Origin of the sequence: Sphingobacterium spiritivorum (genome assembly GCF_016724845.1) — a bacterium.
In the GTDB taxonomy this organism is placed as follows: Bacteria; Bacteroidota; Bacteroidia; order Sphingobacteriales; family Sphingobacteriaceae; genus Sphingobacterium; species Sphingobacterium spiritivorum_A.
Genome location: NZ_CP068082.1, coordinates 3,516,755 through 3,574,425, shown reverse-complemented (window position 1 = coordinate 3,574,425; position 57,671 = coordinate 3,516,755). Strand labels below are relative to the sequence as shown.

At 40.7% G+C, this 57,671-nt stretch carries 38 protein-coding genes and 1 CRISPR repeat array (2 of these 39 running past the window's edge); of the genes, 9 read left to right on the top strand and 29 right to left on the bottom strand.

Annotation, left to right across the window (positions count from 1 at the left end; all coding sequences use genetic code 11):
- Together I6J03_RS15100 and I6J03_RS15095 are read left to right on the top strand one after the other, a co-directional pair.
- A protein-coding gene (locus I6J03_RS15100) for a prephenate dehydrogenase (RefSeq protein ID WP_003004845.1) crosses the window boundary here: on the top strand, positions 1–565 show its 3' portion. The gene continues 275 nt to the left of window position 1, outside the view; the window shows 565 of its 840 coding nt (coding positions 276–840); its start codon lies beyond the left edge, outside the window; its stop codon occupies positions 563–565.
- A 17-nt stretch (positions 566–582) separates the two neighbouring features.
- Positions 583–1,785 (top strand): leucine-rich repeat domain-containing protein, encoded by a 1,203-nt coding sequence (locus tag I6J03_RS15095; protein ID WP_236586192.1) that lies wholly within the window; start codon positions 583–585, stop codon positions 1,783–1,785.
- A 58-nt stretch (positions 1,786–1,843) separates the two neighbouring features.
- On the opposite strand, the gene I6J03_RS15090 is transcribed toward I6J03_RS15095, so the two are convergent.
- The 14 genes from I6J03_RS15090 to cas9 all read right to left on the bottom strand — a co-directional run bounded on the left by I6J03_RS15090 (position 1,844) and on the right by cas9 (position 23,577).
- Positions 1,844–2,968 carry a hypothetical protein gene (locus I6J03_RS15090; protein WP_003004851.1) on the bottom strand — a complete coding sequence of 375 codons (1,125 nt, stop codon included), beginning with the start codon at positions 2,966–2,968 and terminating at the stop codon, positions 1,844–1,846.
- Between the two features lie 19 nt (positions 2,969–2,987).
- Positions 2,988–4,118 carry an SPFH domain-containing protein gene (locus I6J03_RS15085; RefSeq protein WP_003004856.1) on the bottom strand — a complete coding sequence of 377 codons (1,131 nt, stop codon included), beginning with the start codon at positions 4,116–4,118 and terminating at the stop codon, positions 2,988–2,990.
- A gap of 109 nt (positions 4,119–4,227) precedes the next feature.
- Positions 4,228–4,884 (bottom strand): ligase-associated DNA damage response endonuclease PdeM, encoded by a 657-nt coding sequence (pdeM, locus tag I6J03_RS15080; protein ID WP_003004859.1) that lies wholly within the window; start codon positions 4,882–4,884, stop codon positions 4,228–4,230.
- The gene (locus I6J03_RS15075) at positions 4,884–7,307 is read right to left on the bottom strand and encodes a ligase-associated DNA damage response DEXH box helicase (protein WP_003004862.1); all 2,424 of its coding nucleotides are present in this window, start codon (positions 7,305–7,307) and stop codon (positions 4,884–4,886) included. The genes pdeM and I6J03_RS15075 overlap by 1 nt, the downstream gene beginning before the upstream one ends.
- A complete protein-coding gene (locus I6J03_RS15070) occupies positions 7,304–8,896 on the bottom strand; it encodes an ATP-dependent DNA ligase (protein ID WP_003004865.1) in 1,593 nt (530 codons plus the stop codon). The genes I6J03_RS15075 and I6J03_RS15070 overlap by 4 nt, the downstream gene beginning before the upstream one ends.
- The gene (locus tag I6J03_RS15065; protein ID WP_003004868.1) at positions 8,893–9,894 is read right to left on the bottom strand and encodes a ligase-associated DNA damage response exonuclease; all 1,002 of its coding nucleotides are present in this window, start codon (positions 9,892–9,894) and stop codon (positions 8,893–8,895) included. Before I6J03_RS15065 ends, I6J03_RS15070 begins: the two co-directional genes overlap by 4 nt.
- Positions 9,895–10,537: 643 nt before the next feature.
- Positions 10,538–11,077, bottom strand: coding sequence for a DUF962 domain-containing protein (locus tag I6J03_RS15060; RefSeq protein ID WP_003004871.1), 540 nt, complete (start codon positions 11,075–11,077; stop codon positions 10,538–10,540).
- Between the two features lie 77 nt (positions 11,078–11,154).
- The gene (gene rny / locus I6J03_RS15055; RefSeq protein ID WP_003004873.1) at positions 11,155–12,714 is read right to left on the bottom strand and encodes a ribonuclease Y; all 1,560 of its coding nucleotides are present in this window, start codon (positions 12,712–12,714) and stop codon (positions 11,155–11,157) included.
- Between the two features lie 284 nt (positions 12,715–12,998).
- Positions 12,999–13,289 carry a cell division protein ZapA gene (locus I6J03_RS15050; protein WP_002999122.1) on the bottom strand — a complete coding sequence of 97 codons (291 nt, stop codon included), beginning with the start codon at positions 13,287–13,289 and terminating at the stop codon, positions 12,999–13,001.
- A 59-nt stretch (positions 13,290–13,348) separates the two neighbouring features.
- The gene (locus I6J03_RS15045; RefSeq protein WP_003004875.1) at positions 13,349–13,657 is read right to left on the bottom strand and encodes a hypothetical protein; all 309 of its coding nucleotides are present in this window, start codon (positions 13,655–13,657) and stop codon (positions 13,349–13,351) included.
- A gap of 34 nt (positions 13,658–13,691) precedes the next feature.
- Positions 13,692–16,091: a phenylalanine--tRNA ligase subunit beta gene (gene pheT / locus I6J03_RS15040; RefSeq protein WP_003004877.1), complete on the bottom strand. Its 2,400-nt coding sequence runs from the start codon at positions 16,089–16,091 to the stop codon at positions 13,692–13,694.
- 231 nt (positions 16,092–16,322) lie between these two features.
- Positions 16,323–17,887: direct repeats of the CRISPR family, unit length 46 nt; unit sequence GTTGTGAATTGCTTTCATTCTTTGATTTAATGATATTTACAACAAC.
- Positions 17,888–18,002: 115 nt separating this feature from the next.
- Positions 18,003–18,335 (bottom strand): CRISPR-associated endonuclease Cas2, encoded by a 333-nt coding sequence (gene cas2, locus I6J03_RS15035; protein WP_002999140.1) that lies wholly within the window; start codon positions 18,333–18,335, stop codon positions 18,003–18,005.
- Between the two features lie 22 nt (positions 18,336–18,357).
- On the bottom strand, positions 18,358–19,251 hold the full coding sequence (cas1, locus tag I6J03_RS15030) for a type II CRISPR-associated endonuclease Cas1 (protein WP_003004883.1): 894 nt from the start codon (positions 19,249–19,251) through the stop codon (positions 18,358–18,360).
- A 3-nt stretch (positions 19,252–19,254) separates the two neighbouring features.
- The gene (gene cas9 / locus I6J03_RS15025) at positions 19,255–23,577 is read right to left on the bottom strand and encodes a type II CRISPR RNA-guided endonuclease Cas9 (RefSeq protein WP_201693786.1); all 4,323 of its coding nucleotides are present in this window, start codon (positions 23,575–23,577) and stop codon (positions 19,255–19,257) included.
- 308 nt (positions 23,578–23,885) lie between these two features.
- Here cas9 and purL point away from each other — a divergent pair, with 308 nt between their 5' ends.
- Positions 23,886–27,554: a phosphoribosylformylglycinamidine synthase gene (purL, locus tag I6J03_RS15020; protein WP_003004892.1), complete on the top strand. Its 3,669-nt coding sequence runs from the start codon at positions 23,886–23,888 to the stop codon at positions 27,552–27,554.
- Positions 27,555–27,758: 204 nt separating this feature from the next.
- Complete coding sequence (locus I6J03_RS15015) at positions 27,759–28,166, top strand: EthD family reductase (protein WP_003004895.1); 408 nt, start codon at positions 27,759–27,761, stop codon at positions 28,164–28,166.
- A 95-nt stretch (positions 28,167–28,261) separates the two neighbouring features.
- Here the strand turns inward: I6J03_RS15015 and I6J03_RS15010 are convergent, their stop codons facing one another.
- The 6 genes from I6J03_RS15010 to I6J03_RS14985 form a co-directional block, all read right to left on the bottom strand.
- Complete coding sequence (locus I6J03_RS15010) at positions 28,262–29,521, bottom strand: MFS transporter (protein ID WP_039989797.1); 1,260 nt, start codon at positions 29,519–29,521, stop codon at positions 28,262–28,264.
- A 349-nt stretch (positions 29,522–29,870) separates the two neighbouring features.
- A complete protein-coding gene (locus I6J03_RS15005) occupies positions 29,871–30,302 on the bottom strand; it encodes a hypothetical protein (RefSeq protein ID WP_003004900.1) in 432 nt (143 codons plus the stop codon).
- A complete protein-coding gene (locus I6J03_RS15000) occupies positions 30,299–31,411 on the bottom strand; it encodes an efflux RND transporter periplasmic adaptor subunit (RefSeq protein ID WP_039989634.1) in 1,113 nt (370 codons plus the stop codon). The genes I6J03_RS15005 and I6J03_RS15000 overlap by 4 nt, the downstream gene beginning before the upstream one ends.
- 4 nt (positions 31,412–31,415) lie before the next feature.
- On the bottom strand, positions 31,416–34,568 hold the full coding sequence (locus tag I6J03_RS14995) for an efflux RND transporter permease subunit (RefSeq protein WP_201693784.1): 3,153 nt from the start codon (positions 34,566–34,568) through the stop codon (positions 31,416–31,418).
- Positions 34,569–34,577: 9 nt separating this feature from the next.
- Positions 34,578–35,966, bottom strand: a complete 1,389-nt coding sequence (locus I6J03_RS14990; protein ID WP_039989798.1) for a TolC family protein — start codon at positions 35,964–35,966, stop codon at positions 34,578–34,580.
- A gap of 115 nt (positions 35,967–36,081) precedes the next feature.
- Positions 36,082–36,504, bottom strand: coding sequence for an HYC_CC_PP family protein (locus I6J03_RS14985; protein ID WP_003004909.1), 423 nt, complete (start codon positions 36,502–36,504; stop codon positions 36,082–36,084).
- Positions 36,505–36,766: 262 nt separating this feature from the next.
- On the opposite strand from I6J03_RS14985, the gene I6J03_RS14980 reads away from it, so the two are divergent.
- From I6J03_RS14980 to I6J03_RS14960, 5 genes are all read left to right on the top strand, one after another.
- Positions 36,767–37,138, top strand: coding sequence for a hypothetical protein (locus I6J03_RS14980; protein ID WP_157600397.1), 372 nt, complete (start codon positions 36,767–36,769; stop codon positions 37,136–37,138).
- 171 nt (positions 37,139–37,309) lie between these two features.
- Positions 37,310–38,188 (top strand): DUF3347 domain-containing protein, encoded by an 879-nt coding sequence (locus I6J03_RS14975; RefSeq protein ID WP_201693782.1) that lies wholly within the window; start codon positions 37,310–37,312, stop codon positions 38,186–38,188.
- A 37-nt stretch (positions 38,189–38,225) separates the two neighbouring features.
- Positions 38,226–38,777: a DUF3347 domain-containing protein gene (locus I6J03_RS14970; RefSeq protein WP_003004920.1), complete on the top strand. Its 552-nt coding sequence runs from the start codon at positions 38,226–38,228 to the stop codon at positions 38,775–38,777.
- Positions 38,777–39,232 carry a heme-binding domain-containing protein gene (locus I6J03_RS14965; RefSeq protein ID WP_003004922.1) on the top strand — a complete coding sequence of 152 codons (456 nt, stop codon included), beginning with the start codon at positions 38,777–38,779 and terminating at the stop codon, positions 39,230–39,232. The genes I6J03_RS14970 and I6J03_RS14965 overlap by 1 nt, the downstream gene beginning before the upstream one ends.
- A 69-nt stretch (positions 39,233–39,301) precedes the next feature.
- Positions 39,302–41,557 (top strand): multicopper oxidase family protein, encoded by a 2,256-nt coding sequence (locus tag I6J03_RS14960; protein WP_003004924.1) that lies wholly within the window; start codon positions 39,302–39,304, stop codon positions 41,555–41,557.
- A gap of 184 nt (positions 41,558–41,741) precedes the next feature.
- On the opposite strand, the gene I6J03_RS14955 is transcribed toward I6J03_RS14960, so the two are convergent.
- The 9 genes from I6J03_RS14955 to I6J03_RS14915 all read right to left on the bottom strand — a co-directional run.
- The gene (locus tag I6J03_RS14955) at positions 41,742–42,986 is read right to left on the bottom strand and encodes a glycoside hydrolase family 88 protein (protein WP_003004927.1); all 1,245 of its coding nucleotides are present in this window, start codon (positions 42,984–42,986) and stop codon (positions 41,742–41,744) included.
- A 43-nt stretch (positions 42,987–43,029) separates the two neighbouring features.
- A complete protein-coding gene (locus I6J03_RS14950) occupies positions 43,030–43,956 on the bottom strand; it encodes a DUF5017 domain-containing protein (protein ID WP_003004929.1) in 927 nt (308 codons plus the stop codon).
- Between the two features lie 18 nt (positions 43,957–43,974).
- Positions 43,975–45,546, bottom strand: a complete 1,572-nt coding sequence (locus I6J03_RS14945) for a RagB/SusD family nutrient uptake outer membrane protein (RefSeq protein WP_003004931.1) — start codon at positions 45,544–45,546, stop codon at positions 43,975–43,977.
- A 17-nt stretch (positions 45,547–45,563) separates the two neighbouring features.
- A complete protein-coding gene (locus I6J03_RS14940) occupies positions 45,564–48,665 on the bottom strand; it encodes a SusC/RagA family TonB-linked outer membrane protein (RefSeq protein WP_003004933.1) in 3,102 nt (1,033 codons plus the stop codon).
- 66 nt (positions 48,666–48,731) lie between these two features.
- Entirely contained in the window at positions 48,732–50,822 is a 2,091-nt protein-coding gene (locus I6J03_RS14935) for a polysaccharide lyase 8 family protein (RefSeq protein WP_003004936.1), read from the bottom strand.
- Positions 50,823–50,838: 16 nt separating this feature from the next.
- Complete coding sequence (locus tag I6J03_RS14930; RefSeq protein ID WP_003004937.1) at positions 50,839–52,239, bottom strand: sulfatase-like hydrolase/transferase; 1,401 nt, start codon at positions 52,237–52,239, stop codon at positions 50,839–50,841.
- A 159-nt stretch (positions 52,240–52,398) separates the two neighbouring features.
- Positions 52,399–56,409 (bottom strand): hybrid sensor histidine kinase/response regulator transcription factor, encoded by a 4,011-nt coding sequence (locus tag I6J03_RS14925; RefSeq protein ID WP_201693780.1) that lies wholly within the window; start codon positions 56,407–56,409, stop codon positions 52,399–52,401.
- 164 nt (positions 56,410–56,573) lie between these two features.
- Positions 56,574–57,266, bottom strand: coding sequence for a hypothetical protein (locus I6J03_RS14920; protein WP_003004941.1), 693 nt, complete (start codon positions 57,264–57,266; stop codon positions 56,574–56,576).
- Positions 57,266–57,671 carry the end of a hypothetical protein gene (locus tag I6J03_RS14915; protein WP_003004943.1) on the bottom strand. It continues 1,616 nt past the right edge of the window, so the window shows 406 of its 2,022 coding nt (coding positions 1,617–2,022); its start codon lies off the right edge, out of view — the gene reads right to left on this strand; the stop codon is at positions 57,266–57,268. Before I6J03_RS14915 ends, I6J03_RS14920 begins: the two co-directional genes overlap by 1 nt.

The window sequence follows — 57,671 nt, the reverse complement described above, 5'->3', positions numbered from 1 at the left end:
CTCTACAAAGGAAAATATTCTCAAACTTATAGAGAACCACCCTAAAAGAGGACGCTATGTAGCTGCACACCCGATGGCAGGAACAGAATATTCAGGTCCGGAAGCGGCTGTACCTAATCTTTTTAAAGATAAAATGATGGTATATGTAGAAGCTTTCCGTTCGGACGAAGATGCCTTTGAACTTGCAGACTCTATTACCGAGCAACTGGAGATGAAAACCTCGTATATGAATGCCAATGAACACGATGTACACACAGCATATGTATCCCATATTTCACACCTCACTTCTTTTGCTCTTGCACTCACGGTATTGGGAAAAGAAAAATCACAGGGACGTATTTTTGAACTGGCAGGTTCGGGATTCGAATCTACTGTTCGTCTGGCTAAGAGTTCGCCAGACATGTGGACGCCTATATTCAAACAAAACAGGGCAAATGTCCTGGAAGTGCTGGATGAACATATCAAACAGCTGCAATTACTACATCAGGCTATCGAAAAAGAAGACTATGATGAGCTGTACAAGCTGATCAAAAAATCGAATAAGATAAAAAGGATTATTAAGTAAAAATAGTGCTGCAGAGTATGGACTCTGCAGCACTATCTGCTTTGTATAAACGTGAACAAAACCTCCCTCCTATGCAAAAAGACCAACCTGTCTGTATTTCATTAACCGCAGCTCAAAGTCATAAAATAACTATCCCTGCAGGACAGGGAAGCTTTTCTATAGGTACTAAAGGCATTTCCAAAGGTAAATATGATACCTGGGTAGAAAAGGGAGATGTGATACAATGGAATTGCTTTGATGAATTCAGTACACCTGCAGGTTCACGCTGGCCAAGATTTTTATATTATGCAGGTAATGATAACAGATTTGTGCAATGGTCAGAACAAAGATCTGTTGAAGATTTTCATTGGTTTCCGTATGAATCGGTTTCAGCAGATCTGACAAAAGCCGATATAGGAAATTTTCATGTTCATTCTGCAGGAGAGCAGGTCGAATTAACATTGGGAAGCAAGATCAGAAGACTCTATCTGTCCGGCAATCTGGCACAGTTCGAGATAAAGCAGTCTGCCCGGATTCCCTACCTGCATTTCTCTCCGGACACAGCAAAGAAAGAGATAGTCTCCTATAAGCTACCTGTATTCAGGAATTTTGAGCAAGTACCACACATAGACGTAAATGTCCCTCCTGCAGGTCAGGCATTTGACTGTGAAAGTCTTCTGCAATTCACAAATCTGAAGTCTTTAAGCCTGAGCGGAAATCTGACAAACCTTTATGCACTGAAAGAATTGAAACACCTGGAATCTATAGAACTGAGATACGTCCCTGATCTGGCTGATATTCCCGCATTAACAGCATGGCCTCAACTAAGGTATTTTATAGGATGGAACATAGAGGAAGAGACAGGAAAAGTTCTGAAGAAAGAACTGCAGCAACTCAGCAAAGAAAGAGTATTTACGTATGCTTCAGTATCCAAACTAAGAAAAAAGATCTGGTTTACAACAGAATACGGAATCCCTTTTGCCGGTTGGGCAGATAAGAATGCAAAATTGGCTACCAAAGCTTATAAAACAGCGCTAAAAGAAATCAGCAAGGCAAAAACGGAAGATGAAGTGAAAGCCTCTGTTGGTAAAGTAATCCGGGTTATCAATACCTTACCGGATATAGAGACCACAGAGCGCGAAGACGCAGGTCTGGCTGTAGATCAACTTATACAATCCTCCTCCATATCCATCTCATCTGAGAAAGCCAGTCAATGGTTTGATGAATACCGGGATTTCTAAGGTCTTTCAAGCATTCCATAGTACAGAATTTGAATCCTGAACTATGGAATATTCACATCTACCCTACTCCTAAAAACAGACCAATAATATACAGAATAATAATTCCCAGCAAAATAGCACCAACAATTTTCCATGTGCTATACGGACGATCCCCGTACACCTTTCCACTGAAGGCATTGATCATGATCTGATAGTATTTTCCATTATACTTGTAGGAAGTCAGCCATACCGGCAACAGCACATACCGTATCCCTTCTTTACTAAAATCTGTATCTGCAGAATCAATACGTTGTTCATCACCACCTATATCGTCTTTTATATATCCCCTGATCTGATACTGCATGACCGCTTTGGCTTCAGCCATGGCTGCCTGTGGATCCAACTGATAGGTCTGTGCCGAAAATCCGCTGATATACTGTTCATTGAAAGGAACGAGTCTGTCTAAATGCCAGGGTCCGAGTTTGTCACTGGAAGCCTGAGAAAGTGACTGAGAAGCACATATTGTAATATCCTTAAAGGTTACAGATACTCTTCCGGAGGCATATCGCCAGCGTGTACGCTGATCCTGTACCGTGGTTGTATTCCCGTCTTTATCTCTTACCGTCCGCTCCACATAATAATGATCTCCCCGCTCTCCGGTATAATCGGTGACTGTATTTGCATTGAAAACCCAGAAAGGAATATACACCCCTTTCAATGCGTTCAGAGAGTATGTATCAAAAATTCGTTTAAAATCATTAGGGGCGAACCAGCGCTTACCTCCCCAGGTTTTAAATTGCTGATAAGCGAGCTTGTTATCAATAAAAAAAGGAACCAGCGCCTGAGGCCGTACAATATGTTCGGTATGATGATCTATAACAAGAGGTGATGAACAGAAGGCACACTTTGCAGCAACCACATGCGAAGGGAGTGTTGTAGATGCCCCGCAGTTTGTACATTTCGCAATTTCCTGCAGCTCCTCGTATCTGTTGTCATTTACATCTTTTATAGAAGCAATGTAATGCTCATAATCTATAGGAAAGGTAAGCGGAGGAGCATTCTCCACATTTTGTGTTATTGTATTACGCGTTCCGCAATACGGACATAACAGATAATCTGTACCGGGTTTATAGGCCAGAGGAGCACTACACCCGGTACATTTAAATGTTTTATTTATTTCAGCAGTTTTTTCTTCAAATGCCATGAACAATGATTGAATTTGCTTAGGCGCCTGGTATCGGAGGAGGAGTCTGCTGGAACAACAGGGCAAGGTCTGTTGTCTGTGATGCCGCTATCCAATTATCAAATCCAGCTTTCCATACCAGCATATTAGAAGTGAGTTTACCACTTGCAATCATATCTTTAAGCTGCGTCATATCAAAGGGTCCTTCCTGCTTATTGTTGACAGCAACATAGTAAGCAACTTGAACAGGAAGCGGCGGCGGCACTGCCCCTGCTTCCTGAGCAGCAGGCTGATTACCCTCAAACTTACGTTCCTGAAAGACTCCGGCCATATTTCCAGCCATTCCCATTCCAAGTCCGGCGCCCATACCGGCACCCATCAATCCGCCGCTACTTGGATTCTCAGCAGCTTTTTCCATTGCATTGGCCGCCTGATACTGCGCATATGCCCCCAGATCGCCTACGATGCCCATACTGCTGCGTTTGTCTAATACCTTCTCGACTTCATCGGGAAGAGAGACATTTTCAATTAAGAATTTATTAAGCAGTAACCCAATCTCTTCAAATTCAGGACTTATTTTCTGTTGAATAAGACCAGATACCTCATCATAATTGGAGGCCAGATCCAGAACCGGAATCCTGGATTCGGCGACAGCATCCATACCACGGGTAACTGCAATATTACGCAGTTGTTCATTTATATCATCTACTGTAAATGTAGGATTGGTTGCCGAAATTGTCTTGATAAACAAGCCGGGATCCTTGACGCTGAAAGCATAGTTACCAAATGCACGCAGGCGTACCGGGCCGAATTCAGCATCCCTCAGCATAATAGGATTGTTGGTTCCCCATTTCTGATTCACAAACTGCCGTAGACTCACAAAAAATACATCTGCTTTGAAGGGGCTGTTGAAACCGTATTTCCAGCCTTGTAAAGTCGTCATAATAGGCATATTCTGCGTTGAAAGCTCATATCGGCCAGAGTAATATACATCTGCTATACGTCCCTCATTCATAAATACAGCGGCCTGACCTTCACGCACAGTAAGCTGCGCACCCATTTTTATCTCATTCTGGTAGCGTGGAAATTTCCAGACAATGGTGTCCCTGGTATCATCCACCCACTCGATAATATCTATAAATTCATTTCTGATTTTATCTAACAATCCCATATTTTTCAAGTTTATATGGATTAAAGATAGCACTTTTGCAGCATATCAAAAGAAAGATTTAACAGGTATATTAAGTTGTTATGCAAGGCTCCGATGTGCTGTATCCGGGTTAGAAAAATTCCTTTATTTCCACAACTTCATCATAAATAACAGAAAAAAAACGGGCATTATCTTCCTTCGGCAATATATGTAGTCCGGTCCATTTGCCATAGGCTGGCAATGTCAGAACATTGTTTTTCAAATGGAAACATGGCAGCCGAAACTGTTGCCTTCCTTTTCCCCGGACGACACATCCGGGATGCAGATGCCCTACAATGTTGAACATATAGGCGGGCAGATCAGCGACTGGCTCATGTGAAAACAGCAGCCCTTCAGCCAGAATATATTGTGGAATAATCTGTAAACGAGCTTCAGCCCAGTGTGCATCTACCAAAATATCGTGATTTCCGCGGGTAAGCAAAAAACTGATGTTCGGATAACGATGTGTAAACAGGGCAAATGCGGTCCAGTCCTCATTCCAGTCTGAATGAAACAGATCACCCAGCAGTATTACCCGTTCTACTGTCAGTTCCTGAAACAACAATTCCAGCCGGCTGATTTCTTCCTCAACTTCTACAGGAGGCACAAATAGTCCTTCCTTCCGGAAATGCTTCATCTTACCCAAATGCCAGTCCGACAAGACCAACAAATGATAGAAGGGAATATACAATACTTTCTGAGGCAGTAGAAAGCAATCTAATCCATTCAATACAATCTTCTTTGCCATTACTCCAAAGTTAACTGCATTTTCAGTTTTTCCAAACGGCTTTGCCAATCTTCATTACTGTAGCGTTCGCGGAAAGATTCGGAAAAAACGGGAAAAGCAAACGGAGTCAGCTTTTCAGGATGCGTCAATATAATACGATGCCCGCTGATCCGGTTGAAAGCAGTCTGCATTCGTCCTTCTTCCAACTGAAAATCAAACACTTCATCGTAGGCCTCTCTAAGCAGCAGATTGTTGGGGTCATAATCCTGAAATACAGAGAAAAACAATCCTGAGTTAGCCTGCAGATGTTTTGTTTTCACATTCTTACCGGGGAATCCCTGAAAAACCAGTCCTGCGATGCCGGCTATATCTCTGAAACGCCTTCTTGCCATTTCCTGCACATTAATTCCGCTTGACAGATCGGCATGCAGATGCTCAGGAGAAAACACTTTTTGTAATAAGGGAAGAGTAATATCAAATTTCGTCTCAGAGACCAGTTCAAATCCATACTCATTCGTCGCAATGCTAAAGGTTGCGGGCTGAATCTTACCTAACCGGTAAGCGATGACCTGAGACATTCCTTCATGCACAAGCTTACCTTCAAAAGGATAAACAAATAAATGGTGTCCATAGCGGGTTTCCATATACTCGACCAGCAGCTCGTCTTCTACCGGCAAAGCAGAGCGCACTTTCTGTTCCTTAAAAAGAGGTTGTAAAAAACGGATCTCTTCACTTTGATAACTCCTTTTCTGAATATGCTGAAAACTATGGCGGATCGCATCTCCAAGATCAGGAGATATGGAAAAGCGTCCACCCATCCACGACGGTACTACTCCTTTCTTTTTTGTAGAAGGTTTAACTGTCACATCCATTCCTCTGGTATGCAGCAATTCCAGTTGTCTTCCGGAGAACCAAAACACTTCTCCTTCTTTCAGTCTGGAGATAAAAGATTCTTCTATAGACCCCAGATATTTGCCATTCATAAACCGAACCCGCATCATGGCATCCGATACAATCGCACCTATACTAAGCCGATGCCGCATAGCCAGTTTGCGGGATGTAACTTTATATAATCCGTCAGTATATTCCAAACGGTGAAAATCATCATATGCCGTAAGTGATTTACCCCCGTGGATAAGCATCGCCATACATTCGTCAAATTCTGCTCTGGATACCGACGCATAGCAATGTGTCTGCACGATTTCTGCAAAGATCTGATCCGCATCAAACCCATCTCCCACGGCCAGCGTCATTAAATACTGGATCAGCACATCAAAACTCCGGATATAAGGTATACGTTGTTCGACTATATGCTCTTTTACAGCATATTTCAGCGAATCTCCTTCAATAATTTCAAGCGAATTCGTAGGAACGTAATAGATCTTTGAAGTCTCATCAGGTCTGTGCCCCGAACGGCCTGCCCGCTGCAAAAAACGGGCAACCCCTTTTGGAGAACCTACCTGTACCACACAATCCACCGGACGAAAGTCAACCCCCAGATCGAGACTACTGGTACACACAACGGCTTTTAAGCGGCCTTCATGCAATGCTTCTTCCACCCAAAAACGGATCTCATCACTCAGTGAACCGTGATGGATTGCCAGTAGTCCTGCAAATTCAGGGTAATTCAGAATAATCTGCTGGTACCATATTTCAGCCTGGGATCTTGTATTCGTAAAGATCAGAGTAGACTGATGTGCATTAATGATAGGAATGACCTTATCCAGTAACCGGATTCCCAAATGACCGGCCCAAGGAAACTTTTCCAGTGAATCCGGCAAAACGGTCTCGATATGAAGTTTCTTTTTGATATCCGCTTTGACCATGACACCAGTATTTTCTAGCCCCAACAAGATTTCCTTAGCCTCTGCCAGATTACCTATAGTTGCAGAAATACCCCATATCTTCAGCCGGGGATTGATAGCCTTTAGCCGGCTTAAGGCCAGCTCTACCAATACACCACGCTTGCTGCCTAACAATTCATGCCATTCATCAATCACGATAAATTCCAGTGATTTGAAATATGCTGTACTGTCTTTGGAAGCCAGCAGCAGATGTACACTCTCCGGTGTGGTAATCATGGCCTGCGGAGGAGTTTTACGTTGTCGCTGCCGGACCGATGCAGTGGTATCGCCCGTACGTAATTCAATGGTATAATCCAGATCCAGTTCTTCCGAAACTGCATTAGCAGCTTTATAGATTTCTTTGGACAAAGCCCGTAAAGGTGTTATCCAAAGTGTATGTAATTTCTTATTTTTTGCACCTTCATGATGCGCATAGTAATGATCCAGAATCCCAAACCATACAGCAAATGTCTTTCCGTATCCGGTAGGAGCATTCAGCAATCCGGAATTTCCTTCACGAATAGCTCTCCAGGTTTGCTGCTGAAAACCATGAGCCTTCCATCCCTGATTATGAAACCATACTTCTGCAAACTGGTTCATTTCAACGATTCAATTAAGTCCAACAAATCTTGTTTTGTATTCGCATCTTTTGGTAGTTTATCCTTTCGCCATCGCAGAATCCGCGGGAACCGTAAGGCGACACCTGATTTATGCCGGCTGCTGAGATTAATCCCTTCAAATGCCAGCTCAAAGACCATCTCCGGTTTGACACTTCTGACAGGTCCGAATTTTTCTATAGTATTCCGTTTGATCCAGTTGTCCATACTGATCAGCTCCTTGTCTGTCAATCCGGAATATGCTTTCGCAAAAGGTACTAACTGCTCTCCGTCCCAAACCGCAAAAGTATAATCTGTAAACAAATTTGCCCTTCGTCCATGTCCGGACTGTGCATAAATCAATACCCCGTCTATCGTCATAGGATCCGTTTTCCACTTCCACCAGTTCCCTCTTTTCCGTCCTGTTTCATAGGGACTTGACTTGCGCTTGATCATAAGTCCCTCCGCATTATGTTCCCTTGCATGTGCTCTGTAAGATGCTGCTTCCTCCCATGCACTGAACTCTAAAGCCGGAGACAGCAACAGGACATCCGACACACCGGCTGTATCGAGCACATGTTGCAGAAGATTACGTCTTTCTGTTAATGGAAGAGCTCTCAGATCCTTCCCTTCCCATTCCAGAAGATCATAGCACACCATCACTAACGGAGCATCTGCCAATGTTTTAGCAGACAGGTTTTTACGACCAATACGGGTCTGCATAACATTAAAATCAAGTGGTATACCTTCCTTCCACGGAATTACCTCTCCATCGATCACCGTACCGTTGGGCAGCAAATCCTTTAATTTATGAAATTCCGGAAATTTCTCCGTCATCAGATCTTCTCCTCTGCTCCAGACAAACAGTTCATCTTTCCGGATGATAAGCTGTCCGCGGATACCATCCAGTTTAGGTTCCAGTATCCATTCTTCGAGATTACCCAACTCTTCTACCGGAGAATCAATAGCATATGCCAGATAAAAAGGATAAGGGAGGAAATGCTTATCTGCATTCAGATCACTGAAAAATAAAGAATCCATCTTTTCAGTAAGCGGACTCCATTTTCCCATCAGCCTGTGTTCCACGACCGCTTCTTCCATTTCCAGATAACGAGCCAGCGCCTTTCCTACAATCTTTTTGGATACTCCAACCCGAAAATTTCCGGTCAGAAACTTATTAAAAAGAAAAAGCGCCGTTCCGGATAATTGTGTCCAATATCCTAAAATTAATTCTTTCTGTACGTCTTCCGGCTGTCCATACAGGTCTATTAATTGCTGATAGATCGTATGCAGTTCAAATAGGATTTGGGTCTTGGAGGTTGGTAATACCAGAGCCAGACTTTCAGCGAGATCTCCCACGATATAGTAGCTTTCATCCAGAAGCCATAACGGAATATCGGCCAGCTCCGCAGCCCAGATTTTTAGCATACTGGTCTTGACAGGGCGTTTTGGTTTATTACCCATAAGGAGCGCGATACCAAACAACTGGTCCTCCTGCCTTGCATTTATAAGATATTGATGAATGGCTTCAATTTTTTCATTTGTCCGCGTCGTACTGTCCAGCGCTTCGAAAAGTTCTACAAAATCTTTCATTCCATATCCTCCTCTTCCTGATCATGAAACAGTGTTTTGAGGACAGAAGCTTTTACGCCCAGATGTTCATTGATCCATTTTGAAAACACGGCTTCGTAACCATGTGTCACGTACACATGACGGGCACCTGTTTGCTGTACAGCAGCATTAAGCTGTGTCCAGTCGCAATGGTCAGACAGGACAAATCCCTGATCCACTCCTCTTCTTCGTCTTGCTCCACGCAATTGCATCCAACCGCTGCACATGGCGATCTTGTAAGGTCTTAGTTTTCGTATCCAGGGAGTATCCATTGCAGATGGCGGTGCGACAATAAGCGCGCCCTTTATTGCGGATCGATCCGTCTCCGCAACAATCCGTTGTCCCGGAAACTGGTATCCTACTTCCTGTAGTGCCTGATTAACATTCGCTACAGCTCCGTGCAGGTACACTTCACCTATGGAGGTATCCAGGTGTTTTAAGATATTTTGTGCTTTACCCAGCGAATATCCCAACAATACTGTATTTAATCCTTTATCCTGATTCTGCTTCCACCAGCGGTTGATATCTTCATACACATCAAATGCAGAAGGGAAATGGTATACCGGAAGTCCGAATGTAGATTCTGTGATAAAATGATCACACTTAAGCAACTCAAAAGGTTGTGACAGACCGTCATCGCTCCATTTATAATCACCAGTAAATACCCATACCTCTCCCTGATATTCCAGACGCACCTGAGCCGATCCGATAATATGTCCTGCAGGATGCAGACTGATCTTTACCCCGTTGACAGACATTACCTCTCCATATTTCATGCCTGTAACATTGTTTTCAACCCCAAGACGCAGACGCAGTATCGGAATACTATCCGGATGACACCAGTAGTGTCCCATCCCCCAGCGTGCATGATCACTATGTGCATGGGTAATCAGGGCATTATCAACAGGTTTCCATGGATCAATATAAATATTCGCTTGTTTACAATACAGACCTTTGCTCGTCACAGATAGTAATTTCATATAATCCCTGGCTTCCTTTCTTATGCTACATTTAGTATAAGACAATAAAAGGTATCAAATTGTTTAGGTTGCACTCCGGATTGACGCGTAATTATATACGTATGCGTTTGCCGCTGTCCTCACCGGTAGTAAAAAAGGAAGATACTCTACATTCTATTGAAACTTATGTTAGCAATTGGTGGGGGCACCAACTGACGCGCAGAGCTGTACTTAGATCACGTAGTAGCAAAGTAGACATCAGTAATCTTCACCACTTCGTTTGCCGCTGTCCTCACCGGTAGTACAAAAGGAAGATACTCTACATTCTATTGAAACTTATGTTAGCAATTAGTGGGGACACCAACTGACGCGCAGAGCTGTACTTAGATCACGTAGTAGCAAAGTAGATATCAGTAATCTTCACCACTGCGTTTGCCGCTGTCCTCACCGGTAGTAAAAAAGGAAGATACTCTACATTCCATTGAAACTTATGTTAGCAATTGGTGGGGACACCAACTGACGCGCAGAACTGTACTTAGATCACGTAGTAGCAAAGTAGACATCAGTAATCTTCACCACTGCGTTTGCCGCTGTCCTCACCGGCATTACAAAAAGAGGATGACCAGCTGGCCATCCTCTTTTTATCTATTATGGGATATAAAAACTAAAACTTCAGGTTAAGCTTCTTAAAAACAAAGCTCCACAACCATATCGGTCCTATTGTGATCAATCTGATCAGATTATTAGTCGATACAGGAACTGCTTCTCTTTTTGTGATTGCAATCAGCGCAGCCAATGACACCAGCATAATCAGTCCGGCAATCAGCCATACTGCAGGCCCTCCTGCTCTTTCCAGATATTCCAGCTGAACAATAAAGAAACTCATAATACCAATCTCAATCAGCATAGCATAAGACAGCGTAGGAGCCAGACGTAGATAAGAATAAACAATAATTGCAATGAAAATTGATCCCCAGTTAAGAAAAGTATGCCATCCCATTTTGACCATAAAATCAAATTGCGGAAATGGAATCATCCAGATCAGTCCCATTAGCCCAAAGAAAAATAAAGTTAAAAAAGCAGCATACAGTCCTCTGTTTTGAGGATTTGCAAATATAGCTGACAACTCTTTAAAATAAATATCTACCGGTCTTAAGACTTCCTGAGGAGCAGGGCTCGGTTTGTTTTTCTTTTTATTACTCATGAGACTCTTTTAACAGAAAGAAGCTGTCTGAAAGAATAATTCTCTCAGACAGCTCTCCTTTTTAATTTACTATTATCTTATTTCGCGTAAGCCACAGAACGTGTCTCCCGGATTACAGTTACTTTAATCTGTCCCGGATAAGTCATTTCCGTTTGAATACGGTTAGAGATATCTGCAGCCAGAATTTCAGCCTGCGCATCTGTTACTTTTTCACTTTCAACGACAACACGCAATTCACGTCCGGCCTGGATCGCAAATGTTTTCTCCACACCAGGATACGACAGCGCAAGGTCTTCCAGCTCTTTCAGACGTTTGATATAGCTTTCCACCACTTCACGACGAGCTCCCGGACGAGCACCTGAGATCGCATCACAAGCCTGTACTACCGGAGAGATCAATGAAGTCATTTCGATCTCATCGTGGTGAGCTCCGATTGCATTACAAACGTCAGGATGTTCTTTATATTTTTCGGCCAGCTGCATGCCTAAGATTGCGTGTGGCAGTTCAGGATTATCATCAGGTACTTTTCCAATATCATGCAACAGACCTGCACGTTTTGCAAGTTTCACATTCAACCCCAGTTCTGCTGCCATCGTTGCTGCAAAATTGGCCACTTCACGAGAGTGCTGCAACAAGTTCTGTCCGTAAGATGAACGGTAACGCATACGTCCTACCATACGGATCAGTTCCGGATGAAGGCCATGTATACCCAGATCGATAGCTGTACGCTCACCGATCTCTACGATTTCATCTTCGATCTGTGTTCTTGTTTTCGCTACCACCTCTTCGATTCTCGCCGGGTGAATACGACCATCAGTCACCAGACGGTGTAAAGCCAGACGTGCAATCTCACGGCGTACCGGATCAAAGCCGGACAGAATGATAGCCTCCGGTGTATCATCTACAATAATTTCAACCCCGGTAGCAGCTTCCAGCGCACGTATATTACGACCTTCACGACCGATAATACGTCCTTTGATCTCATCATTTTCGATATTAAAGATGGAAACTGTATTTTCGATAGCCGATTCGGTTGCTGTACGCTGAATAGTCTGAATAACGACTTTCTTAGCTTCTTTGGTTGCCGTAAGTTTGGCTTCATCTACGACATCCTTGATCTGAATCATCGCCTGAGAACGGGCTTCTTCACGTAAAGAATCAACCAGTTGATTTTTGGCTTCTTCAGCCGTTACTCCGGCAATATTTTCAAGTTGTTTGATTTGTTGAGATTTCAAATGGTCCACTTCTTCGCTTTTCTTCTCATTCAGCTCTACAAGTTTTTCCAATTGCTTTTTGGTATTGTCCAGTTCTTGTTTCTCGCGGTTCAGGTTCTCCAGTTTCTGGTTAATAGACTGCTCCTTCTGGCGGGTAGCATTCTCTTTTTGGACAATGGTATTATTACGCTGATTTACTTCTTTTTCATGCTCAGCCTTTAGTTGTAAAAACTTCTCTTTTGCTTCCAGAAGTCTTTTCTTTTTGATATGCTCCCCTTCCTGTTCTGCCTCCTTCACGATTTTCCTGGCGTTTTCATGTGCAGCTTGTTCTTGCCTTTTAAACAACATTTGCAGCACATAACGGCCAATCAGAACACCCACGATAAGGGAAACTATGATTGCTATTATGATCTGTATATTCATTTGTTTTTATGTGTGTTATATTAGTTGATAAAAATTGTTTCTATATGTTTTGATTTAATTTTTTTTGCAAAAAAAAACCGCAATTAAATATAAACGGGTACCAAGTATTATTAAACTTCCATTACACATGATTAAGCGATTGATCATGACCTAGATGGCTTACGCAAAATGGTCTACATCTTTTTTTCGCCCGTGATATTGAAGCGTTAAGTTTAAAATAGTGACAACCCGAATTTAATTGCGGCAAATTCGTAGTTACAAAGCGTTGTATAAGAACGATTTTGTTATTTATTAAAGAAACCTGTCAACAACTGATCCAGCTCATGAACAGCCTGCTCTACCCCTTCTTCGTGGTTTTGCGCATTTTTTTCGGCTTTCAACATTCCTGTTGCATATTGCAGGACACACATGGACAATAAATCCTGTTTATCCCGAACTGCATAGTTGTCTTGTAGTTCTTTTATTCTCTCATTAACCAATTTCGCTGCATGACGGATAATTTCCTCCTCACCTGCATCCACTTTCAACGGATATACCCGATCAGCGATATTTATTTTTATGGAAATATCTCCCATTTTTCCTTTGAGCTTATAGTAAACAAATGCTTTTTCTGAAATTCCTTATCTCCGTTATCTTACTTCAATAAGCCGATGCACTTGTCTATTTCTTTAACAAAATCGTTAATTTTTTGCTTCGTGTCAAGTATTTTCTCATTTATTGCGTCTTTATCCACATTCGAATCTTCCAAAGTACGCGCTACAGCAAGGGCTTTCACCTTTTCTTCTGTCTGCTTTACTTTTTCGGAGCTTGTATCCAAAGCCACCTGTAACGATTGCACTTCTAATTTAAGTAAATCATTCTCTTCCTGCAAGGCTTCACACAATTGAATTAAATTTTTCGTTTTCTCAACGATAATATTCATTTGTGTTGATAAAGATGCCATACTTATTTACTGCAATTAAAGTTATACTCCACTATTAGCGCACTACTGCGCCTAATTCTTTCTCAAAGTTAAGAATTAATTTTTGAACTATAGCGTCAATTTGTTTGTCCGCCAAAGTTTTTTCTTCATCCTGTAAAACAAAGCTCAAGGCATATGATTTCTTACCCTGAGGCAGTTTATCACCTTTATAGACATCAAAAATATTGACTTCAGTAAGCAACTTACGCTCTGTTTTAACTGCCACTTGTCGTAGTTTATCAAATGTAACAGCCTCATCAACAAGCAATGCCAGATCACGACGAACAGCCGGAAATTTGGAAACTTCCTTGTATTTGATGCTATTTTTACGAATTACTTTCAGTATCTGATCCCAGTCAAAATCAGCAAAAAATACCTGTCCGTCTACATCCGCTTTTTTCAGGCTAGTCTGTGCTACTGCACCAAATGCAACTAAGGTTTTCTGCCCCTTTTTGTACGATAATCCGTAATCAAAATAGGTAGAGTCTGTATCTGTGACTTCCAGTCCCTGTATATTCAATCTGCGGATAATAGTATCCACAGCGGCTTTAATGTTGTAAAATGTAACAGGCTTCGCCTCTCCACTCCATTTTTCGCCGGTTTGTCTTCCTGCAAGAGCGAGTCCAAGATGCTGTCTTTCCTGATAACCTTCTTCCAGTAAATGATAAGTACGCCCGAATTCAAAGAATTTCAGATCTGTACTTTTTCTCTTCTGGTTGTAAGACACTGCTGTCAAAGCAGAAAACACCAGATTCTGACGCATGGTATCCAGATCACTGCTTAAGGGATTTAACAATTTCACGGCTGTATCCACATCATCCACATATTCAGATTTGGTCAATGAATTCGACAAAATCTCATTATAGCCGTTAGCGATCAATAAATCCGCAACCTGATTCAATACCACTTCTCTGTCCGGTTTTTCCGAAGTATTTAAAGAGGCATTGATCTGCTGCTTGATCTCTATATTATTGTAACCATATATACGCAGAACTTCTTCAACAATATCCACTTCGCGAGTCACATCCACTTTGAAAGGAGGAACCTGTACCAACAGTTCATGTTCATTTTCTTTTGCAACTGCTATTCCCAGAGAAGTAATGATAGAGCGAATATCTTCCTTCGGAATCGCTTTTCCGATAAGGCGTTGTACATTCGTATAATTCACGGTAAACTCGAACGGAGCTACCGGATCAGGATACAGGTCTGTAATCGCTGAACTGACTGTACCGCCTGCAACTTCCAGAATCAGCAATGCTGCACGTTTGAGTGCAAATGCTGTCATATTCGGATCTGTTCCTCTCTCAAAACGGAAAGAAGAGTCCGTTTTCAAAGCGTGTCTTTTTGCTGTTTTACGAACAGATACGGAATTGAAATATGCGCTTTCTAAAAATATATTTACGGTAGAAGCACTTACTCCAGAATGCAATCCGCCGAAGACTCCGGCTATACACATTGGTTTTTCTGCATCTGCAATAACCAGATCTTCTGCTGACAAGGTACGTGCAACTCCGTCTAAAGTTGTAAAAGCCTCTCCTTCTGTAGCATTACGCACAATGACCTGATGACCGGCAATCTGATCGGCATCAAAGGCATGTAGTGGTTGTCCCAGGTCATGAAGAACATAATTGGTTACATCCACAATATTGTTGATCGGACGAATACCGATAACATTGAGTTTTTCTTTCAACCAATCCGGAGATTCTTTTACTGTCACTCCTGAAATATTGACACCGGTATAACGGGGCGCAGCATCTGTATTTCTAACAGAAACTGTTGTCTGCACAGCGCTTTCAATAGACTGAAATGCGGTAATATCCGGCAATGTAAAGGAGGTTCTGAAAAAACCGGCCAGATCACGCGCTACTCCTAAGTGAGAAGCGGCATCAGCACGATTGGGTGTCAGACCGATTTCGTAACGGTAATCATCCGTAATGTGAAAATAATCGCGGGCTGTCTGTCCCAACGGTGTATCAGCAGGCAGTACCAGGATACCATCATGCGATTTACCTAAGCCAATTTCATCTTCTGCACAGATCATCCCTTCTGAAACTTCACCACGGATTTTAGATTTATTGATTTTAAAAGGTTCTCCCTCCAGTGGATGAACAGTAGTTCCGACAGTAGCTACTATTACTTTTTGTCCGGCAGCTACATTGGGTGCACCACAGACTATGTGCAACAATTCTTCACGTCCAACATCCACAGTTGTGACACGAAGACGATCCGCATTGGGATGTTGTTCACAGGTCTTAACCTCCCCTACAACAAGACCTTCTAATCCTCCGGGTATACTCTGAACTGTTTCCAGCACTTCTACTTCCAGACCAATATCTGTCAAAATATGAGAGATTTGCTCAGGAGTCTTATCCTTTATATCAACAAAATTTTTTAACCAGTTATATGAAATATTCATTGTCTAATCTATATGAAGCACAAAGATAGAACTTTGTAACGAAATACGGATTCCACGGCCGGTAAAATTTGAATAACTCTATAGATGGAATGTATTATTTTTTGGGTAAATTTAGATATTGCTGTATTATGAACTATACATTACCGGAATGGCTAAACTCTAATATGGTCGGTTCTTTGATTTAATGATATTTACAACAACTGGGACCTCCATATTGCAGTTGATCGGTCAGTTGTGAATTGCTTTCATTCTTTGATTTAATGATATTTACAACAACTTAATGAGTTTCCGGGCAAAGCTGGTGTGCGTTGTGAATTGCTTTCATCTTTGATTTAATGATATTTACAACAACTGGGACCTCCATATTGCAGTTGATCGGTCAGTTGTGAATTGCTTTCATTCTTTGATTTAATGATATTTACAACAACATAAAAAGGAGGTTCCGAAGTATATCAATTGTTGTGAATTGCTTTCATTCTTTGATTTAATGATATTTACAACAACTCAACGGTAAATGGGTTTATAAATAATGGGGTTGTGAATTGCTTTCATTCTTTGATTTAATGATATTTACAACAACTTGCACACCTCCCGGATGACCCAGGTGTGAGTTGTGAATTGCTTTCATTCTTTGATTTAATGATATTTACAACAACCGGCGTTGTTAGCGCCGCCAGTCTGTTAGTGTTGTGAATTGCTTTCATTCTTTGATTTAATGATATTTACAACAACCGCAATATTATCTTAGATTATCATGTCTAAGTTGTGAATTGCTTTCATTCTTTGATTTAATGATATTTACAACAACAAGCAACATAAAATAGGTAGCTTCCACTCCGTTGTGAATTGCTTTCATTCTTTGATTTAATGATATTTACAACAACACTGGATTAACAAGGGATTGATCACTCCACGTTGTGAATTGCTTTCATTCTTTGATTTAATGATATTTACAACAACGGCCAGGGGTTGGCGGCTAGCCAACGAAGAGTTGTGAATTGCTTTCATTCTTTGATTTAATGATATTTACAACAACAGATTTGACGGAAGGAACTCTAATAGAGTTGTTGTGAATTGCTTTCATTCTTTGATTTAATGATATTTACAACAACTGTTTAATATCTCTTGTTCACCAAGATGTGGTTGTGAATTGCTTTCATTCTTTGATTTAATGATATTTACAACAACCGGCGGCCAGGGTTCCCTTTTGTTTCGGCAGTTGTGAATTGCTTTCATTCTTTGATTTAATGATATTTACAACAACGTGCAGGAGTTGGAGCAACTACTTGCGAGTGTTGTGAATTGCTTTCATTCTTTGATTTAATGATATTTACAACAACGAAAAATACTATCTTCAACCTTCGACTATCGTTGTGAATTGCTTTCATTCTTTGATTTAATGATATTTACAACAACCAGCCTTAAAATCAGATTTCGGGTTATTCTGTTGTGAATTGCTTTCATTCTTTGATTTAATGATATTTACAACAACATCGAAGTAGGGCTTAAAAACAGCGGTAAAGTTGTGAATTGCTTTCATTCTTTGATTTAATGATATTTACAACAACCCATTGTATACTCTTGATTCTGTTAACCTTGTTGTGAATTGCTTTCATTCTTTGATTTAATGATATTTACAACAACGTTTGTCTACTGCAGTAGTGCGAGCGGGTAGTTGTGAATTGCTTTCATTCTTTGATTTAATGATATTTACAACAACTTTTTATTCGCTATGAGACTTTAGAAATGGGTTGTGAATTGCTTTCATTCTTTGATTTAATGATATTTACAACAACATACCAAACCGTAAATTCATAAAAATCAATTAGTTAAATCAAAAATTAGAATAAAAAATACGGACCAATATGATCCGTATTTTTTTATTTGATACCGTTTTTTAAATCCTGATCTTTAAAATAGCTCAAGTTGTTGTGGTGTATCAGGCCGCTTACTCTTGTCTTTACCTATAAAGAGTTCTATATCGCCAAACTGCTTATCTGTAATCGTTAAAATCCCTATATGTCCTTTTTCGGGCAGTAGTCTTTTAACCCTTTTAACATGTACATCAGCGTTTTCCCTACTATTGCAGTGTCGCAGATAAATAGAGAATTGAAACATAGTAAAACCATCCTGCATAATTTCTTTTCGAAACCGGGCATGAACAGCACGATCTTTTTTCGTTTCAGTAGGAAGATCAAAAAATACTAATATCCACAAAACTCTATATTGATTTAAACGGTTCACAACATAAATTGACTTATTTTATTTATAAGGCTGGATAATTGATTTTTCGGACAACTCCTTCAAAACATCTCGCCAATGAAGCCGTAGTTCTGGAAACAGCAACTAATAACGGACTTGTAATATCTTCAAACTGTACATCAACCTGAGGTAATTGCAGCAGTCTCATTTTTAATGCAGTATCCAATTCATTACAATTCAATCCTTCTGACAACATATTATAAACCATTCGATCTACATAAGGCCGATAGGGTTCCATAATATCATCAGCGAGACAATATGCATTATATTTATTGCGGTGAAAAATACCAAAGGTCGGAAGGAGGCCGGAAGAAACCAATCCTCTGGCTACTACAGCGCGTAATATAGCGTAACCGTAATTAAGTAAGTTATTAGGCGGATCTCCTGCGCGATGCCGGTTAAAATCAAAAAATTCACGAAAGATATGTTGCCAGTAATAAGCGGCAGCTCGTGCTTCGTAATTATCGGGATCGCCGGAACGAACCGATTTTGCCCAGTAATACATATTATCCACTTTCAGGCCCGTATCTTCCAATATTCTGGCCTGATTATAGATTTTTTGTTGAATCGTCTGTTGCCACAACTGTTTTTTTAAAGGTAGGGATGCTTCTATCTGATAGCGAAAGCGTTCGGATTGGGTTTGCCCCCCATCTAAAGGTAATATCAGACCCGTAGGCATATGTGTGCTGTCACATGAAATCACTGCTACATTATTCTGTAATAAAGCCGCAATGCAACCATGAGAGATAGTAATTTGTTGATTTTCGAGAACAATCACACCAATATCTTCAATAGGCACCGTCCTTTTCTTATCTTCTCCGGGAAGATCAATAATTAATTGCCTGTTAGCATGACTCAGATAAGCAGGATTAGAAAACATCAAGGTACGCTTGATCATAGTTTAGACTTTTGAAATATTTCCTAAACGGTCTGAATCAATCTTGATACAAAATTCTTTGATAGATTTTCCGTTTAAACTTTGATAACAATCTTGCGATCCAAATTCAATTTTCTTTGCAATGGTATCAGCAATGGTATGTTTCAGAAAGTAAATTTCCTTTCCGCTGAATTTTTGTACCACATGTATATTATTACTTCTTTCCGATATGTTTTTCCAGTAATCTATAAACAACGGACTTGATTCGTCCAAAATAACTTCTTCATTATCATCTGGGACATATACAAAATCTCCCTGTTTCAATGTAAAGAGTAACCTCGCACTATTTTTTTCTTCAAAATATTTTCTGAACAAATCCTCTTTATTAAAATTTCTCTTGTCATTTGAAGCATTGAATTCTGATTTTAAAAGATTAGCAGCGTCAAAAAAAGTTATCAAGTCATAATGACGTTCTGTTTTATCCTTATTTAGTTTTTTATTGAAAACTTCTTTCTCCATTACTGCAAATAGATAATTATCACCTGTTTTAACGTATAGAGAATCATTAAAAGATTTTTTCCTATTTAATTTTTGTAACGAAATATCATCTTCATCATCTGTTTTTTTCTTTTTAGATTTTGATGGATCTTTGTAATAAATTTTTATAGTTGAAATAGGAGGATGTGGTTTAGGATTTTGTTGTTCGTCTTTTCGCTCAGCAAGTTTTTTGTTTAAATCTAAAATTCCCTCTGCTGAAAATGCTTCTTCTTTTTTACCAAAGGATTTTAGATGTTCTTCTATTACATTCTTTAAAAAAGGATTTACAATTTTTTCTATGGTTTTTTCTGTAGCAAATTGTTTTCCTGCAAGTTTATTGATTGGAATTCTATATATTTCCTTTCCATTCGAAAGACCGTATAAAGTTCCTTCGTGTAATTGTCCTCTTAATTTTATTTGCTTATTTCCTTGAATATCATATTGCAGCAAAAGTTTATCTTTTGGCTTGTGGGAAACTATAACTTCTTTAAGTTTTTGTTCTGCTTCTTCCGGGAAACCCTTCCAAGGCATTTCAATAGCTCTGAATTTTTCCAGCTGGTTAAATATTTCCCGTCTTTTTTCTTCTTCTAAATTCAGTACTTCATCAAGCAATTCTGTTTTAGTACCACTAAAACCGGGAAAAAATTTTTCTTTATTTTTATCCAACCATTCTTTAAGAACCTGATTGAGATCATTCAATCTTTTAATATGTGCTGGTTGAGTACAGGCTATTACAAGAGCATCCATAGCGTGATGTCTGTGATCTATTCTTTTGCTCCAGCCTTTTATAATCAGTTTATTATTTTTCTTCCTTATAAACTCGCTTCTAAATTTTTCAATAAAAATTTCTTCATCCAAAATAGGTTCATTAAATTCAACATCAGCATTTTTATATTCTGTAAACTTCTTTTCAGTTTCTTTCTTATAATTATCATATTCTAATTGAGCAATTTTCGGTAATACAGCTTCATATCTTTCTTTCAATAAAACTTTAAACTTATCTGTTAACCCCCAATGGTTTCTTAGATAATCCGTTATTCCTCCTGTTGTAGTTTTTACGTTTTCATTCCCGACAATTTTATTCAATTCTTCACGGATTCGAATAGAAATATATTGAGTATCTTTTATCTGCCTCTGAATAGGGTCTTCAGGAATGGAAGTTGCCAACAGATTTTTTCGTTTTTTTCCTGAAAAATATTTATTTGCATGATCAATAAACTGATCTTTTGTAAAAATCCGGTAATTTACTGAACCTACTTCGAAATATTCCATAGAAGTTCTGTTCCCTTTTTCATTATTTATAGATTTTTCACAAATTACTTTATTAGACAGAGAATCATCAAAATATCTTGACTGCGGAATGATATGATCAACATCATATCTTTCACGATTAAACAGTTCCGAAAGCGAAATTGGCTGTCCTGTATAAGGCGATATATGACCTTGAGACTCCCAGAGTTTTAATTTTTCTATTTCAGATTTAGACGGATCGTTATAGTTCTTAAGATATACTTCCTGTAAGTTTTCCTGAGAAACCCATAATTTATATTTTTCAATGTTGGCAATAGAAATTTCCTGCTTAAGTTCTATAAGTTTATTTCTTATTTCTGCATTATGTTTTTGGCTTTTTAAATTTGCAGAATACATTTTACCACGCTCAACTGCATTGTTTTTAAGCTCTCTTGCCAGTTCTACTCTTATTTCATCAGGCTTAAAACCATATTTTCTCCAAATATCTCTTACAATAACTAGTGCTTCATTGATGATTTGTTCTGCCAAAGGATTTCTTAGTTCTCCTTGTTTTAATCTTGAGATCTGGGTAAATTCTTTAATTAGTTCATCGCCAGAATATTCTTTAGCGGTATGTTTATCATAAACTAATATTGTTGCAATAGCGTTTACAATTCCTCCATCTGATAAAACGTCTTGATTTTTATCTAAAAACTCCTGAGCCGACTTTTCAAACGGATCTTCCACATTTTCATTCAAAAGTTTAACAATTTTGTGACTTAATGCTTCAGAAAAATTTTGATCAAAAAACTTTCCTGCTCTCACTAATGGCAAAATATTATCAATTGCTTTTAAACTGAGGTTCGAATAGTTTCTGCTAAATTTTATTTTAGAAATCTTAATAGCTACATCGTTCTTATTTTCTAAATCAGGTGAATATTTTTCAATAAACGCTAATATATTAGAAGTTCTTTCACTTGTTAAATCATATTCATTTCCCTTACCATTATAGAGTATTTCCCAGAGCTCCACCTGTCTTTCAGAATCATCCAAACCAAATATATTCCACAATTCCCCTAAAGCTTTTTGCAAAATTACTTTTGTCTCATTTCCTTTCAGCTTATCTTTGGCGTTCATCCCATTAAGAAAGTCAACATTTTCTCTCAGTTTAAATTCTTTTTTGAGTTTTGTAAGTATTGGGTTAAAAGAAACTTCTTTTTTACTTTGCAATTCTTCATACAGCCACTCTTTTAGAGCCACCGGAATCGGTTTGTCAATATACTTATATCTGATTTCCCCTTTTCTATTTACACCATTTTCAATTTTGGTATTAATAACTAATTTATTGATCTGCTCCCAAATTTTATATTCCTGAAAAACAGGATGGCTTTTGGCTACAACTTTTTCAGTTGGCTCATATCGACAGTTTGATATTAAATCTGATTGATCCTTAAGTTCTCTCTGATAAAATACAACCTGATTCTTAATAACATATTTTAGTCCTTCTTTTAATCCTGTTTGTCGTAGCTTTTCCTGGCTTTCTTTTTGTCCTGGAAATATAAACTCTAATATTTTTTGTAATCTGTCTGTTTCTAAATGGTTAAGGATTGGGTAATATTTCGATTGTTCGCTCCAAACAGCATCAAACTCCGATTCATATCTAGAGCGCAAAATCACATTGTTGCGAATTTTTGCCCATTTATTTTCTTTAAGAATATCGAATAACAGTTCTGAGATAAAATATTCTCTACCAAGCTCTTTTGACTTATCTGCCAATTGTTTTTCGATATTTTCCATTTTTTTCCTCCAACTTGTTTTGCTGGGGAGTTTTATGGTAATTGTATCTCCGGATTTAGCACGACGAATATTAACATGAAGTTCTAAGGAGTCATTTTCTTTTAAACTATCTAAAAAAGTTTCAGCTTCGATGATTCCGTCTTCTGTTTCAATCGCAATTTTTCTTTTACTTAGCTTTTTACCTTTAAAAGTTATTTCTTCAGGCAATCCTAATGACAGAACTTTGGAAAAAACTACAAAACTATCATTCGTTTTTTCATTTTCTTCAGATTCATCTTCATTATTTTCTTCCTTTTCCGGCTCTGAGTTACCCCCGGAATATCCTCTAAGTTGGTTATATTTATAAATAACCTTCCCTAATTCTTCTAATTCAATCTTTTCCGTCAATGCTTTCACACGTAATTCCAGTAAATCAAAAGCTGTTAATTGTTGTTGATTCTTAGAGATTGGAAGTATTGAAATTTTATCTAACTTATTTGGATCAGAAAATTGATTCACCAGCTTAATTTGATCTGGTAACATCCCAAGCCCTTGTAAAATATAAATCAGTTTATTTCTTCTCTGCTTATATCTTTTATTGAGTTTCCTTGTTCCCCTTGCAATTCTTCTGTTGGCGTTTTTAGTTTGAGCCTGTCCTTGTTCAAACTTACTTAGCTCTGCTCCCATCGGTATTATTCTGCTGCCCATTCCAAGGATTTCTCCTTGTTTATTTTCGAAATTCTGTTTGATCAACGCCCATCCAATAGAATTAGTTCCTAAATCAAGTCCAAGTATATGTTTCATAATTTATTCGCAATTATAGTTTCCTAAATATATAAAAAATAAAATACATCATAATTACGGTTTCCCGTATTTCAAATAAAAAATATTTATTAACTTTGTCTTGAAAGCAATTCACAATAAGGATTATTCCGTTGTGCAAACATTCAAGGCGGGGCAACTCGCCTTCTTTTTTACCCCTGCTTGCTGCTCTGACTGCGAAATACAAATATCTCCTTACTACACACCATTTTTTACGCTGTTATGCTATTTAAGTCAAAGGATTAACGTATTTTTGTACTTTAATTCTACAAGACAACAATTTCATAGTAATGATTCATTTCTTTGTGAACCAATCGAACACTGTTTATGCTGTTCAAACTCAAAAAGATTTATCAACCGAAGATATCTCTAAACTCAACTGGCTATTTGGCAACGCAACCAAAATTGAAAAAACCACTCTTGATGATTACTATGTAGGCCCTCGTGCCGCAATGATCACTCCGTGGAGTACCAATGCGGTCGAAATCACCCAAAATATGGCCATTGAAGGCATTATTCGCATTGAAGAATTTCAACCGGTGACAGCTGATTTCGCCGACTTCGACCCGATGATCTCCCAGAAGTATAGCGCACTTACACAGGAAATATACGTTATCAACATTACTCCTGAGCCTATTATGGATGTGGATGATATTGCGGCTTACAATAAGCAGGAAGGTCTGGCATTAAATCCGGAAGAAGTAGAATACCTCAACAACCTTTCGGCAAAACTGGGTCGTAAGCTGACAGACTCTGAGGTTTTTGCATTCTCGCAGGCCAATTCAGAGCACTGCCGTCATAAAATCTTTAACGGGACATTTGTGATCGATGGTGAGGCTAAACCGACTTCTCTATTCAAACTGATCAAAAAAACTTCTGAAACACATCCTAATGATATCGTTTCAGCATATAAAGACAATGTGGCCTTTATAAAAGGTCCTGTTGTGACACAATTTGCACCAAAATCTGCTGATAAGCCTGATTATTACACGGAAAAGGAGTTCGAATCTGTGATTTCCTTAAAAGCAGAGACACACAACTTCCCGACTACCGTAGAACCTTTCTCCGGAGCTGCGACAGGCTCAGGAGGTGAAATCCGCGACCGTCTGGCTGGTGGGCAAGGTTCTTTGCCACTGGCAGGGACAGCCATCTATATGACATCTTATTCCCGCCTCAATGAAGAGCGTCCATGGGAAAAAGCAATGCAGGAAAGAGATTGGCTGTACCAGACACCAATGGATATCCTGATCAAAGCATCCAACGGAGCTTCAGATTTCGGCAACAAATTTGGCCAGCCGCTTATTACAGGTTCAGTATTGACGTTCGAGCATGAAGAAGATGCCCGTAAGATCGGATATGACAAAGTAATCATGCAAGCCGGAGGTATAGGCTACGGCAAGCTGGATCAGGCAAAAAAACATAAGCCACAACCGGGAGATAAAGTGGTGATCCTGGGTGGTGAAAACTACCGTATCGGTATGGGAGGAGCAGCTGTATCTTCTGCAGATACAGGAGCTTTCGGATCGGGTATCGAGCTGAACGCCATTCAGCGTTCCAATCCTGAAATGCAAAAACGAGCTTCCAATGCGATCCGCGGACTGGTAGAATCGGATCACAATCCGATCGTATCCATCCATGACCACGGAGCGGGCGGACACTTAAACTGTCTTTCGGAACTGGTAGAAGAAACCGGTGGATTGATAGACCTGGACAAATTACCTGTCGGGGATCCTACTCTATCCGCAAAAGAGATCATAGGTAATGAATCTCAGGAGCGTATGGGACTGGTTATCGGTGAAAAAGACATTGCTACTTTACAAAAAGTAGCCGATCGGGAACGCTCACCGATGTATACTGTAGGAGATGTCACCGGCGATCATCGCTTTACTTTCGAATCCAAAACTTCGGGAGAAAAGCCAATGGATTTTGCACTGGAAGATTTCTTCGGGTCTTCTCCGAAAACCATTATGAACGACAGCACGGTTAACCGTACGTATGCTGAACTGAAGTATACGAAAAACGATATCCCGACTTATCTGAATCAGGTATTGCAACTGGAAGCAGTAGCGTCCAAAGACTGGCTGACAAATAAGGTAGACCGTTGTGTGGGAGGCCGTGTTGCCAAACAACAATGTGCCGGTCCGTTACAATTGCCGCTGAACAATGTCGGTGTAATGGCTTTGGATTACAGATCTGCTGAAGGTATTGCCACAACTGTAGGTCATTCGCCGGTTGCTGCATTGGTAGATCCGGCTGCAGCTTCACGCACGGCTATTGCCGAAGCACTTTCCAACATCGTATTTGCTCCGATCAAAAACGGACTGTCAGGTATATCCTTATCGGCCAACTGGATGTGGGCTTGTAACAATGAAGGAGAAGATGCCCGTCTGTATGAAGCAGTACAGAGCTGTTCAGAATTTGCTATTGCCTTAGGCATAAATATCCCTACAGGAAAAGATTCCCTGTCTATGAAGCAAAAATATCCAAACGGGGATGTGATTGCTCCGGGAACTGTGATTATTTCAGCAGCGGGAAATTGTACAGATATTAATAAGGTCGTAGAACCTGTCCTGAATAAAAATGCAGGTTCTGTTTACTATATCAATCTTTCAAAAGACAGCTTCAAATTAGGCGGTTCTTCTTTTGCCCAGATTTTAAATAAAGTAGGTACGGAAGTACCGACAATTACGGATGCAGCTTATTTCAGAAAGGCATTCAATACAATTCAGGATCTTATCAAAGCAGATCAGATTGCAGCAGGACATGATGTCGGTTCAGGTGGTTTGGTAACGACTTTACTTGAATTGTGTTTTGCAGATGTAAATCTTGCAGCAAACTATGATCTGTCCGGATTACAGGAAACGGATAGCGTAAAAGCATTGTTTAATGAAAATATCGCTGTTGTCCTTCAGGCTAAAAACGATGCTACATTTGAAAAAGCATTAACGGAAAACGGAATTGAAGCGGTGAAGATCGGTGAAGTTATCGAAGGTGCAGCTGTAACATTCAAGAATAATGAAGACCTGTTTACATTTAACGTAGCAGAGACAAGAGATACCTGGTATAAAACATCATTCCTGTTAGATTCCAGACAATCTAAGAACGGAATGGCCCAGGAACGTTATAGTAACTACAAAAACCAGCCGTTGAAATATGTGTTTCCAGCTCATTTTGATGGCAGAAAACCAGCTACTGATAACAGTCGTCCGAAACCAAAAGCAGCGATATTACGTGAAAAAGGTTCAAACTCCGAGCGTGAAATGGCAAATGCAATGTATCTTGCCGGATTTGATGTAAAGGATGTGCATATGACCGATCTGATCTCAGGTCGTGAAACATTAGAGGACATTCAGTTTATCGGAGCAGTAGGCGGATTCTCTAATTCTGATGTTTTAGGTTCGGCCAAAGGCTGGGCAGGTGCGTTTCTTTACAATGAAAAAGCGAAAAAAGCATTGACAGATTTCTTTGCCCGCCCGGATACTTTATCTGTAGGGATATGTAACGGATGTCAGTTGTTCATGGAACTGGAACTGATCAACCCTGATCATGAGGTACACGGAAAAATGCATCACAATACTTCACAGAAACATGAGTCTAACTTTGTATCTGTAAAAGTCCAGAACAACAATTCAGTGATGTTATCTACGCTTGCCGGATCAACTTTAGGTGTATGGATCTCACATGGAGAAGGTAAATTTAATCTGCCGCAATCTGAAGATCAATACCAGATCGTAGCGAAATATGCTTATGAACAATATCCTGCAAATCCTAACGGTTCAGATTACAATACGGCTATGTTGTGTGATAAAACCGGTCGTCATCTGGTAACCATGCCACATATCGAACGTTCGGCGTTTCAGTGGAACTGGGCTTATTATCCGAATGGTCGCAAAGATGAAGTATCTCCGTGGATAGAAGCATTTGTCAATGCCCGCAAATGGATTGAAAATCAAAAATAGTCTTTCAGACGTATATTATAAAAATACCCTCTTTAGCTTAAAGAGGGTATTTTTTTTATTAAAACCTCTCCCTACCCCTCTTCTTCATAAGGAGAGGGAATTTCAGCTCAAATTCTCTGTCATTTAATTAAATGAAAAATCACCATCTTTATATTCGTAAATCTTAACCATTAAAGATTATAAACCCTTGTAATATCAGACATTATGAAAACAAAAATCGGATTACTGATTGTTATGCTGGCTCTACTGGTCAGCTGTCAGCAAAATTCTGCTCCATCTTTAACCTTTCATAAGAAAGGGATGATTAAAGTGACCATATTCTATCCGAATGGGGAAGGCAAAACTTTTGACATGGATTATTATATCAACAAGCATATGCCTTTAGTTCAGCGGGTATATGGCGATGCATTAAAAGGTCTTACGATAGATAAAGGAATCGGAGGCGGATCTCCCGATACTCCCGCGCCTTATATGGCGATAGGACATTTATACTTTGAGAATGTAGCCGCTTATGAAGAAGGGTTAAAAAAGAACAGAGAAACTTTTGCAGCCGACTTCCCGAAATATACCAATGTCATGCCGGTTGTACAGATCAGTGAAGTGATCCGGTAAAAAGATATAAAAATTAAAGAGGCTGTCTCTAAGGTTCGGGTTTTACAGTACCTTTCAGACAGCCTCTTGTATATAGTCGTTAATACGGATAGCTATCAGACCTCTTCTGACGGTTCGGCTTCTTTTTGTGTCGTTTCCTTCACTTTACCCAACATCATCAGAGAAGGCGTAAAGAAAGAAAGCAATCCTACTCCCACTACTACCAGTCCGAGGATAATGAAGGTAAGATTCACGCCTATGGTATCTGCTACAAAACCCGTACTTAACAGCCCGATCACAGAAGGAATTACCACAATACTAAAGAACATTGAAAATACACGTCCCATCATGGCCGGATTGACCTCTTCCTGCAATACCGTCATAAAACTGGCATTGTATACTGAAGCGGCTAATCCACCGATACCCGTAAGCATGACGAACAGAATAAATCCGGAAACCGGAAGCCAGCCGGATATCGCCAGACTAATACCAAGCAGCATATGCATAGTATTAATAATAATGACTTTATGGATATTAGGTTTCCAGATACCCAACAATCCGCCACCGATCAGCATACCTACACCCCAGGCCATTTCGACTATACTCATTTCTATTTTGTCTCCACCAAAATGATTGATAGTCATCAATGGGAAAAGTACAGCAACGGGCATAATACAAAAAGTAGCAATGACCGAATATAAAAACAAGTAAGAAAGTCCTCTGTTTTTACGTATTTCTTCCCATCCCAGTTTGATATCCTTCCACACCTGCTGTACACTTGCTTTGGCCTTCTCTGCTATTTCAGGATTGGGAATATGCACAAACAGTAAGGAAGTAATCGCCACGACTGCTCCGGCAATATCCAGAAGCAACACATTGCCGATCGACATAAATCCAATTGCCAGCGCTCCAAGTGCAGGCCCTGCAATACTCGATACAGATTGTATAATCTGATTAATACCTGCTATACGCAACAATTCAGATTGAGGTGCAAGCATAGGAATCGCAGCCTGCATAGCCGGCATGTGGAATGCAGAACCTACAGAGCGCAGTGCCAGCATAACATAGAGTAACAACAAACTTTCATTACCCATATAAAAACTGACCGACATAATCAGTGTACAGAATGCGACAAAACCATCCGCAAACATCATTGTTTTCTTACGGTCCCAACGATCAATATACACACCTGCTATCGGACCGATAATAGCCTGTGGAAGCAGACCTGCAATAGCTGCGTAAGCCAATACTTCAGCAGAGCCTGTTTCCAGACTCAACCAGATAATGACAGCAAAGTTGACTGCTGTACTGCTTAACAGGGAGATAAACTGTCCCACCCATATAATAGAAAATTTCTTTTTCCAGGAATTTTGCATATAAACTAATTTTGAGAATACCCTAAAAGGCACACTCTGTCCATAAAAATAAAAAAATGATTTCCAATGCTCCGGAAACGGAAACATTGTGATAGAATTTAAAAGAAATCCTATACCCAGCTAGGCGACAAGTCTGTCACGAAAGGTGTAAATTCTATATAGAGCAACTATCCATATGATGATGTGTGTTTTAAAATATGCTGCAAATATAGCGATTTTTTCAAAATTGGAAAATCTGAGGTATAATTTGGGACAAACCTGCATTTCTTCCTTTAAAGACCAAAAGCCCTTACGGGCTTTTGGAAATTGTGATACAGTTGGCAATTATAGGTCATTCATGCACTAAAACTTAGTCTTGTTGCTTTTCCAGAAATTGATCATAGGTCTGTTTACTCTCAAAATAGGCTACCTCTCCGTTATCGCCGATCATGACAATATAAGCCGAAGCCTTATCCACGCTTTTCATAGTCTGCGGATCTATAGCTGTACGGACAGCAGCATCTTTGGGAATACGTTCCTTGCACATATTGCAACACCCGTAATAGGTCTTTCCTTCATAAGCGACCTTGATCTGTTCTTTACCCATATACGCATCATTGACCATACAGACTAATTCCGAAGGAACATGATCTCCTTTTTTAACTGTTCCGGGCAATGCTGCCGGTTTTGCCGGGCTTTTCTCTTCTACAGATGTCACTTTAGCGGGAGTATTATTATTTTGACATCCTGATAACAGGATCAGCAACATAGCTGATCCACTTAACATTTTTATAATTTTCATGATTTTTTATTTTTTATATTCGAAATTGTTGTGCCTTCCTGAATTTCTTCAGAAGCTTTCAGTATAATATGGTTTCCGTCTTCCAGATCTCCGAATATTTCTACCTGATCCGGCAGGCTTCGTCCTTTGGAAACGGGAACTTTTCTTACTTTTCCATTTTCATCTTTGAGAATGTATAGTCCCAGATTGCTTTCTACCAATGCAGTTTTCGGAACAAAGAAGGTCGCTTCAGCATGTTGCAGAGGAATGAGCGTCTCCGCAACCATAAAGGGTTTTAGTTCCTGCTGCACATTATTAAAATCAGCTTCAATTTTTTCAGCACGAAGTTTAATATCCAGCGTTCCTGATTTACGGGATATCTTTGCAAAATACTTTTTCTGTGGCAGGGAACGTACGGTAAAATGAATGGTATCACCCAGATGAAGAAAACCCGTATTCGCTTCCGGAACGGACAGAGATAATCTTAGCTTTTGCGTGTTCTGTACGGTAAGCAGTGGTTTCTCTCCTCCTTTTCCCATTGGACTGACGTATGCCCCGAGATCGACATTACGATCCGTGATAACTCCTGAAAACGGCGCACGGATCAGCAGATAATCTTCTATATTCTTCAATTCCTGATAACTTGCTCTGGCCGCATTGAGCTGCGCTTCGTCAGCCAGGCGTTTGGCCGTGATCTGATCCAGCGCGTCCCGTGAAATAGCTCCCTTAGTCTCGTTCGCTTTCAACATACGATCATAATTAGCTTTTGTCGCCGCATAAATTGCTTCTTGTCCTTTCCACTTTTCCTTTGCAGTAGCCAGCTGAGACTGAATCTCGGGTGCTTCCAGAATTACAAGAACCTGCCCCTTGCTGACACGATCCCCTATATCCACACGAATGCTCTTTACATAGCTGTTGACTTTTGCATAGAGATCCGTCTGCTGATCGGGTGACAGCTCTCCTGCCAGCTTCAGTCTGACAAGGGGATTACTTTTTTGAATAGCGACTGTCTTGAGATTTTGCGGCATTGCCATAGCCTTCTCTTCTGAGGTTTGTTTCTCGTCTTTATTAAAGCCGGCACAGGATGTAAACAGGATGACCGAAGCCAGCATATATATTAAATTGTTCATATAATTAAAGATTAGTATTGGAGGGTGAATAATGGATACTGGATTCATCTTCAGGATCAAGAGATACAGAGGTGATACTGCTCTTTTGCTGTATCCAGCTGAATAGTAATGGCAGGAGAATCAGTACGGAAAAGGTCGAAGCAAAGAGTCCGCCTACTACGGCTCTACCTAACGGAGACACCTGATCTCCTCCTTCTCCGAATCCGATGGCCATCGGCAACATGCCGGCTACCATCGCCAGGGTTGTCATTATAATAGGGCGCATACGCAGATTTGCGGCTTGTAGTGCTGATGTAGTCGCATCTCCGGTCTGCAGACGCAGGGTCTCTGCATTATTGATGAGCAGGACTGCATTGGCAATAGAAACGCCTACCGACATAATAATACCCATAAAGGACTGCAGGTTGAGAGTAGAGCCGGTAAGATGAAGCAGCAATAATGACCCCAGTACCACGAAAGGTACGGTAGTCAGGATGACAAATGAAACTTTAAAGGATTGAAAATTGGCGGTCAGCATCAAAAAAATCACGATGACTGCTATTAATAATCCGCTCAACAGACTATTGAATGTATCATCCAGTACAGGAGCCATTCCGGCCAGTTTGATATTGATTCCTTTGGGCAGTTCGCCCAAGGATGCAATCGCCAGTTCTACATCCTTTTTCGCTCTTGCCAGATCTGCCTGATGTAAATTAGCGGTGACGGTAGTATATCCCATTGTTCCGTCATTGTAACTCTCACCCATTGTTTTGACAGGTGTGATCGTTGCGACATCTCCGAGTACCGGTCTGTCCGAATTTTTAGATAATGGGATATTGGCAAGTTCATCTTCTGAAGTCAGCAGATGCTGAGGCATCTGTACCTGTACATCATATGCTATATGCATCATCCCTCCTACCCACATATTTTTACTGGTATAGCGGGAAGAAGCTGTAGTCGCAACCAGTGATTTGGCAATATCCTGAGCATCTAATCCCAACTGGGCAGCCCGGGTGCGGTCAATATGGATTTCCAGAGCCGGATAGTTCATGGACTGGGGAATCTGCTGATCACGCATGTAGTCCAGTTGTTTGAGCTTAGTCAGAAGCTTATTGGCGTACATCATATTCATCTTTTTCATCATTCCCGAAACACGGATCTCAACAGGAGTATTTGCTCCCTGACTCAGTATTTTTTCGGTCAGTTCTATAGGTTCAAAAGATAATTTCAATTCAGGCATCCGCTCCTGCAGATGCTTTCGGATTTTATCTTTCATAGCATCGGTATCCCCGTCTACCGACCGAAGAGCAACCTGCATCAGGGCTTCATGCGGTCCGGCATTATAGAGATAGATCGGACTCACGGCAAAAGTCGAAGGGTGCTGTCCGATAAAGGTGGATGAGATACTCACATTGTCCTGGCCTAATAAAGTATCCAGTTCACCTAACACAGCTTTGATCTTTTGTTCGGTTTTTTCTATACGTGTACCTTCAGGTGCAGTGATCCGTACCTGAAACTGGCGGGAGTTTACGGATGGCAATACATCTTTTCCGATATGGATATACATAAAAGAAACAACTGTAAGTGCAGCAATCATACTTAGCGAAAAGATAACTTTCTTCCGCTGCATGAGGTGGTTTAAAAAGTGTAAAAACCGTGCTTTAAACCTGTCAAATCCATTTTCTTTTGTTTCATGTTCCTTTTTATTCTTCATCAGCCAGTTGGCCATTACAGGCACAAAAGTCTGAGACATCAGAAAAGATATAATCATAGAGAATCCAATGGCTAATGCAAGCGGCATAAACAATGCGCCCGGTATCCCGGTCATCACTATTGCCGGAGCAAATACAGCCAGAATACACAACAGGATCAGCAGTTTGGGAAATGCTATTTCTTTACATGCATCCCAAATGGCCTGTGCTTTGGATTTTCCCATTGCAAAATGCTGATGGATATTCTCTACTGTAACCGTACTTTCATCTACCAATATTCCGATGGCCAGTGCCAATCCGGACAACGACATGATATTAATAGTCTGTCCGAATAGCTTCAGAAACAACACACCCGCTATGATGGAAATAGGAATAGTCAGGATTACGATCAAGGCTGCACGCCTGTCTCTCAGGAAAAGCAAGACCATTAATCCGGTCAGTAGCGCCCCCAATACTCCCTCCACGACCAGGCTTTTCACGGCATTGATCACGTATACAGACTGATCAAATTCATAGGAGATCGATACTCCCTCAGGCAGATTTCGCTGAATATTCGGAATCGCTTTTTTGAGATTACGCACGACATCATAGGTAGAAGCATTACCCGACTTAGCGATATTGATGTAAACAGAGCGTTTACCATCTATCAACGCATAGCCGGTCGTAATATCTGCTCCGTCCTTTATCGTAGCCACATCCCGGATATAGACATTATCAACCTGTCCTTTAAAAATCGGAATATCTCCAAACTCTTCTACCGTCTTCAGGGTATTGTTGGTTGGAGTCAGGTAGTTGATATCATTGATATACACATTTCCGGACGGAGAGGTAATATTCTGTCTGCTGATAGCCTCCACCACTTGCTCAGGAGACAGCGAATGCGTTCTCAGTCTATTGGGATCGATATTGATTTCGATCGTCCGTGGACTACCGCCAAAAGGCGGTGCCGTAGTCAACCCCGGAATAGCGATGAGAAATGGCCGGGCATTGAAATTGGCTATATCCTGCAGCTCATTATTAGTTTTCGTATCACTTCTGAATACCAGCTGCCCTACCGGCTGTGAAGAGGCATCAAAACGAATAATAAACGGAGGAGGCGCTCCGGGCGGCAGGAATACCTGCGAACGGCTGGATAGCGCATTGATGGAGGCAATAGCTTCTCCCATATTTGTACCCTCATAAAAGTTTATTTTCATCAGGGTCAGTCCCTGTGTATTTTTGGTTTCAATGCTCTTGATCCCATTGGCAAAGAGCATCATATTCACATACATTTTAGTGAAATATCCTTCCATCTGTTGCGGAGTATATCCGTGAAAGGAATGTGCAATATAGACTACAGGCAAGTTCATTTCAGGAAGTATATCGACCTGAACTTCTTTGGTGGCCTTGATTCCAAAGAATAAAAGTCCCATCACCATTACCATAATGGATACAGGCTTTCGCAATGCGAAACGTATTAGATTCATTTTCCGGAATTATTTTGAACGTGAATAAAGGAACATATGGAGATCTCCGTTTGCGGCCGACTGCAACAGCAGGGCCTGCCAGATATTATTCTTTGCGATCTCATATTCAATTTCAGCACGGTTGAGTGCATAGAGTGCCTGTGTAAAGTCAATCAGAGTTGTTAATCCATTTTCGTAAAGTGCACTGTGTTGCTGATACGCTAATGTTGCAGACTCTAGTTGAATCTTCGTCTCTTTGAGGTTGTCTCTGGCATTCTCATATTGTGCATTTGCCAACGCTTCCTGCGCCAGTAACTCTTCATTCATCCGCTCATAATCATTTCTGAAAGCTTGTGTAAGGTATTGTTGTTGCTTCTGTTTATGATCATTACGAAAGATATTACTGATGTTCCAGCTCAGATTGAACCCTATTATATAATTGGTTCTGTCTATACCTGCTCCTTTCCAGTAAGATGAGGAATAAGCCGTATTATCCTGGACATAGTTCCAGTCGAAGCCTGTACCCCTTCCCTGAATCACACCAAATGCGGACAGTGAAGGTCTCTTTGTGGCAAGAGCTACTTTTTCCTGCTCCACACTTTCATTGATTTTATGTTGCTGAAGTAAAAGTACCGGATGTTGTCCTGCAGATAGCCCGGATACCATTGCTGCCGGAGGTTCAGAAGTATAGTAAAGGCTATCTATGCTATAATGCTGAAAAGGTTCACCCATTAACACTGCCAGATCTGTGGAATATGCCAACACCTTATCATACGCTTTGATCTGCGCAGATCGGGCGTTTGACACTTCTGCTTTGGCTAAGGAAGCATCAACTTCCGGAATCAAACCACTGTTTGCACGGCTTTCTGTCATATCATAAAATACCTGTGCCCTAAACAGGTTGCGCTCCTGCACGTATCTGAGACGTTGACTGGCTACGAGATTGAGGTAAGCGGCACCTACTTTGATCTGATGCTGAAAAATCTCCTGGTCTAAATCAGAAACCTGCACCTGATAACCGGCCCGTGCCGCAGAAAGCTCGCTTTTGAGTCTGCCGAAAGTAAAGACATTCCAGTTGATATTGGCCAGATACAGTGATCCGAATACTGAATTCCAATTCTGTTCGGCCAAAGGCATAGACGTAGATGCTACACCCAGACCGCCATATGCGTACATGGGACCATTCTGTGCATTCACCGAGCCGAATGACTGCTGCACCATAGCCGTTACATCGGGCAGGTACATACTTTTACGGAAAGATATATTTTCCGAAGAAGCATCTGTTAAAGACTTCTTAGCCTTGATTTTGTGATAGTTTTGAACGGATCGTTCTGCTGCATCCGGGAGTGTTAGAATCTGCCCTTGTACAAGGGTGAATCCAAGACACAGTATCCCTGATGCTATAATTTTTGGATACATATCATATATAGTAAAATGAGACAATAAATAGAGTCCGGCCCGTAACAGCATCTGCTGACAGGATGTTACATTCAAAAAAAATGTAAGGAGACTGCTAAATGGAAGAGGTTATTGTCTAAATACGATATACACAATGATAAATGTACAGCGGAGTTACCTGTACAGAGAGAAGAGGTTGAGGATAGTGCTCAAAGGCAGAGGTCTGATGAACTGAAGGGGATTCGAATACAGCTCCAAAGAACCGGTGCAAAATGGCTTCATTCCAGAATTTGAAAGACAGATCCGTTTTGACAATTTTCTGCTGCTCATCTGTTAACTTGAGTACTTTTGTCTCGTGCTGGCAACAGCCTTCTTTTTTCCTGGTCTGTCCCTTATTTTTACTTACGCAGATCGCACAAGGCTCTTCCCGGGGAATGGGTTTAGTGAAAAAACTCGTTTCCTGAACAGTTTCTTTTTTACAGAAATGTGTCTGAATAGCCACACCAAAGGCTGACATCAGATACAGGTAAGAAAGAAAAAGCAGAAATATTTTTTTCATATACGGCACAAAAATGCTCAATTATGGACGTATAGGAGTTATATTATTTCGGATAATGGTTATAGAATTTCTCAGATTCCGGCAGAATGATCCATCAATATTTTACCACTAAAAAGATTAAAATATTTAAAATCCCTAATTATAAAGCATTTACAACAACTTACCAATCATTCGGGCTGTCACCATAATTCTACACATCTTTTCTGTAATAATATAACAGATTGATTTTATTCTTCAGCCTTCATACATTAATTTTGTACTGATGTATAAAACATGGTATATCATATTTTCTGTCTTATGGCTCGGTTTGATCTTCTCTCCGCAGCAGGCTTTCTCCTGTGAGCCCGTGGCAGAACATATGCCTGCATCATCTTCCAGCTGCAACACTGATCGCAACAGCAAATCTCAAAAGTCTTGTTGTGATGATCAGCAAAAACATCACGAAACAAAAGATTGTGATCAGAAATGTAGCGGCCAGATTTGTCATATACCCGCAAAAGTAAATCTTTCTGCATCATCCCATTTAACATTCAATCCTCATCTTTTCGACATCAGCAACTCCGTATTCTGGAAGAATGACATGTCGATCCTGTCTGTTGTCTTATCCATCTGGCAGCCGCCGCGACTAGTTTAACAGGTAATGTATAGCCAGAAGTGTGCCCTATCCGTAAGGACAGCACCTTCTCTGTTTACCGGTAGATGTAAAACATTATATCCACTTGTGACATTATAATACTAATTAATCTATATGGACATCATACCCTGAATCTTATTGGAAACATGGGTATCAAAAGACAATACTGACATGAAATCATTCAAAAATATATTTTCACTGATCTTATTATCAGGAATAGCAGCTACACCTGTGCTGGCTGCTGCACAGATCAAAAATGCAAAAACTGAATCCATCCGCATCGAAGGAAATTCAGAAGCTTGTAAAACCCTTATTGAAAAGGCAGGAGGCAAAAAAGGGGAAGCTGCACTCGACTGGAATACAAATACAAAGAAAGCCGCACTCACTTATAACAGTCAGAAAACCTCAAAAGATGAAGTTCTGAAGCGCGTGGCTTTAGCTGGATTCGATAACGAAATGTATCTCGCACCTACTGATGTATATCAGGCGCTCAGTCCTGAATGCCAGTACAAGGGCAGCATCAAAACAAGTCATCAGGCAGACAACGGATCGAAGGAAACAGACCATTCTAAAATGGATCATTCAACCACAGGTGATACCAACGGACATACTGCCAAGGAGTCTAAACTCGAATCTTTGTACAAGAATTACTTTACAATAAAAGATGCCTTGATAAAAGGTGACAGCAAAGCTGTAACAGCAGGTGCTGCAAACTTAAAATCGGGCATTGCAGCAATTAAAATGGGTGAACTGCAGCCAAAAGAACATGATGTATGGATGATGGTGATGAAAGATCTTGAAAAACAGACTGCTGCTCTTCAGTCTTCAAAAGGACTGGAAAAACAACGCATAGCTTTCATGACATTATCAGAGCATATCTATAAACTGATCAAAGCTACTGATCCTGCATATACCGTATACTATAATCATTGTCCGATGTTCAATGACAGCAAAGGAGCCAATTGGTTAAGCAAAGAAAAAGCAATACAGAATCCGTACTATGGATCACAGATGCTGACATGCGGATCAACAAAGGAAACAATTAAATAAGAAGTCGGAATAGTTAACACATATATCAGTTCACATTATGAAAAGAATGATCATATTAGTATTGGCTCCGCTATTTTTGATGGCTTGTCAATCCGGAACTACAACAAACAAAACTCAGTCCGAAGATTCAGTTTCATCGTTGAAAGATACAGCAGAGGTTTCCGACTCGGGCAATTCAAGCCCTATCGTTACAGCATATTTAGATTTGGGAAAATCTCTTTATCTGCAGGATCAGGATAAAATAATACAAGCTGCGAATACATTTGCAAAGGTATTGAAAGTACAGCCTGCAGATAACACGGCTTCACAGGAAGAATTGAAAGATATACAGGAAAATACAACTGAAAATATTCAGCATATTCTTGACAGTAAAGACAATCTTATCCATCAAAGAGAACACTATGAAATCATTAGCCAGGACATTTATGACTATATCAAATTAGTGGGTGTACAGCATACCCTTTACAAATTTGAGTGTAAGCTGAGTAGTAAACCTCAGATCTGGTTATCGGATACCAGAGAGGTACAAAATCCATATCTTGGAATAGAGAAAAAGGTCTGCGGAACACTGACGGAAACTTTAAACTAATGAAAACAAGAGGAATAGTTGCAGGCATAATTACAGGGGTATTTGTTATTCTCCAGTTTATCCCTGCAACTCCTAAAAATATCCGGGAGGACAACAGTTTTAATTTTACCACGCATTTCTTACCGCCGGAAAACATTAACAGTTTGTTAAAAACCTTTTGTTTTGATTGCCACAGTAATTATACTGAATATCCCTGGTATACAACTATTCAGCCGATAGAGTATATGATGTCTGCGCATATAACAGAAGGAAAAGAAAGGTTAAACTTTGATGAGCTTACCACGTACAGAAAGCGTAAGAAACTAACTAAATTTAACAGTGTAATTCAGGTGCTCGAAGACGGTAGTATGCCGTTGACTTCGTATAGCCTGATGCATGGATCGCTGTCAAAGGATGAACGTGACGAACTGATTTCTTATTTTAATGAATTGATCATAAAAGAAGAAAAACTGTAACTATGCTAAAACGACAAATAATATCTTCATTTTGAGCTGTTCAGCGAACGGTTCATAATTTAAATTTAAATGAAACATCAACTAAGATTAATATTTATATCTCTTTTCGCTTTGTTCATTCTGATGGAATCAGGAGCTCAGCAAGTCAAACGCTACGATCTGTATGTAAGAGATACTATCGTAAACTATGCAGGCAAAAACAAGAGGGCTATTGCCGTCAACGGGCAGATACCTATGCCTACATTGGAATTTACTCAAGGTGACACTGCGGAGATTGTGGTTCATAATGAGCTCAAAGAAAATACCTCCTTACACTGGCACGGTTTGTTTCTTCCGAATAAGGAAGATGGCGTACCTTATCTGACTCAACCCCAGATCGCACCCGGAGCTACTTTTACTTACCGGTTTCCCATTATTCAAAACGGTACGCACTGGTATCATTCTCATACGGGGCTACAGGAGCAAATCGGTATGTACGGAAGTTTCATCATGAAGAAAAGAGCAAATGACAAAACGTTCAGAAAAGGTATTGATGACCTACCTGCCGTACCGCTCATACTCAGTGAATGGACTAATCTGAATCCGGATAATGTGCACCGGATGCTGCACAATGCAAACGACTGGGCAGCAATAAAAAAAGGCGCTACACAATCCTATGCTGAAGCTGTCAAAGAAGGAAAGCTCAAAATCAAGCTTAAGAATGAATGGAAGCGAATGCTGGCTATGGATGTCAGTGATGTATATTATGATAAGATCTTAATGAATGGCAATCCATTTACAGACCTCAAAAGCGTAGACGGCAAACCGCTCAAAGCCGGCGATAAAGTAAGGCTTCGTATCTCTAACGGGGGCGCTTCATCTTACTTTTGGCTCCGTTATGCAGGAGGAAAAATAACCGTGGTCGCCAATGACGGTAATGATGTAGAACCTGTAGAAGTAGATCGGCTGATTATAGCTGTATCTGAGACGTACGATGTGGTGCTGACCATCCCGGAAGATGGTATAGCCTATGAATTTATGGCAACGACTGAAGACCGTACCAATTCGTCCAGTTACTTTATCGGTAATGGTGTCAAGCAATTGCTCTCTCCTCTTCCGCGTCTTAAGTATTTTGAAGGCATGAAGATGATGAATGATATGATGAAAATGAATGGCGATCTGGATGATATGGGGATGCAGATGAGTCTCAATAAAATGGATATGAATGTCGTCATGTATCCTGAAATTACGGGAAGCAATTCAAAAAAGCAGGATCATAGCAAACACAATATGGATGCTGATCCAAACCGCTATAATGCAAATGCTTTGGGTGATATCGTGACCCTCAACTATTCCATGTTGTCCTCTCCTTACGACACCAGACTTCCGAAAGATGCTCCCGTTAAAGAATTAAAATTTGTACTGACCGGAAACATGAATCGTTATGTATGGAGTATGGATAACAAAGTCCTTTCGGAAACAGACAAAATACCGGTTAAAAAAGGAGAGATTCTACGCATCACGCTGTACAACAACTCTATGATGCGACACCCTATGCATTTGCACGGATTTGATTTCAGAGTGATCAACGGGAAGGGTGATAAGTCTCCGTTAAAAAATGTACTGGATATTATGCCAATGGAGACCGATACGATTGAATTTCTGGCCAATGAGGAAGGTGACTGGTTTTTTCATTGTCATATCTTATATCACATGATGTCCGGGATGAACAGGGTGTTTGAAGTGGGCGATTATCAAAACCCTATCCTGCCTGACAAGGCCGGCGCTTATAAGATGCTTCAAAAAGAAAGTAATATGTGGCATTTTATGGCGCAGAATGATTTTGCCACAAATGGTAATGACGGTCAGGCGATGGTGCAGAATGCAAGATGGAGTGTCGGAACGGAATGGCGACTGGGTTATAATGACATGCATGGCTATGAAGTAGAGACGCATGTAGGCAGATATATCGGAAAAATGCAGTGGCTGATGCCTTTTGTAGGTTTTGACTGGCGTTACCGTAAAATGGGAAAAGATGAACATGAAAAGAATCTATTCGGACAGACTAATAAGAAAGACAAAAGAGGTGCAGTCAGTTTAGGTTTTATGTACACCCTGCCAATGCTCATTAATTTTCAGGCAGAGGTCTATCACGATGGTATTGTTCGTCTGGCTGTCATGCGCGAGGATATACCGCTTTCAAAAAGATTGCGCGGTGATTTTATGTACAATACAGATCAGGAGTACATGCTTGGGCTTAATTACATCCTGACAAAGAATATGAGTATACGAACCCACTATGACAGTGATATGGGATTCGGCGCCGGTCTGTCGCTCAATTATTAATTTTTAACAGACATATAAGGTCCAAAAACGAGACCCTGAATCCTTGAGTACCGTGAGGTATGCAGGTTCAGGGTCTACTTGTATTTTGTAAAGTTGTGATTACCCTCTCCTTAAAAAAGAGAGGGTATTTTATAGCGACTGCCTGATCAGCCTGACTGATCTTACTTTGGCAACTAGTTTTTATCTATTTTTTCAGCTCTCGATAGCGGTTAAGTGCTTCCAGAAAATAATAATCTGCATATGTCAACGGCACATCGATTTCACTGTTATGTGGCATACTGCCTACAGAATGCAAGAGTAGAAAGCCTCCATTTGTACCCTTTTTGGCCAGATATTCATCTGAAGAAAGGGCCTTAAGAATTTGTTCAGCCGCATTCAGGTATGCTTTTCCTTTTTCCTGTGCGTATCCGCTGAGCTCCAGTAGTGCTGAGGCAATAACAGCTGCAGCAGAAGCATCACGGCGTATAACATCAAATCGTTTTGAATCATATGCCCAATCAGGTTTATAGCCTTCCTGGTTCACATTGAAATCCCAGTATGGTATTTTATCTTCAGGCAAATTAGCATGATTCAGAAAAAAATCTGCTGCATGCTCTGCTGTCGTCAGATATTTCGGATCTTTGGTCTCCCGGTACATTACCGTATATCCGTATACTGCCCAGGCTTGCCCTCTGGACCATGTAGAATTGTCCGCAAAACCCTGATTGGTCTGCTGATGTAATACTTTACCGGAGGTGGTATCATAATCAACCACATGGTAGGTGCTGTAATCCGGACGGAAATGGTATTTCATTGTCTGATCAGCATGGCTGATGGCTACTTTTTTGTATTTATCATCTCCTGTCAGTTTGCTTACATAAAAAAGCATTTCTAGATTCATCATATTATCGATGATGACAGGATAATTCCAAAGTGTCTTTTTATCCCATGACATCTTTGAATTCCATGATTTAATCAACCCTACCTTTGGGTTAAAACGAGTCAGAGCCGATTCACCGGACTGGATCAGTATCTTATTGTATGCATTTATTTTTGCTGTGTCTTTCAGATTTTTTATAGCGTTACCATAGGAACAATACATGACAAATCCGATATCATGATGCTGTGTCAGAAATTTCCCTTCTTCCAGTGCTTCCGTCCATTTTATGGCTGTAGCTTCCCATTTGGGATCTTTGCTGTATTCGTATATATTCCACAGGCTTCCCGCAAAAAAACCTCCTGTCCAATCCCACACATCCGTACCTTTCACATTGCCTGCAGAATCCAATGTCCGCGGAAAAATGGTGATATCTTTGGAATTGTTGAGTAATACGGTGTACTGCTCTTCTGCCCTTTCGAAATCCTTCGCAACAAAATTGCCTGAAGTGGAGGAGCAAGCCAGCGTAACGGCTAACATAGACAGCGCTGTGACTTTAAATAATAGTGTCATATAGATATATAATTTATTTTATGATTTGAGTTCCGTTAAGTTCTTATTCCGCCACATTAATCGTTACATCTTTAGTAACCTGATCTTGTCCGTATATATTGGCATTGGCAGCCACAAAGGTTACAGTATATTTACCCGGTTTTGTATAGACATGACTGTAGGTATCCATTCGGGTGGCCATGTTTTTGAGCGCAACACCTGTATCCGGACTTACACTTGTCAGGTTCAGACCTGCGGTCACTGCCCACACCTGATTACTTCCTACCGCAGCGGCTCCTCCGGCATATTTGAGGATATTATCTGTACCGAAAATCCAGGTAACCGGAGAAGAAGGCAACACCTTTACGAACTTCCATCCGGCTTCTTTGATTCCGGATACGGTAAGCACCTGTCCGTCACTGGTTATAGTATTTATATTAAATGCATTGATCCACCAGCGAGGCTGTGTAGATCCTGTCACACCGGTATACTTAAACGCAAAATAGATCGGTTTTTGAACATCTACAGTCAAACCTGTCTGTTGTAAGGCCAATATATTGACTGTACCTGAAGGTGCATATGTAGCATCATTAGACTGAATGGGTGAGAGTGTAAAAGCACTTGTAATATCCACCCAATCGGATGGTTTGATGCCTGTAGCATCATATACTGCATTAAAATTCTGAGTAGCAAGTAAGCGCAAAGAACCCGGCTGCTGGGCATCTGCCCCATAGCGCCTGTTTGTCGCAAATGAAAGCTGGATAACTTCACTCTCAGCACGTGTCCGGTCACGATAGATGTAACGGTGACTTTCCTCTCCTGACCAGAATACCAACTGATCCGGATTACCGCTTAATGTAAAACGAACGGTATCGCCGACTTTATAATTTACTTTTTCTGTACTGACCGATAAGGATACCGGTAAATTTTCTCTTTTCTCACATGCTACCAGAATATAGCATAGTGACAATATATAGACTATCTTTTTCATATAAGTATCAACTGATCATTACCAACCCGGATTTTGTTTAATAGCATTATTCAATGATATTTCAGCAATAGGAATAGGAAGCAAAAGATCCCTCTCCGCTACATTTTTTCCTGCCAAAGCCATGTATTTGACTGCTGCAGGTGCAGAGGTTTCGATCTCGCTTGCCAAAGATTTCATATTTGACTGAAAGAGTCCCCAGCGTATGAGATCATACTTACGGATACCTTCGAACGCTAATTCACGGAAACGCTCATCACGGATGAGTTGTCTCATATCATCTTTAGTACCTATAGCTGTACTCTTATCAGATGCTTTAGCACGGTCACGCACCTGCTTAACAGCTGCTTTGGCTTCTGCTGTAGCTCCGTTGACTTCGTTTTCAGCTTCTGCATACATCAGCAGTACATCGGAGTAACGTAATAAAGGAAAATTAATAGGCGTATAGTTTTTATTGCGTGGCAATACCCGCTCGTATGGTCTGCGGTACTTGGCAGCATGGCGGTTTTCAATATCTGTAGCCACATAATACACCGAATCTGTTACTTTGTTATTCACATAAGAATATTTGTAGGTAGCGATATTCCAGTCTCTGCGCAGGTCTGTATTTTCATATGCCTGGTACAGCCGTTTAGTGGTTGCTATAAATCCGTATGAATAGCCATATGCCTCATCATTACATTGAATTCCGATCGCATTTCCCAGACGTCCGGCTTCAAAATCTGCGGCACGATTGCCTGCAAACTCAACTTCCCATATAGATTCCTGAATGTTGTATTTGTCTGATGCCATATCTTTGAACAGTTTGGCATAATCACCGATCAGCGCATGCTGATATCCTGAAGAGTGTACTACTTTTCCGGACCATTCTAATGCTTTCTCATATTTGGACACGTCATTTAGCGGAAAGCCGGCCATCTTAAGATAGACACGTGCCAGAATACCTTGTACCGCAGTTCTCGTCACACGACCTGAATACCCGTATTCATTGATATTCTTGACCATGGCTTCTGCAGCTTCCATTTCGGATACCACAAAGGCATAAATATCTTTAGGTGGGGTACCTTCAATATTGACATCCGTTACAGACGCAGTAGGCAATGTTTTCAACGGAACACTTCCCCAATGGCTAACCAGCAGAAAATAATAATAGGCTCTCAAAAACTTAGCTTCTCCGATCGTCACTTTTTTGACCGTTTCATCCATATGTACTTCATTGATCCGGTAGAGCAGTGTATTTGCTCTTTCAATCCCCTCATAGAGATAGCGCCACAATGCACGCACATTGCTTTCCGAAGCATCAAAATTATAAACAGATAATCCTGTCACATAAGCACTTCGGTAGTACACACCTTCGTCTGAAATAGGAAGGTAAACCGACAGGTTGCTGCCATATACTTCTTCCTTACCCAATATATCATATACGCCAGTCAGTCCGGCCTGTACATCAGCTTCCGTTTTATAATAGTTTTCTTTAACAATGAAAGTAGGATCCTTATCGAGAAACTTACTACATCCCGGCAACAGGAATACGATCAGCATCAACAGTAGCAAAAACGCTGTTGAAGGAATATTTTTTATCGTTGTTTTCATGTTTTTCTTTTATAATCTTACAAACCTACATTTATACCAAATACAAATGTCTTAGGACGAGGATAAGACGAATAGTCAAATCCCGGAGTCAGCGCCGAGTAGTATACTGCTACCTCCGGATCATAGCCGGAGTAATTTGTAAACGTATACAGGTTTTGAGCGGTCGCATATACCCGCAGACTTCTGATCTTTAATTTGCTTAATACCTTCGGGTCAAAATTGTATCCAAATGACACTGTCTTCAGACGGAGATAAGAGGCGTCTTCCACGACACGTGATGAATAGGCATAAGGCCCCATTCCTCCGACTCTAAACATATCATTGGTCTGATTATCGGGAGTCCATCTGTTTTCAAATGTCGCAAACTGATTGAGGTTGGTTTTATTTCCGGCCTCAAACCAAAGTCTGTTTGCATTGACTACATCATTTCCATATGACCACTGCATAAAGACATTCAGATCAAAATTTTTATATCTGAAGTTGTTGGAGAATCCTCCCTGATGAATGGGATAAGCATTACCGATCACTGTACGATCATAGTTATCTACTACATTGTCGCCATTCAGATCACGGTATTTGATATCTCCCGGGCGGATATTGGATCTGGAATTACCATTTGTCGTCACACCGGATTTAAGCTCATAGGTCCCATTAGGCAACTGATTAAAATCCTCATACTGATATACTCCGTCCCATATAAATCCGTATATCTGTCCGATTGGCTGTCCGATCTTCGCTATATAGAGTGGAATGGAGGTGTAGTTCTGATCCCAGGGCACTGTACTTGTAATGCTTTCCTGATTTTCGGTCAATGATACCACACGGTTTTTATTGAAAGCGATATTGAATGATGAATTCCAGTTAAAATCGTTTTTCTTGATAACATCTCCGGACAAACTAATCTCCAGACCCTGATTGGTAGTCGCTCCTATATTTTTGAAAGCAGTGGAATATCCAGTACTCAGAGGCAGGCTGGCATTCAACAGCAGATCCGTGGTCTTTTTCTTATAATAATCTACCGTTACTAACAAACGTTGTTTGAACAGTCCGAGATCCACACCTATATTTGATTGTTTGGTACTTTCCCAACGAAGGTCAGGATTAGCAATGGAACTTAAATATACCCCTTGCGTAATGGTATTGTTAAAGGGATAATAGCCATTTGTTGCCGGTCCTGTATTGTCAAAACTCAACTGCGCATAGGTTGCATATTCATTGACTCTGTTGTTCCCCGTTACACCATATCCCAGACGTACTTTCGCATCTGAAAACAGGGTTTGTTCTTTCATAAAGCTTTCATTGATCAGTCTCCATGCGAATGCAGCCGATGGAAAATATCCCCATCTGTTGTTTTTTCTGAATTTGGAAGAACCATCAGCGCGGTAGGAAGCTGTAAGGAGGTATTTATTCTGGTAGCTGTAATTTACACGAGCCAGATAAGACATCAGTGACCATTCTGTATTCAGGGAGGTAACAGGTTGCGCAATACCCTGGCTTAATCCGGCAAGCCCCAGATCTTCATTGGGAAGCTGGATAGCTGACAAACCATATCGCTTCCATACATTTTCCTGAAATGTAATACCTGCTACGGCATTCAGTGTATGATCTTTACCAAATTTCTTATTATAGGTCAGCAAATTTTCATTCAGCCAGGTATAGCTATCGGTATACATTATAGAGCCGTTTACTTTATTGATACTGGCCCAGTAACCATAGCGTGTCATGGAATTATTGAATGACTCCTGTCTCCAGTCGGTCTTATTGATACCTCCGTTGATACGAAGCTTCAGATCTTTGGTAAAAGCATATTCAGCATAACCATTAGCAATCAGCCTGTTGTTAAAATTGGCGCGGTATTCATTTTCAGCAGACATAATAGGATTTATCCGATAGTCGTTACTGGCATCCACATCCGGATCTATCAGGGAGTTAACAAGATCGGTATCACTTCCGAAGCCGACAGGGCGGTATCCCCAAACGCTGTACATCAGGTAATTCATCGCTGAATATGTAGCATCCGGTGCTGATGGATTTGTACCGGAAGTCTTGGTTGCCGTATACATTGCATTAACACCTACTTTGAGTTTATTGAAAGTCTGGTCTAAGGTCATCTTACCCTGGTATCTCCGGAAACCGGAGTTGATAATAATACCGTCCTGATCGAATACATTTCCGGAAAAGGAATATTTTGTGGATTTATTTCCCCCCATTACCGATAAGGAATGATCCTGCATAGTCGCTGTTTTGAAAAGCAGATCCTGCCAGTCGTTTCCGGCAGCATTACGATAATCTTCCAGTCCTTTCCCATCTCTGAAATAGGTGAGTTTGATTCCGACGGAGTCAATATCCCTCTGTAATTTCACAAATTCATAAGGGTTCATCAGCTCCATTTTATTGATAATTTGCTGTACACCTACATAACCGGAATAGTTGATAACGGGTGCTCCCTCCTTACCTTTTCGGGTGGTGATCAGTACAACTCCGTTAGCTCCTCTGGCTCCGTATATGGCGGTAGCTGAAGCATCTTTCAGGATTTCTATGGATTCGATCTCCGCTGGATTCAACACATTGGCATTGGCATCTTCCATAGGAAATCCGTCGATAACATAGAGCGGTTCGTTGGATTGTGTCAGTGAGTTGGCTCCCCTTACGACGATATTAACTCCGGATCCCGGTTTGCCGCTTTCAGACGTAACCTGCACACCTGCAACCCGTCCGGCAAGAGCTTCAAGAGCTGAACCTACCGGCGCTCTCTTGATGTCCTCCATTTTGACGGAACCTACAGATCCGGTCACATCTTTACGCTGCACTTCCCCATAGCCTATGACAACGACCTCATCTAAAGATCGGTTGTCCTTACGGATAGTCACAGACATAGCGCCAGTAGCGGGAATACTGACATCTTTTGACTCATATCCTATGTATTTGAACGTTAATACAACATCGTTGCCGGATATCGTTAAATTAAATTTACCATGTGTGTCGGTGACTGTTCCTGCCTTTGCATTTTGCAGGGAAATAGACACCCCGGGTAAAGGTTGCCGGGTTTCCTCATCATAGACCGTCCCGGTAACGGTCCTGCCGGATTGGGCAGATCCTGTCTGCCATATAAGCAGCATCAGGAACAGGCTTATTATTCGAATACTATTCATAAATATAGTTGGTTTATAGTGGTTTATTGGGTTTTAATTCATAATCTGTCTCACTGTAGAGCCTTGCAGTTCCTGCTGCGGAAGGGATATCGTCCGGGGTTGTCCTGCTGTCCCCAGTCCTGCACTAACGGTGATCTGCGTTTCCTTATAAAGCGGATCTGCAATATCCAGAATAACCTGATTGCCGGTTTTTCTCAGCATAAAAACACAGGGCTTATCCGTTGTCAACATCAATCCTTCATGTTCAATTTTGCCAGCCTCATACATTACCCCCATAAGTAACTGATTTCCAGCGTTATATACAAGCTGAGCCCGCTTTGTATTTTCGATCACTTGAGCCTGATTCTTTACTTTGGCAAATGCTTTGGCATTGGTCAGAGCAGGCAATACACGGTATTCATAATGTGCATCTTTAGGACGTATTCCGTGATCTATCCACAGTTTGAATACGTCTCCCTTAACCGGGGCAGCCTCTCCTGATTTATTGATGCGTTTCCAGGATCCCTCCTGTGTTTCAGCAGAAAGAAATGTCCGCTGCCCTTCTGCAATTACATAGCCTGATCCGTTATGCCACAACTGTGAAGCTGAAACCTGCGCAGGAGCTTGTTTCTTTACAGTCGTTTTGCCATCTAACTGAACCGGTCCCTGTAACCAGGCCTGATTGATGGTAGTCGTAACCGGAATATCCAGATCGCTGTTGATATCAGCACCCAGACACAGAATTTCCTGATCCAGGAAAAACCATGATTTTTTGGCTTGTACTGCATCATAATTCATCTGATAAGCTGTAACTCCATACAGACTGTCGGATACTCCTCCGGCAAATTGGTTGTTGCCGCGTACGCCCCATTCTGTATCCATCAATTTATCTTCTTTGTGATCCGGAGATGTCGTACCCGGGATTTTATCCCATTCCCAGACGGGCATTATATTCATGTATTCTGGTCCGCTCTGCTGTATATTCATGGCACCGTCTGACAGGTATCTTCCGTACAAATTCTCCCCGTTTCCGGCCTCACTTCTGTTGGTACGGTCACTTGCTGTCCGCACGGACACATGATATTCAGGACGGTTGTGAAGAGTAAAATCGGCTTTCCAGAAATATCGGTGAAGTGGTTTTACCTCTTTTGAAAGATTAGCAGGGCTTTCAAATTTAGCCTTCTCTGATTCGTAAGTTTTGATATTCTTACTATCGATCAGCATTGCGATATCCAGACGTTTTGCTTCATTAGTTTTGAGGAGGATATCTTTCCGGCTTACACCTCTTCCTTCTACATTGAAATCCATGTATTTACCGCGGTGCATATTGAGAAAAGTATGACGATAGAAGCCAGTTAGCAGTGCTAACTTATCCTCAGCAATAAAATAAGGTGTATTGTAAACGTATTTTAATATGGTGAATAATCCGGTCAGATACACATTTCCATATCCTGAGATATAGAGTTGAGGGCCGTGTTGTAAATAAGAATAGTCATATTGCAGCCCCTCTTCTCCGTCCACTAATTGTACGGGCTGATACAGCTCGCTCAGAGAATAGCTCAGAAGTTCTTTATCTTCGGTAAGCAGTGATCTGTAAAAATAGTGCATGGCTATATCTGTTTTATTTGCACCGGTCTTCGCTGCAGCATCTCCCCTTTTCATGCGTTCTATCAACTTTTGATCAAGGTCTGCCGGAAGTTTTTCTGCTCCGTAGCGGGATAATATCAACAGGACTCCTAGTTGCTGTGGTACACTGATCTCGTTGTGCCACCAGTTGCCACTTTTTGGGTCTTTATCATACCAGAATTGATAAGCCTGTACGATAGCATTATAAAACTTAGGATCATTGTAATGCTTTCCGTCCTTGTTGATATAGGACTGAATAAGGAGCGACAGCCGTGTGAGATGATCAGAAGGTGTCCATTTTGTAAAAACGACATCTGCATAATCGATATCTTCCCAGCTTCCGTTTTTACTCATTCTGGCCAGCATATCTTCAGCCCGCTTATCCGCTCCGGCATCTGTACGCAGGTGATCATCAACGATACGTTTGCTGATCGTTCCAAAAGGATAGGTAGCCTGTGCTGATACTGACTTGGTCAGCATAAGGACAAGGAAGCACATAATTATCTGTAGGTATTTCATAGGTAAGTGAATATTATTAAGGATACTGGCGTTCCATCTTTCTTCCGATGACGTCCATTTTATGTTTCATAATCTGATTGTAATCTCCATAGGAACTTGTCCAGTGCGGATTGTCCAGTCCCTGTTCCCAATGCTGCAGGAGTGCAGTCAGTTCTTTTACCTTTTGGGGATGGGTTTCTGCCAGATTTCTAGTCTCCCCTTTATCCCGGCTCAGATCAAATAATAAGGGCGATTCTCCCCGGACCTGAATAAGTTTCCACTGTTTTTTGCGGATAGCGGCTGCAACTCCTCTTCTCCAGCAGAGAAAATCATGAGGCTCCTGCTTATTTTTGCCGGTCAGAAACGGTAAAATATTTACCCCGTCCAGCTGCATGTCTGATCTTACTGTTCCTTGTGCCGCAGCAACGCAGGTAGGAACCAGATCGAGCGAACTGACTAAGCCCTTGTAATCTTTTCCTGCCTGTAACTGTTTCGGCCAGTGCATAATCATAGGAACACGGATTCCGCCTTCCCATTTAGATCCTTTAAGTCCTCTCAAAGGACCATTATCTGCTCCGTTATTGGTGGCAGCACCATTATCATTGAGAAAAATAAGTAAAGTATTTTCCAGTTGCCCGGTTTTCTTTAGCTCTTCTACGATACGGCCTATACCGTCATCCATAGCGGACATTAGTCCGGCATAACTCCGACGATGAGCATTTTTGAGGCGCGCAAACTGTGCTAACTTTTGAGGAGTTGCCTCCACAGGGGTATGCACTGCATTATAGGAAAGGTATATGAAGTATGGTTTATCACGTTTTTGGCGCATGTAGGATATGGCTTTGTCCGTAAACATATCCGTAAGGTAATAGACATCTTTTTCATCTACTTCAGTATAATCATTCAGGATCTTTTCTTCCTGCTTAATAGCGGTTCGGATAGGAAAAAAGCTTCTGTGGCCACCTATAAATCCAAAAAAATGATTAAACCCCTTGTGGAGAGGATGGTGCTTTGTCTCATTTCCCTGATGCCATTTCCCTATAGCCATTGTTTCGTATCCGTTTGATTGCATCTGATCTGCAATGGTACGAACGGTATCAGACAAACCGATATCCTGTATCTGATAGCCGTCTGCAGGTAAATCAGAAACGTTGTGTTCAAATCCACTTCGTTGTTGATATTGTCCCATTAAGAGCCCCGCACGTGAGGGTGCACATACAGAAGCGGTGACATAGCTGTTGGTAAAACGAATTCCGCCCTTAGCCAGGGCATCTATATGTGGAGTAGGAATATCCTGACTGCCATAACAGCCAAAGTCTTCGTATCCTCCGTCGTCTGACAGAATAAGAATAATATTAGGACGCTGCTGCGCGCTAACAGACCCTGTTGTCAGCATGAATAAGGTGAACAGAAAAACAATTTGGTTCAAGGTTCCCATTGATCACGTATTAAGTTTATCTACAATTTGGTCGTATCGGTATAGCGTGTATCTGCATTCCGATAGTCAAATATTCAAAGATCCGGAGAGCTGAACGGGGTAATATTTTACTTTTTTAGGGTGAAAATTTTACAATATGCTTCTGTTATGCTTTAGGAGCTATTTTTTTGAATAATCCGTAGGGTTCTTTCCGAAATATTTTTTGAACTCTTTACTGAAATATTTAGGATCGTTGAAACCAACTTTATAGGCAATCTGGGACACCGGCAAATCTGTCTCCTGTAATAATGCCGCTGCACGATTGAGACGTAGTATTTTTATAAAATCACCTATCGTCAGTCCGGTAAGTGCCTTGACTTTTTTATAAAAGGCAGTTTGTGAAACTCCCATATGTGCTATGAGATCCGTGACACGCAGATCTGCATCCTCCAGCCTGTTTTCTATATGTGATTTCAATTCTTTCAGAAAAACAGCATCCAGATCCGTATACGTTTCTTCTGAAGAAGGATTTAAGAGTGATTCCGTATATTTTTCTCTCAGCCGGTCTACATGATCCAGCTGGTTGCTTATCTGCAGTAATAATACCTGTATACTAAATGGTTTGATAATATATGCATTGGCTTTGGCCAGATATCCCGCTGTGATCTGTACCTCTTTGTCCATTGCAGTTAAGAGAATTACAGGAATATGACTGGTTGCGGGATCAGACTTCAGTATACGCGTGAGCTCCACACCGTCCATCTTTGGCATAGATACATCAGAAATGATCAATTGGGGAAGGATCTCTAATGCCATCTGCACACCTTCTTCGCCATTGGCTGCCGTATATACATCATATTCAAGCTCCAGTGATTTGAGCAAAAAGTCTGCGACATCTCTGTTATCTTCTACAATCAGAAGGCTTCTTTTCAACTTAGGATGTATGAGGGTCTGCCCGGCAAACGGAGCACTGACCTCCGTGTTGTCATGCCGGAATATTGTATTTTCCGGATTTACAGCACCTAAGTCCGGTAAGGAGGCTGGCAGTAAAATGGTAAATGCGGTTCCCTTTTGAGCACTAGATTGGACACGGATTGTTCCACCATGCTGTTCAACGATGGCTTTACAAAGTGACAATCCTATTCCCCAGCCTTTTTCACGCACCTGGTCACTCTGATAAAAATTGGCAAATACTTTACCCAGATCTTCCTCAGCTATCCCCATACCTGTATCTGCTATGACGACAGCCACCTGACTTTGCTGTCTCTCTGCCACGATACTGATTGATCCGCCTGCAGGTGTAAATTTGATCGCATTGACCAGCAGGTTGGACATTACCTTACTGAATTGATAAGGATCGAGATAAACAGGCTCTGTAACGGTACATTTCATAGTGAACCCGATCTCTCCCGTATGAAAAGCCTCCTGAAACAGTTCAACCTGTTCCTGTATAAAGGGCAACAACATGACTTGTTGTAATTTTAACTCCACTTTACCTTCTTCTATTTTCCGGAAGTCCAGCAATTCATTGACCATCAGCAAGAGGCGATCCACATTCTTTTTGATGATACTGAGGTAATATGATCCCGTTTCTTTTTCCCGGATCTGTTCCATCAATTTATCCAGCGGAGCGACAATCAGCGTCAGTGGTGTACGGATTTCATGTGAAATTTTAGTGAAGAAGTCCAGTTTTGCCTGATAGAGACCATCCAGATCCTTTGCATACTTTTGCTGATAGAGCAGTTCATTGCTCAATTGGATCTGCCGGCGTCTGAAGCGGTCAAAAAGATATCCTCCGGAAAGCAAGATCAGCGCATAGAGCACATAAGCCCACCAGGTCTGCCAGAGCGGGGGCCGAACTTTGATGGTCAGCTCGTACGGTTTATCCCCCCATTTACCATCTGCATTTGTCGCATTGAGCAGCAGGGTATAATTACCGGGGGAAAGATTAGTATAACTGGCCACAGGTTGGTCTACATTGTTCCATTCCTGATCAAAACCATCCAGTTTGTACCTGTATTTTATTTTAAACTGATTGATATAGTCAATGGAAATAAAATCTATAGTGAAGTAATTCTGGTCGTAGTTGAGGGTGAGCCCGGGCATGAGACTTATATCCTGCTCCAGCAAATGGGTAGCATCATGAGGGTGTACAATGGTATTGAACAGCTTGAGTGCTGAAAGCCGGATTTCGGGATTCTTAGTTTGTCCGCTGAATTGCCATGGATTGATTTCCACAAGTCCTTTATAGGTCCCGAAATACAAACGACCGTCATGCGCACGGGTGGAAGCGTTAAGGCTGAATTCGGAAGAGGGTAATCCATCATGTGTATCAAAAAGCTGGATATTGCCGGTTTTGGGATTTAGTCTGGCCAATCCTTTATCCGTTGCTACCCATACCATTCCCTGTTCATCAAATTCAAGCGACATTATATTAGGACTTGGCAACCCTTCCTGTGTACTCCAGCGATCAAATTTATGTGTGGATTTATCAAATCTATAGACCCCTCCCTTGTAGGTGCCTATCCATATTTCTTTGGATGGACTTTCCCGGATACAATGGATATAAGATGATGTCAGCCCTTCCTCTCCTATCTCATACAGCTCAAACTGGGTGGTATTCTTCCACAGGACATTTAATCCTTTAACTGTCCCAACCCAAACATTCGCAGATTGATCGATCAGTATATCCTTTATGTAATTGTTGGACAAACGAACTTTGGAGGTATCGTTGATATAAGAAAAGCGCTGATGTGTGCTGTCATAAATATTGATTCCGTTGGAGGCGGTGCCGATCCAATATTTTCCGTCCGGATGCCGTTGTATACTGCTTATATATCCCTGATTAAGACTATGCAAACCGGGAGATAAGGACTGTATATTATTTCCATTCTGCCCCAGCACATCTATTCCACCGTCAAACAAACCAATCCATATACGGTCTGCATCTACCCATATGGATTTGACTGTGGAAGAACGAATCTGCCCGTAAGTCCCCGATATACTGGTAAACCGCTGGGTTTTCCGGTCCAGATAATCCAGACCGTTGCCTTCGGTTCCTATCCATAGATTGTCAAACCGGTCGACCTTCAACTGGCTGATCAGATCTCCGCTTAAACTATTGACGTACGGATTAGCCCTGTATATTTTAAAATAGGATTTGGTCGGGTGGAATACAGATACACCTCCGAAATTGGTTCCCAGCCAAATAGAACCGTCTTTATCTTCGAAAATATCTTTAATGGAATTATCTGAAAGGTTGCTGCTATTGGAAAGATCTTTGTGTATCTGATCTATACGACCGCTTTTCAGATCCTCTATCGTCAATCCGCTCATTGTGCCGATATACAATTTACCGGATCTTTTGGAATAGATGATTTTGCGGATAATATTATTGCTTAATTTTCCATTCTCCTTTGTATACTTATGCAGTGTACCTTTCCTGAGATCATACCGTATAATTCCCTTATTATCTATTCCTGCGTAGAGTTGATCGTCAACGCATGCCAATGCTCTGACAAAGTAAGGTCCGGAAGGTTGCAACAGCTGAGCCTGCTCTATTGCAATTTTACGGTTTTGTCCGATTTGAATTTTATTTAGTCCTTTATCTGTCCCTACCCAAATATTCCCTGAAGCATCTTCACAGATTGTATTCACCTGCTGACCGACAAGCCCTTCCTTATCACCTATATGAATAAATTTCCGGGATTTGTTGTTCTCCAGATAACTTAAACCTTCATTCGTCCCGAAAAATATTCTTTTATCTTTTGTGATATAAATGCAAAGTATAGCAAATGAATGCGGCCTGCTTTTGCCAGCTACCTGATAATTGATCTGTTCAAAACGGTCTTCGGCCAGCGAATAGTAGCTTAGCCCTTTCTGTGAACCAAACCAGATATTACCGGTGTCATCTTCTTTGATACTGTAGATATAATCATTGTCAATAAGTGTGGTGGGATCGTCGGCAGTATTCGAATAATGCGAGACAGTACGACCGTCATAACGATTGAGTCCATCCCGTGTTCCAAACCACATAAAACCCCTCCGGTCCTGCCCGATAGAAAGCACGGTACTGTTGGATAATCCGTCTGCTACAGATAAATGGTCAAAACGGTACTGAGCAAACAATACATCAGGTAGAAATAACAGCAACAAAAAAAGAAAGTATACTAATTTCGGCTTATAGGTCATAATTCAAATATAATTGAATTTCTAAATAATAGACCAAAAAGCTAAGGAGGAGCTTAAAAAAAGAGCGATTTATTCAGGAAATTATATGGAAAATACATACGTATGAAACGGCAGAAAAATTATTAGGCATATTAATATTTCATTAAAAATACATTACTTAAGTTTTAGTTTAATTTAAACCCATTTTCTTGAAGTAGTTTTTCATAATTTATTTTATCAAAATCGTCAAATGCTATTAACCTCATCTCTTTCTGATAGTGTACCATGACAGGAATATCATATTTTATATTTTTTGCTATTACCAAATGAAATCTCCTGCCGAAATCTTCTTTTACTGTTTCTTCTAAAACTGCAATTTTCCTTTTTTCATCAATAATACAAATACGAATTTGACGAGTTGTTTCTATGAAAGTTGAGGTTTCAGATTTTTGATATCGATATCTCACTAGATATTGCACTTCTTTATCCGATATCACATTTGTTTTCATAATTTCAACTGGTTCCGGATCATCTCCCGAGTTAAAGGTCTGATAAAGATGATGATTACAAAATAAAAATTTATTTAATCCTCCCGGACCAAACGACAAATGAAAATAATACTGGTTTTTATGCAAGACAATCTCTGTCCACTGGTTTGGAAATTTATTATTTTTTATTGTCTTGCATTTGATGTTTTCGTGGTATGCATTAATAAACGTGTATTGCCGCTCCGGATCAGGATCAATATATAGATGTGATGATTTATTTTTATCAATAAAAATTGTATCTCCTGTAATTGGAGACTCCTGAAATTTCATATGTTTAGTTTGACAGCCTAGCAACAAGACTAATAACAAAAGGATAAGTGTTGATTTCATTATTTTTTTGTTTTACTTTTTCTAATCATTGTAATGATATAATGAACATTCTCATTCCCATTCGCCCCCTCTCTTTGAAGCACACCTTTACCTTCAACTTTCCCAGTTATATGATTATAGTATAGCTTATTAGTATTATGAGTACCTTGACTAATCAAATTAGAACCACTATCATAATATTGGAAGAAGTTCCCGTTACTATCATTGCCCATACCAACTATTACAATGAAATGATCTGTTGTTTTATTATCGTTATTAGCAGTATTTGTTGCACCATAATCTACTCCAACAACTATAGGAATATTTCTTTTTAAAGCATGATGTAAATAATTTATTCCTCTTTGTAATTCAGTGAAATTAACCTCACCTTCTGTATAAAAATCATCATTTGGTTTTTTAAAAATA

Bases quoted from the DNA above. Each gene is read 5' to 3' on its own strand.
- I6J03_RS15095 (WP_236586192.1), top strand. From the start codon at position 583: ATGGACTCTGCAGCACTATCTGCTTTGTATAAACGTGAACAAAACCTC.
- I6J03_RS15090 (WP_003004851.1), bottom strand. From the start codon at position 2,968: ATGGCATTTGAAGAAAAAACTGCTGAAATAAATAAAACATTTAAATGT.
- I6J03_RS15085 (WP_003004856.1), bottom strand. From the start codon at position 4,118: ATGGGATTGTTAGATAAAATCAGAAATGAATTTATAGATATTATCGAG.
- pdeM (WP_003004859.1), bottom strand. From the start codon at position 4,884: ATGGCAAAGAAGATTGTATTGAATGGATTAGATTGCTTTCTACTGCCT.
- I6J03_RS15075 (WP_003004862.1), bottom strand. From the start codon at position 7,307: ATGAACCAGTTTGCAGAAGTATGGTTTCATAATCAGGGATGGAAGGCT.
- I6J03_RS15070 (WP_003004865.1), bottom strand. From the start codon at position 8,896: ATGAAAGATTTTGTAGAACTTTTCGAAGCGCTGGACAGTACGACGCGG.
- I6J03_RS15065 (WP_003004868.1), bottom strand. From the start codon at position 9,894: ATGAAATTACTATCTGTGACGAGCAAAGGTCTGTATTGTAAACAAGCG.
- I6J03_RS15060 (WP_003004871.1), bottom strand. From the start codon at position 11,077: ATGAGTAATAAAAAGAAAAACAAACCGAGCCCTGCTCCTCAGGAAGTC.
- rny (WP_003004873.1), bottom strand. From the start codon at position 12,714: ATGAATATACAGATCATAATAGCAATCATAGTTTCCCTTATCGTGGGT.
- I6J03_RS15050 (WP_002999122.1), bottom strand. From the start codon at position 13,289: ATGGGAGATATTTCCATAAAAATAAATATCGCTGATCGGGTATATCCG.
- I6J03_RS15045 (WP_003004875.1), bottom strand. From the start codon at position 13,657: ATGGCATCTTTATCAACACAAATGAATATTATCGTTGAGAAAACGAAA.
- pheT (WP_003004877.1), bottom strand. From the start codon at position 16,091: ATGAATATTTCATATAACTGGTTAAAAAATTTTGTTGATATAAAGGAT.
- cas1 (WP_003004883.1), bottom strand. From the start codon at position 19,251: ATGATCAAGCGTACCTTGATGTTTTCTAATCCTGCTTATCTGAGTCAT.
- cas9 (WP_201693786.1), bottom strand. From the start codon at position 23,577: ATGAAACATATACTTGGACTTGATTTAGGAACTAATTCTATTGGATGG.
- purL (WP_003004892.1), top strand. From the start codon at position 23,886: ATGATTCATTTCTTTGTGAACCAATCGAACACTGTTTATGCTGTTCAA.
- I6J03_RS15015 (WP_003004895.1), top strand. From the start codon at position 27,759: ATGAAAACAAAAATCGGATTACTGATTGTTATGCTGGCTCTACTGGTC.
- I6J03_RS15010 (WP_039989797.1), bottom strand. From the start codon at position 29,521: ATGCAAAATTCCTGGAAAAAGAAATTTTCTATTATATGGGTGGGACAG.
- I6J03_RS15005 (WP_003004900.1), bottom strand. From the start codon at position 30,302: ATGAAAATTATAAAAATGTTAAGTGGATCAGCTATGTTGCTGATCCTG.
- I6J03_RS15000 (WP_039989634.1), bottom strand. From the start codon at position 31,411: ATGAACAATTTAATATATATGCTGGCTTCGGTCATCCTGTTTACATCC.
- I6J03_RS14995 (WP_201693784.1), bottom strand. From the start codon at position 34,568: ATGAATCTAATACGTTTCGCATTGCGAAAGCCTGTATCCATTATGGTA.
- I6J03_RS14990 (WP_039989798.1), bottom strand. From the start codon at position 35,966: ATGTATCCAAAAATTATAGCATCAGGGATACTGTGTCTTGGATTCACC.
- I6J03_RS14985 (WP_003004909.1), bottom strand. From the start codon at position 36,504: ATGAAAAAAATATTTCTGCTTTTTCTTTCTTACCTGTATCTGATGTCA.
- I6J03_RS14980 (WP_157600397.1), top strand. From the start codon at position 36,767: ATGTATAAAACATGGTATATCATATTTTCTGTCTTATGGCTCGGTTTG.
- I6J03_RS14975 (WP_201693782.1), top strand. From the start codon at position 37,310: ATGAAATCATTCAAAAATATATTTTCACTGATCTTATTATCAGGAATA.
- I6J03_RS14970 (WP_003004920.1), top strand. From the start codon at position 38,226: ATGAAAAGAATGATCATATTAGTATTGGCTCCGCTATTTTTGATGGCT.
- I6J03_RS14965 (WP_003004922.1), top strand. From the start codon at position 38,777: ATGAAAACAAGAGGAATAGTTGCAGGCATAATTACAGGGGTATTTGTT.
- I6J03_RS14960 (WP_003004924.1), top strand. From the start codon at position 39,302: ATGAAACATCAACTAAGATTAATATTTATATCTCTTTTCGCTTTGTTC.
- I6J03_RS14955 (WP_003004927.1), bottom strand. From the start codon at position 42,986: ATGACACTATTATTTAAAGTCACAGCGCTGTCTATGTTAGCCGTTACG.
- I6J03_RS14950 (WP_003004929.1), bottom strand. From the start codon at position 43,956: ATGAAAAAGATAGTCTATATATTGTCACTATGCTATATTCTGGTAGCA.
- I6J03_RS14945 (WP_003004931.1), bottom strand. From the start codon at position 45,546: ATGAAAACAACGATAAAAAATATTCCTTCAACAGCGTTTTTGCTACTG.
- I6J03_RS14940 (WP_003004933.1), bottom strand. From the start codon at position 48,665: ATGCTGCTTATATGGCAGACAGGATCTGCCCAATCCGGCAGGACCGTT.
- I6J03_RS14935 (WP_003004936.1), bottom strand. From the start codon at position 50,822: ATGAAATACCTACAGATAATTATGTGCTTCCTTGTCCTTATGCTGACC.
- I6J03_RS14930 (WP_003004937.1), bottom strand. From the start codon at position 52,239: ATGGGAACCTTGAACCAAATTGTTTTTCTGTTCACCTTATTCATGCTG.
- I6J03_RS14925 (WP_201693780.1), bottom strand. From the start codon at position 56,409: ATGACCTATAAGCCGAAATTAGTATACTTTCTTTTTTTGTTGCTGTTA.
- I6J03_RS14920 (WP_003004941.1), bottom strand. From the start codon at position 57,266: ATGAAATCAACACTTATCCTTTTGTTATTAGTCTTGTTGCTAGGCTGT.